51 protein-coding genes, 3 pseudogenes and 1 riboswitch (1 of these 55 only partly in view) are annotated in these 56519 nt (G+C 71.7%); of the genes and pseudogenes, 29 read left to right on the plus strand and 25 right to left on the minus strand.

The features are described from left to right. Nucleotides 1–171 precede the first annotated feature (171 nt). Entirely contained in the window at nucleotides 172–999 is an 828-nt protein-coding gene (locus AZE13_RS08980; protein WP_066928842.1) for a hypothetical protein, read from the plus strand. 61 nt (nucleotides 1000–1060) lie between these two features. On the opposite strand, the gene AZE13_RS08985 is transcribed toward AZE13_RS08980, so the two are convergent. After that, the gene (locus AZE13_RS08985) at nucleotides 1061–2026 is read right to left on the minus strand and encodes a helix-turn-helix transcriptional regulator (protein WP_066929513.1); all 966 of its coding nucleotides are present in this window, start codon (nucleotides 2024–2026) and stop codon (nucleotides 1061–1063) included. A 119-nt stretch (nucleotides 2027–2145) separates the two neighbouring features. Between AZE13_RS08985 and AZE13_RS08990 the strand changes: the two genes are divergently transcribed. Continuing rightward, nucleotides 2146–2868 (plus strand): NADPH-dependent F420 reductase, encoded by a 723-nt coding sequence (locus AZE13_RS08990; RefSeq protein WP_066928844.1) that lies wholly within the window; start codon nucleotides 2146–2148, stop codon nucleotides 2866–2868. A 118-nt stretch (nucleotides 2869–2986) separates the two neighbouring features. Here AZE13_RS08990 and AZE13_RS37910 read toward each other — a convergent pair whose 3' ends face one another. Further along, complete coding sequence (locus tag AZE13_RS37910; protein ID WP_079123839.1) at nucleotides 2987–3892, minus strand: CAP domain-containing protein; 906 nt, start codon at nucleotides 3890–3892, stop codon at nucleotides 2987–2989. Between the two features lie 225 nt (nucleotides 3893–4117). On the opposite strand from AZE13_RS37910, the gene AZE13_RS09000 reads away from it, so the two are divergent. The 3 genes from AZE13_RS09000 (at nucleotide 4118) to AZE13_RS09010 (ending at nucleotide 8226) form a co-directional block, all read left to right on the plus strand. After that, nucleotides 4118–5692: a sigma-70 family RNA polymerase sigma factor gene (locus AZE13_RS09000; RefSeq protein ID WP_066928846.1), complete on the plus strand. Its 1575-nt coding sequence runs from the start codon at nucleotides 4118–4120 to the stop codon at nucleotides 5690–5692. A gap of 79 nt (nucleotides 5693–5771) precedes the next feature. Beyond that, complete coding sequence (locus AZE13_RS09005) at nucleotides 5772–7508, plus strand: amino acid adenylation domain-containing protein (RefSeq protein WP_107288286.1); 1737 nt, start codon at nucleotides 5772–5774, stop codon at nucleotides 7506–7508. Between the two features lie 160 nt (nucleotides 7509–7668). After that, nucleotides 7669–8226 carry a DM13 domain-containing protein gene (locus AZE13_RS09010; protein ID WP_066929517.1) on the plus strand — a complete coding sequence of 186 codons (558 nt, stop codon included), beginning with the start codon at nucleotides 7669–7671 and terminating at the stop codon, nucleotides 8224–8226. Here AZE13_RS09010 and AZE13_RS09015 read toward each other — a convergent pair whose 3' ends face one another. Then, on the minus strand, nucleotides 8227–9990 hold the full coding sequence (locus AZE13_RS09015) for a CocE/NonD family hydrolase (protein ID WP_258527664.1): 1764 nt from the start codon (nucleotides 9988–9990) through the stop codon (nucleotides 8227–8229). 104 nt (nucleotides 9991–10094) lie between these two features. On the opposite strand from AZE13_RS09015, the gene AZE13_RS09020 reads away from it, so the two are divergent. Together AZE13_RS09020 and AZE13_RS09025 are read left to right on the plus strand one after the other, a co-directional pair. Continuing rightward, nucleotides 10095–10820, plus strand: coding sequence for a TetR/AcrR family transcriptional regulator (locus AZE13_RS09020; RefSeq protein ID WP_066928848.1), 726 nt, complete (start codon nucleotides 10095–10097; stop codon nucleotides 10818–10820). Nucleotides 10821–10868: 48 nt separating this feature from the next. Beyond that, nucleotides 10869–11414 carry a hypothetical protein gene (locus AZE13_RS09025; protein ID WP_066928850.1) on the plus strand — a complete coding sequence of 182 codons (546 nt, stop codon included), beginning with the start codon at nucleotides 10869–10871 and terminating at the stop codon, nucleotides 11412–11414. Nucleotides 11415–11456: 42 nt separating this feature from the next. Here AZE13_RS09025 and AZE13_RS09030 read toward each other — a convergent pair whose 3' ends face one another. The 5 genes from AZE13_RS09030 to AZE13_RS09040 form a co-directional block, all read right to left on the minus strand. Next, nucleotides 11457–11804 (minus strand): hypothetical protein, encoded by a 348-nt coding sequence (locus AZE13_RS09030; protein ID WP_066928852.1) that lies wholly within the window; start codon nucleotides 11802–11804, stop codon nucleotides 11457–11459. Between the two features lie 209 nt (nucleotides 11805–12013). Continuing rightward, a complete protein-coding gene (locus tag AZE13_RS36750; protein WP_181690291.1) occupies nucleotides 12014–12151 on the minus strand; it encodes a hypothetical protein in 138 nt (45 codons plus the stop codon). Between the two features lie 476 nt (nucleotides 12152–12627). Continuing rightward, complete coding sequence (locus AZE13_RS09035) at nucleotides 12628–13491, minus strand: XRE family transcriptional regulator (protein WP_258527665.1); 864 nt, start codon at nucleotides 13489–13491, stop codon at nucleotides 12628–12630. Beyond that, complete coding sequence (locus AZE13_RS37915) at nucleotides 13410–13832, minus strand: helix-turn-helix domain-containing protein (RefSeq protein ID WP_258527666.1); 423 nt, start codon at nucleotides 13830–13832, stop codon at nucleotides 13410–13412. The genes AZE13_RS09035 and AZE13_RS37915 overlap by 82 nt, the downstream gene beginning before the upstream one ends. 174 nt (nucleotides 13833–14006) lie before the next feature. After that, the gene (locus AZE13_RS09040) at nucleotides 14007–15266 is read right to left on the minus strand and encodes a DUF418 domain-containing protein (protein WP_398780129.1); all 1260 of its coding nucleotides are present in this window, start codon (nucleotides 15264–15266) and stop codon (nucleotides 14007–14009) included. A gap of 304 nt (nucleotides 15267–15570) precedes the next feature. Between AZE13_RS09040 and AZE13_RS09045 the strand changes: the two genes are divergently transcribed. From AZE13_RS09045 to AZE13_RS09055, 3 genes are all read left to right on the plus strand, one after another. After that, entirely contained in the window at nucleotides 15571–16593 is a 1023-nt protein-coding gene (locus tag AZE13_RS09045; RefSeq protein WP_079123841.1) for an NAD(P)/FAD-dependent oxidoreductase, read from the plus strand. A 164-nt stretch (nucleotides 16594–16757) separates the two neighbouring features. Further along, the gene (locus tag AZE13_RS36755; protein WP_066928854.1) at nucleotides 16758–17594 is read left to right on the plus strand and encodes a hypothetical protein; all 837 of its coding nucleotides are present in this window, start codon (nucleotides 16758–16760) and stop codon (nucleotides 17592–17594) included. Further along, the gene (locus AZE13_RS09055; RefSeq protein ID WP_066928856.1) at nucleotides 17591–18868 is read left to right on the plus strand and encodes a sensor histidine kinase; all 1278 of its coding nucleotides are present in this window, start codon (nucleotides 17591–17593) and stop codon (nucleotides 18866–18868) included. The genes AZE13_RS36755 and AZE13_RS09055 overlap by 4 nt, the downstream gene beginning before the upstream one ends. A gap of 83 nt (nucleotides 18869–18951) precedes the next feature. Here the strand turns inward: AZE13_RS09055 and AZE13_RS09060 are convergent, their stop codons facing one another. Further along, nucleotides 18952–19698 carry a PP2C family protein-serine/threonine phosphatase gene (locus tag AZE13_RS09060; RefSeq protein WP_066929520.1) on the minus strand — a complete coding sequence of 249 codons (747 nt, stop codon included), beginning with the start codon at nucleotides 19696–19698 and terminating at the stop codon, nucleotides 18952–18954. Nucleotides 19699–19717: 19 nt separating this feature from the next. Then, the gene (locus AZE13_RS09065) at nucleotides 19718–20911 is read right to left on the minus strand and encodes a site-2 protease family protein (protein WP_066928858.1); all 1194 of its coding nucleotides are present in this window, start codon (nucleotides 20909–20911) and stop codon (nucleotides 19718–19720) included. 29 nt (nucleotides 20912–20940) lie between these two features. Here AZE13_RS09065 and AZE13_RS09070 point away from each other — a divergent pair, with 29 nt between their 5' ends. From AZE13_RS09070 to AZE13_RS09090, 5 genes are all read left to right on the plus strand, one after another. Continuing rightward, nucleotides 20941–21333, plus strand: coding sequence for a hypothetical protein (locus tag AZE13_RS09070; protein WP_258527668.1), 393 nt, complete (start codon nucleotides 20941–20943; stop codon nucleotides 21331–21333). Between the two features lie 224 nt (nucleotides 21334–21557). Next, nucleotides 21558–23120: a diaminopimelate decarboxylase gene (locus AZE13_RS09075; protein ID WP_066928862.1), complete on the plus strand. Its 1563-nt coding sequence runs from the start codon at nucleotides 21558–21560 to the stop codon at nucleotides 23118–23120. Further along, nucleotides 23117–24484 carry a pyridoxal-phosphate dependent enzyme gene (locus tag AZE13_RS09080; protein ID WP_066928864.1) on the plus strand — a complete coding sequence of 456 codons (1368 nt, stop codon included), beginning with the start codon at nucleotides 23117–23119 and terminating at the stop codon, nucleotides 24482–24484. Before AZE13_RS09075 ends, AZE13_RS09080 begins: the two co-directional genes overlap by 4 nt. Before the next feature lies 1 nt (nucleotide 24485). After that, nucleotides 24486–25709, plus strand: a complete 1224-nt coding sequence (locus tag AZE13_RS09085; protein ID WP_066928866.1) for an aminotransferase class V-fold PLP-dependent enzyme — start codon at nucleotides 24486–24488, stop codon at nucleotides 25707–25709. Between the two features lie 93 nt (nucleotides 25710–25802). Further along, nucleotides 25803–26594: a class I SAM-dependent methyltransferase gene (locus AZE13_RS09090; protein ID WP_066928868.1), complete on the plus strand. Its 792-nt coding sequence runs from the start codon at nucleotides 25803–25805 to the stop codon at nucleotides 26592–26594. 51 nt (nucleotides 26595–26645) lie between these two features. Here AZE13_RS09090 and AZE13_RS33810 read toward each other — a convergent pair. The 5 genes and pseudogenes from AZE13_RS33810 to AZE13_RS09110 form a co-directional block, all read right to left on the minus strand. Continuing rightward, a pseudogene (locus AZE13_RS33810) lies at nucleotides 26646–27149 on the minus strand (transglycosylase family protein); the annotation flags it as partial. A 137-nt stretch (nucleotides 27150–27286) separates the two neighbouring features. Then, nucleotides 27287–27625 (minus strand): hypothetical protein, encoded by a 339-nt coding sequence (locus tag AZE13_RS38995; protein ID WP_309302178.1) that lies wholly within the window; start codon nucleotides 27623–27625, stop codon nucleotides 27287–27289. Nucleotides 27626–27963: 338 nt separating this feature from the next. Further along, a complete protein-coding gene (locus AZE13_RS09100) occupies nucleotides 27964–28500 on the minus strand; it encodes a DUF6344 domain-containing protein (RefSeq protein WP_066928870.1) in 537 nt (178 codons plus the stop codon). Nucleotides 28501–28839: 339 nt separating this feature from the next. After that, the gene (locus AZE13_RS09105; protein ID WP_066928872.1) at nucleotides 28840–29277 is read right to left on the minus strand and encodes a DUF5994 family protein; all 438 of its coding nucleotides are present in this window, start codon (nucleotides 29275–29277) and stop codon (nucleotides 28840–28842) included. 72 nt (nucleotides 29278–29349) lie between these two features. Continuing rightward, nucleotides 29350–29580 (minus strand): hypothetical protein, encoded by a 231-nt coding sequence (locus tag AZE13_RS09110; protein WP_258527669.1) that lies wholly within the window; start codon nucleotides 29578–29580, stop codon nucleotides 29350–29352. Between the two features lie 246 nt (nucleotides 29581–29826). Between AZE13_RS09110 and AZE13_RS09115 the strand changes: the two genes are divergently transcribed. Then, nucleotides 29827–30282 (plus strand): tellurite resistance TerB family protein, encoded by a 456-nt coding sequence (locus AZE13_RS09115; RefSeq protein ID WP_066928876.1) that lies wholly within the window; start codon nucleotides 29827–29829, stop codon nucleotides 30280–30282. 85 nt (nucleotides 30283–30367) lie between these two features. On the opposite strand, the gene AZE13_RS09120 is transcribed toward AZE13_RS09115, so the two are convergent. Next, nucleotides 30368–30943: a TerD family protein gene (locus tag AZE13_RS09120; RefSeq protein WP_066928878.1), complete on the minus strand. Its 576-nt coding sequence runs from the start codon at nucleotides 30941–30943 to the stop codon at nucleotides 30368–30370. A gap of 184 nt (nucleotides 30944–31127) precedes the next feature. Between AZE13_RS09120 and AZE13_RS09125 the strand changes: the two genes are divergently transcribed. The 4 genes from AZE13_RS09125 (at nucleotide 31128) to AZE13_RS09140 (ending at nucleotide 35012) form a co-directional block, all read left to right on the plus strand. Beyond that, nucleotides 31128–31697, plus strand: a complete 570-nt coding sequence (locus AZE13_RS09125) for a BlaI/MecI/CopY family transcriptional regulator (RefSeq protein WP_079123884.1) — start codon at nucleotides 31128–31130, stop codon at nucleotides 31695–31697. A 3-nt stretch (nucleotides 31698–31700) separates the two neighbouring features. After that, a complete protein-coding gene (locus AZE13_RS09130; protein ID WP_066928880.1) occupies nucleotides 31701–32666 on the plus strand; it encodes a M56 family metallopeptidase in 966 nt (321 codons plus the stop codon). Nucleotides 32667–32956: 290 nt separating this feature from the next. Next, complete coding sequence (locus tag AZE13_RS09135; protein WP_258527670.1) at nucleotides 32957–33205, plus strand: hypothetical protein; 249 nt, start codon at nucleotides 32957–32959, stop codon at nucleotides 33203–33205. A 475-nt stretch (nucleotides 33206–33680) separates the two neighbouring features. Continuing rightward, entirely contained in the window at nucleotides 33681–35012 is a 1332-nt protein-coding gene (locus AZE13_RS09140) for an LCP family protein (RefSeq protein ID WP_066928884.1), read from the plus strand. 15 nt (nucleotides 35013–35027) lie between these two features. On the opposite strand, the gene AZE13_RS09145 is transcribed toward AZE13_RS09140, so the two are convergent. Beyond that, nucleotides 35028–35345 carry a DUF1876 domain-containing protein gene (locus tag AZE13_RS09145; RefSeq protein WP_079123842.1) on the minus strand — a complete coding sequence of 106 codons (318 nt, stop codon included), beginning with the start codon at nucleotides 35343–35345 and terminating at the stop codon, nucleotides 35028–35030. A gap of 191 nt (nucleotides 35346–35536) precedes the next feature. Here AZE13_RS09145 and AZE13_RS09150 point away from each other — a divergent pair, with 191 nt between their 5' ends. Continuing rightward, nucleotides 35537–36304: a DUF4097 family beta strand repeat-containing protein gene (locus AZE13_RS09150; protein ID WP_066928889.1), complete on the plus strand. Its 768-nt coding sequence runs from the start codon at nucleotides 35537–35539 to the stop codon at nucleotides 36302–36304. A 56-nt stretch (nucleotides 36305–36360) separates the two neighbouring features. Here the strand turns inward: AZE13_RS09150 and cobN are convergent, their stop codons facing one another. Further along, entirely contained in the window at nucleotides 36361–40017 is a 3657-nt protein-coding gene (gene cobN, locus AZE13_RS09155) for a cobaltochelatase subunit CobN (RefSeq protein ID WP_066928891.1), read from the minus strand. A 56-nt stretch (nucleotides 40018–40073) separates the two neighbouring features. Then, a riboswitch (cobalamin riboswitch) is annotated at nucleotides 40074–40146 on the minus strand. Between the two features lie 250 nt (nucleotides 40147–40396). On the opposite strand from cobN, the gene cobG reads away from it, so the two are divergent. Genes cobG through AZE13_RS09170 form a run of 3 tightly spaced genes read left to right on the plus strand, consistent with a single transcriptional unit; the run spans nucleotide 40397 to nucleotide 44252 of the window. After that, complete coding sequence (gene cobG, locus AZE13_RS09160) at nucleotides 40397–41935, plus strand: precorrin-3B synthase (protein WP_066928893.1); 1539 nt, start codon at nucleotides 40397–40399, stop codon at nucleotides 41933–41935. After that, entirely contained in the window at nucleotides 41932–42579 is a 648-nt protein-coding gene (locus tag AZE13_RS09165; RefSeq protein ID WP_066928895.1) for a precorrin-8X methylmutase, read from the plus strand. The genes cobG and AZE13_RS09165 overlap by 4 nt, the downstream gene beginning before the upstream one ends. A gap of 20 nt (nucleotides 42580–42599) precedes the next feature. Beyond that, nucleotides 42600–44252: a precorrin-2 C(20)-methyltransferase gene (locus AZE13_RS09170; RefSeq protein ID WP_079123885.1), complete on the plus strand. Its 1653-nt coding sequence runs from the start codon at nucleotides 42600–42602 to the stop codon at nucleotides 44250–44252. Nucleotides 44253–44334: 82 nt separating this feature from the next. On the opposite strand, the gene AZE13_RS09175 is transcribed toward AZE13_RS09170, so the two are convergent. Next, nucleotides 44335–45138, minus strand: a complete 804-nt coding sequence (locus AZE13_RS09175) for a cobalt-precorrin-6A reductase (protein WP_066928897.1) — start codon at nucleotides 45136–45138, stop codon at nucleotides 44335–44337. Nucleotides 45139–45209: 71 nt separating this feature from the next. Here AZE13_RS09175 and AZE13_RS09180 point away from each other — a divergent pair. Further along, nucleotides 45210–46475, plus strand: a pseudogene (locus AZE13_RS09180) (cobalt-precorrin-5B (C(1))-methyltransferase); the annotation flags it as partial. 221 nt (nucleotides 46476–46696) lie between these two features. Here AZE13_RS09180 and AZE13_RS36760 read toward each other — a convergent pair. From AZE13_RS36760 to AZE13_RS09195, 3 genes are all read right to left on the minus strand, one after another. Next, on the minus strand, nucleotides 46697–47314 hold the full coding sequence (locus tag AZE13_RS36760) for a hypothetical protein (RefSeq protein WP_066928899.1): 618 nt from the start codon (nucleotides 47312–47314) through the stop codon (nucleotides 46697–46699). Between the two features lie 195 nt (nucleotides 47315–47509). Continuing rightward, a complete protein-coding gene (gene cobM, locus AZE13_RS09190; protein WP_066928901.1) occupies nucleotides 47510–48274 on the minus strand; it encodes a precorrin-4 C(11)-methyltransferase in 765 nt (254 codons plus the stop codon). 100 nt (nucleotides 48275–48374) lie between these two features. Next, nucleotides 48375–49673 (minus strand): bifunctional cobalt-precorrin-7 (C(5))-methyltransferase/cobalt-precorrin-6B (C(15))-methyltransferase, encoded by a 1299-nt coding sequence (locus tag AZE13_RS09195; RefSeq protein ID WP_066928902.1) that lies wholly within the window; start codon nucleotides 49671–49673, stop codon nucleotides 48375–48377. A 354-nt stretch (nucleotides 49674–50027) separates the two neighbouring features. On the opposite strand from AZE13_RS09195, the gene AZE13_RS09200 reads away from it, so the two are divergent. Continuing rightward, entirely contained in the window at nucleotides 50028–51107 is a 1080-nt protein-coding gene (locus tag AZE13_RS09200; protein WP_066928904.1) for a cation diffusion facilitator family transporter, read from the plus strand. Between the two features lie 55 nt (nucleotides 51108–51162). Here the strand turns inward: AZE13_RS09200 and AZE13_RS36250 are convergent, their stop codons facing one another. Further along, nucleotides 51163–51648, minus strand: coding sequence for an Ig-like domain-containing protein (locus AZE13_RS36250; protein ID WP_066928906.1), 486 nt, complete (start codon nucleotides 51646–51648; stop codon nucleotides 51163–51165). Between the two features lie 323 nt (nucleotides 51649–51971). Here AZE13_RS36250 and AZE13_RS09210 point away from each other — a divergent pair, with 323 nt between their 5' ends. Beyond that, nucleotides 51972–52949, plus strand: a complete 978-nt coding sequence (locus AZE13_RS09210) for a hypothetical protein (protein ID WP_258527672.1) — start codon at nucleotides 51972–51974, stop codon at nucleotides 52947–52949. A gap of 291 nt (nucleotides 52950–53240) precedes the next feature. Here the strand turns inward: AZE13_RS09210 and AZE13_RS09215 are convergent, their stop codons facing one another. After that, complete coding sequence (locus tag AZE13_RS09215) at nucleotides 53241–54182, minus strand: NADP-dependent oxidoreductase (RefSeq protein WP_066928908.1); 942 nt, start codon at nucleotides 54180–54182, stop codon at nucleotides 53241–53243. A gap of 202 nt (nucleotides 54183–54384) precedes the next feature. Between AZE13_RS09215 and AZE13_RS09220 the strand changes: the two are divergent. Further along, nucleotides 54385–55041, plus strand: a pseudogene (locus AZE13_RS09220) (response regulator transcription factor); the annotation flags it as partial. 191 nt (nucleotides 55042–55232) lie between these two features. Next, on the plus strand, nucleotides 55233–56390 hold the full coding sequence (locus tag AZE13_RS09225) for a betaine/proline/choline family ABC transporter ATP-binding protein (RefSeq protein WP_066929532.1): 1158 nt from the start codon (nucleotides 55233–55235) through the stop codon (nucleotides 56388–56390). Between the two features lie 59 nt (nucleotides 56391–56449). Here AZE13_RS09225 and AZE13_RS09230 read toward each other — a convergent pair whose 3' ends face one another. Further along, on the minus strand, nucleotides 56450–56519 hold the 3' portion of the coding sequence (locus AZE13_RS09230; protein WP_147264625.1) for a hypothetical protein. The gene runs 992 nt beyond the window's last position; the window shows 70 of its 1062 coding nt (coding positions 993–1062); the start codon falls outside the window, past its right edge; the stop codon is at nucleotides 56450–56452.

The following is a 56519-nucleotide window of genomic DNA, read 5'->3' on the forward strand; positions in this document are numbered from 1 at the left end:
CTGGGCGGTGGCAGTGGCGGCGGTGGCAGCAGTGGGCAGAGCCATGCGCAGCAGCATAGGTACGAAGAGCCGCTGCTGACAGTCTGAGCCCTGTGATCTGGCGACCGGCTCCTCTATCGTCTTCCGATATCGGAGTCCGACGGTTGTGGTCTCGCCTCCCCGGGAGGGTCCATGCGCGATCCGGCAGCCGCCGCCGGTCACTCCGGTGAGCTGCGGCGGCGCCTCGGCGTGACCGATGCGGTGGTGATCGGCCTGGGGGCGATGATCGGCGCGGGGATCTTCGCCGCGCTCGCCCCGGCCGCCCGCGCCGCCGGCTCCGGGCTGCTGATCAGGGGGTACCTGGCCGGCTGGGGCTTCGTGGTCGGCAAGGCCGCCTCCTGCGCGGCCATGGCGCTCGCCGTCGGCTCGTACGTGTGGCCCGGCCAGACGCATACGGTGGCGGTCGCGGCCGTGGTGGCGCTGACCGCGGTCGACTACGCCGGGGTACGGAAGTCCGCCTGGCTGACGAGGGTGATCGTGGCCGTGGTCCTGGCGGTGCTCGCCGCCGTGGTGGTCGCCGCGCTGACCTCCGACGCGTCGGACCCCGCCCGGCTGGACGTCGGGGGCGACGCGACCCTCCTCGGCGTACTGCAGGCGGCGGGCCTGCTGTTCTTCGCCTTCGCCGGGGCGAGGTTCGCGGTGCCCCACCGGGCCGAACTCGCGGTCGGTGCCGTGGTGGTGACGCTCACGGCGACCGTGGACCTGCGCGGCGCGATCGGGTTCTCGTCCTTCGGGGTACTGGCCTACTACGCCATCGCCAACGCCTCCGCGTGGACGCTCACCCCGGACGAGGGCCGCCCCGCGCGCATCATCCCCGTACTCGGCCTGGCCGGCTGCCTGGCGCTGGCCTTCACGCTGCCGCTCTCCTCGGTCGTCGCCGGAGCCGCGGTGCTCGCCACCGGGGCCGCCTGGTACGGGGTGCGGCGACGGCTCGCAGCATCCGCACGCCGCGAGCCATAGGCCACCCGCCCCGTCCTCACCGGGTTCCACCCGCCTGCGTATCCGCATTCACGGGCCGCATTCACAGGCCGCCCATCGCGCGCAGGCTGCGGTGGGCGGTGGCGCGGAGGTGGTCGAGGACGTCGGGGTCGGCGTCGAGGGTGTAGTCGGCGTCGAGGGCCGCGAGGGTGTGGACGATATGGCGGAGGGTGTCGTCGGAGGCGTCGACGCGGCAGGTGTGCGCGCCGAGCGGGCGGATGCGGGTGGCCAGGGCCGGGGCGTGCGCGCGGATGTGCTCGGCGGGGGCCTCGACGGTGGCGATGGCGCGGTAGCGAGTGGGGGCCGCCGAGAGCCGGGTGGCGACGAAGGCGGCGGGGTCGTCGCCGGGTACCGGGCGGGGCGGGACCCGACGGCCGGTGGGGGTGGCGTGGCCGATGCGGTCGAGGCGGAAGAGGCGCCAGTCGTCCTTGTCGGTGTCGTGGGCGAGGAGGTACCAGAGGTTGCCCGAGACGACCAGGTGACAGGGCTCCACGCGGCGCGCGGCGGAACTGCCGTGACGGGTGGTGTAGTCGAAGGTGAGGATCTCGTGGTCGCGGCAGGCGATCGCGAGGGCGGCGAGGAGGGCCGGATCGGTGCGGGGGCCGCTGTTGTCCCAGGCGATGCCGGCCAGCGACGTCTGGAGGGCGGTGACCTGCGTACGGAGGCGGCGGGGGAGGACCTGTTCGAGTTTGGCCAGGGCCCGCAGCGCGGTCTCCTCGATGCCGGCCAGACCGCCGGCGGCGGTGCGCAGGGCGACGGCGATGGCGACGGCCTCGTCGTCGTCGAGGAGGAGGGGCGGCAGGTCGCTGCCCGGGGCGAGGCGGTAGCCGCCGGCGTGGCCGCGGGCGCTGTCGACGGGGTAGCCCAGCTCCCGAAGCCGGTCGATGTCGCGGCGGACGGTGCGGACGTTCACCTCGAGCCGGTCGGCGAGGTCGGTGCCGGCCCACTCCCGCCGGGTCTGCAGCAGGGAGAGCAGTCGCAGCAGCCGCACGGTCATATCGCTCGTCATGAATTCCACCTCGCCATGAATTCCACTATGGCGCACTTAAAGGACACGATCTGTCCTGAGCCCCCCGTACCGTTGACCCGTCCGAAGGGATCAAAACGCAACGAATCGGGAGATTTCTCATGAAGATCGCAGTCCTCGGTACCGGTAACGGCGGCCGCGCGCACGCCGCCAAGCTGGCGGAACTCGGCCACGAGGTGTTCGTCGGCACCCGCGACCCCCAGGCCACCCTGGCCCGTACCGAACCGGACATGATGGGCAACCCGCCGTACAAGGAGTTCCTCGCCGAGCACCCCGGCATCACGCTGCTCTCCTTCGGCGACGCCGCGGCCGCCTCCGACGGGCTGGTCATCAGCGGCATCGACGGCCACAACGCCGTGCGGGCGCTGTCCGCCATCGCCGACCAGCTCGCGGGCAAGACCCTGATCGACTACGGCGTCCCGTTCATCTACCAGCACGAACCGGAGCACCCCTGGCCCACGCCGTGGGGGGTCATGCCGAAGCTGGACCCGGTGGACACCGACAGCCTCGGCGAGCAGATCCAGCGCGCCCTCCCGCGGACGAAGGTCGTCAAGTCCTTCGTCACCCAGGAGCAGAGCACGGTCGTCGACCCGGCGAGCGTCGCCGGCGGCGACCACACCATGTTCGTCGCCGGTGACCACGCGGACGCCAAGCAGCAGACCACCGACCTGCTGAAGTCCTACGGCTGGCGCGACATCCTCGACGTCGGCGGCCTGGTCTGCGCCCGCGGCCTGGAGATGCACACCCACCTGCACGAGGCCATCCGCTTCGGCCTCGGCGGCCAGGAGCACGGCGGCCACTTCGGCATCAAGGTCATGCGCTGAGCCGGGCGGCACGGACCGGGGGTGCTTCGGGAGCGCCCGGAGTGCTCAGGAACGCTTGAGGTACTCGGGGTACTCGGGGTGCTCGGGGCGCCCGGGGTGCTCGGGGTGCCCGAGGTGCTCAGGAGCGTGTGGCGAATTCCTGGGTCCACCAAGGGCCGTTGGAGCTGAGGTTGACGCCCACGCCGGTGGATTTGTAGGAGCAGTTGAGGATGTTGGCCCGGTGCCCGGGGCTGTCCATCCAGCCCTCCAGCGCCGTGGCCGGGTCCTTGGGGCTCTTGAAGATGTTCTCGGCCCAACTGCTCCACCGGAAACCGGCGTTGGTGATACGGGTTCCGGGATCGACGCCCTCCGGGGTGTTGTGGTCGTAGTAGTCGCGGGCGGCCATGTCGTCCGAGTGGGCCTGCGCCGCACGCTGTAGCCGGAGGTCGATGGTGAGCGGGCCGCAGCCGTGCTCGGCCCGTTGGGCGTTGACCAGTTCGACGACCTTCCGGGCGAACTCCGCGGCGGTCCCGGTCACGGCCCCCGGCCCGGCGGGGGTGGTGGTACGTCCCGCTCCGGATCCGCTGCCGGAGGTGCGGGGCGCCGTGTTCCCCGCCGAATCCGATCCGCTGCCGGGGCCGGCCTGCCGCTTCCGTTGCGACGCGTCCCGCTTGCCCTGCCGTTCGGCATCGGAGGGAGTGGCCGACGACTCCTGACCGGGAGACGAGGACGGGGACGGGGAAGAGCCCGAGGCCGAGGTCGAAGGCGCGGGTGCGGATGAACCACTGCGCGGTACCGGAGGGCCGGAGGGAGCCGCCGAGGGCGGTATCGGCAGGGACCGGTTCGCCGCGAGTTCCTGGTCGGGGCCGGAGCCCAGTCGTATCAGTACCAGGGAGCAGCAGCCCACGGCGATCACGCCCGCCGCCGGCACTATCGCCTTCCACCGGGGACGGGAGGCACCGGCGCGGTGGGTCCCGCCGTTCCGCCCCTTACGGGCGGAGCCGGCGGAACGGCGGTGCGAGGCGGGCCTGTCGTGGTGGTTCATGGTTCCGCTTCCTGTGGGGGACGGGGGGTGCGTACGGTCCGCCGTGCAGACCATCCGCGCATGGGAGACCCCGGCCCCGGCCCCGGATAACGAAAAAAGTGCTCCGAACACCCGCGTAGGTTTTCTGTTATCCCGGTGGGCCCGGCAGGTCACCTGAGTGCGGGGGCCATGGCTGCGCCCCCGGACAGATGGCGATCTGCACACGGATGAACAGGACGAAGAGGCGTGAAGCAGGACAGCGGTACGGCGACCGTCGAGGCTGCCCAGGCCGGGGACGAACGTGCCCGGGAGCAACTGGTCGCCGCATACCTGCCGCTGATCTACAACGTCGTGGGCCGGGCCCTGGACGGCCACCCGGACGTGGACGACGTGGTGCAGGAGACCATGCTGCGCGTCCTGGAGTCGCTGGCGGAGCTACGCGAACCGGCCTCCTTCCGCTCCTGGCTGGTGGCGATCGCCATGAACCAGGTGCGGCGCCGCTGGACCGTCAACCGCAGGACCCCTGTCGTCGGCCTGGACCAGACGCCCGAACGTGCCGACCGGTCCGCCGATTTCGTGGACCTGACCATCCTGAAACTCGGGCTGACCGGTCAGCGCCGTGAGGTCGCCGCGGCCACCCGCTGGCTGGACGAGGGGGACCGGGCCCTGCTGTCCCTGTGGTGGCTGGAGGCCGCCGGGGAGATCAGCAGAGCGGAACTCGCCGCCGCCATCGGCAGCGGTACCCGTCACACGGCGGTCCGCGTACAGCGGATGAAGCAGCAGCTCGCGGCCGGACGTGTCGTGGTCCGCGCCCTCGCGGGGCACCCGCCGTGCCCCGAACTCACCGAGCTGACCGCCACCTGGGACGCCGAACCCTGCGCCCTGTGGCGCAAACGCATAGCCCGGCACGCACGTCGGTGCCCGAACTGCTCGGAGCACTGGAACAACCTCCTGCCCGCCGAGGGCCTGCTGGCCGGCCTCGCCCTGCTGCCGCTGCCCGCGCGCCTCACCCCGCACGACCCCACCGCCGCCTTCACCACCTACCCGGCCGACACCGCCGCCACGACCTCCACCGCCGCCTCCTCCCCCTCAGCGCCGGCCGACACCGCCTCCACGGCCAACATCGCCGAGGCAACCAAGGCCACCAAGGCCGCCACCACCAAAGCCACCGCCGTCAAGGCCGCCGCAGCCGCCGGGGCCGCGGCACTCGCGGCGGCCGTCATCACCGCTCTCTGGTGGCTTCCCGGCACGCCCCGGGACGAGCAGCAGGCCGAGCCGAAGGCGGCACCCACCGTGGCCGCCTCCCCCTCGACATCACGCCGACCCCCCACCCCCACCCCCACGCCTTCCCCCACCGCAACCGCCACCGCTCCCACCCCCACCGCCACACCCCCCACCTCGTCCGCCCCGCCGCCCCCCACCCCGTCGGCCACCCCGCCCGACCTCGAGGAACAAGCCACCGCGCTGGTCAACCAGCGTCGCGCACAGGCTGGTTGCGGCCCGCTCCGCATCGACCGGCGGTTGCGCGACGCGGCACAGCGGCACTCCGCCGCCATGGCGGCACGCGGCTTCTACGGGCATGACGCACCGGACGGCACCGACCCCGGCGAGCGCATGTCCGCCGCCGGGTACTCGTGGAGCAGCTGGGGCGAGAACCTCCACCGCGGCCCGCGTACGGCTGCCGCGGCGGTACGCGACTGGATGAGCGACGCCGCACACCGCGACAACCTGCTCGACTGCCGGTTCACCGTCGTCGGCATCGGTGTCGTCCACGGCGCGGGCGGTCCCTGGTGGACCCAGGACCTCGCCGCCCCGCGCTGACCGCGGTACCGCGGTATCCCCCGACCGCAGCTCGCCAACAGGCGACGACGGCCCGCGGTCGGCAGGGTGGAGACACCCAATGGAGGTGACGACGCAGATGGCCACGGAGACCGGCGCGGAGACCGGAACGGAGAGCAGCACGGAGATCGTCACGAAGACCGGCACCGACACCAGCACAGACACCGGCACGGACACTGGCGCGGAGACCGGCCCGGACACCGGCACGCCGCTGAACCGACGCCTGGGCGCCGGCCTCCTGCACCACGCACGCACCTCTCCCGACCGCATCGCGCTGACCATCGGCCGGCGCGAGTACACCTACCAGGAGGCCGCGCACACCGCCCGGCGGTGGGCGGCCGCGCTCGTCGAAGCAGCCGGCCCGCGGCCACGGCGGGTCGGTGTCCTGGCCTCGCGCAGCGAGGCCGCGTACCTGGGAGTGGCCGCCGCGCTGTTCGCCGGAGCGGCCTTCGTCCCGCTGAACCGGGAGCTCCCCGTACGGCGGACCCGGAGCATGCTGGCGCACTCCGCGGTCGACGCGCTGATCGTCGACGAGGCGTCGCTGCCCCGGCTGCCTGAGCTGCTGCGAGGCCTGCCACGACGGCCGGCCGTGCTCCTGCCCGACACCCCGCGCCCCTACGCCCCGGACCTCGCCGACCTCCCGGACCTCACTGCCGGCCCGGTCCTGGACGCAACCGACCTCGCAGCCGCCGCGCCGCTACGACAGCTGCCCGAGGTCGGCCCCGACGACCCGGCGTACCTGCTCTTCACCTCCGGCAGCACCGGTGCCCCCAAAGGCGTCCCGGTCACCCACACCAACGTCCGGTCCTTTCTCGATACGAACCAGGACCGCTATCGCCTGACAACCGACGACCGGCTCACCCAGATCGGCGACCTGACCTTCGACCTGTCGGTCTTCGACCTCTTCATGGCCTGGGAGAACGGAGCGCGGGTCTGCGCGCCGGCTCCCCCGGAACCGCCGGCGCCGTTCTCCTACCTGGAATACCTGGAGCGCAACGAAATCACCGTCTGGTTCTCGGTGCCCTCCGTCGCCGCCGCGCTGCGCACCCAGGGCGCGCTCACGCCCGGATCCATGCCCACCCTCCGCTGGAGCCTGTTCTGCGGCGAGGCACTGCCCAGGGCCACCGCCGAGGCCTGGCAGGCCGCCGCCCCCGGATCGACCGTGGAGAACCTGTACGGCCCGACCGAGCTGACCATCGCCTGTACGGCCTACCGCTGGGACCCCCGGACGAGTCCGGCGCAGTGCGTGCACGACAACGCGCCGATCGGGCTGCCCTACCCCGGCCTGCACACGCTGATCGTGGACGAGGACCTGGCTCCCGTCGCGGCGGACGGGGCGACCGGCGAACTCTGCGTGGCCGGCCCCCAGACCACCCCCGGCTACTGGCAGGCACCCGAGCTGACCGCCGAGCGCTTCTTCGAACGCGAGGGCAAGCGGTACTACCGCACGGGCGATCTGGTGCGCAGGCACCACGGCCAGTTGGTCTGCATCGGCCGCAACGACCAGCAGGTCAAGGTCGACGGCTACCGGATCGAACTGGGTGAGATCGAAGCGGTGCTGCGCCGGTCCGGAGCGGTGGAGGCGGTCTGCCTGATGTGGCCGGATGCCGGGACGATCACCGCCGTGCTGTCCGGTGTGGCGGATCCGGCCGCCGTGGCCGACGCGTCCGCGGACAGCCTGCCGCCCTACATGGTGCCCACGTCGGTCTACGCCGTCGAGACCATGCCGGTGAACGCGAACGGCAAGGTGGACCGCCCCGCGCTGCGCCGCTGGCTGGACGACGGTGGTCACCACTGATGAGACGGTGATCACCACTGATTACCAGTGTCTTACGGTGCCCCCGCAAAGGGCCTCGGACGAGCACCTGCGCCGGCTTCCTGATGGAGGATGCCGACATGGCGGCCGGGCGATTCCGGCCGATGTGACCGATGTGCTCGTACGCCTGAGGGAGGCCCTTGTGTCCCGGTCCCGCAGTACCCGACTGTCCCGCCGTACCGTCGTGCCGGTCCTGCTCGTGCTGGTCGTCGCCGCCGGTATCGGCCTCTATCTCTTCCAGCCCTGGAAGGCGTTCACCAAGAACGAGGTGAACGAGGCGCTGCCGGCAGCCACCGCCGCCGCCTCCCCCTCGGCGCCGGCCGACCCGTCGAGGCAGCAGCCCAACCCGTCGAAGAAGGAACTCGCCAACGGCCGCTTCGTCACCCACGAGCACGCCACCAGCGGCACAGCCCGCACGGTCCGGCTGGCCGACGGCGGCCACGTACTGCGTCTGGAAGACCTCAAGACCTCGGACGGCCCGGATGTACGGGTCTACCTGTCCACCCGCGAAGCCGGCGCGGTGAAGGCCGGGCTCGGGGACGGCGCGGTGGAGCTGGGCAAGCTCAAGGGCAATCTGGGCAACCAGAACTACACCGTCCCGGCCGGCACGGATCTGTCGAAGTTCCGCAGCGCCGTCCTCTGGTGCGAGCGGTTCTCGGTCTCCTTCGGCGCCGCCGACCTCTCCACCGCCAAGGGTTGATCACACTCCTCCCGAAGGCAGCAGCAGCGCCGAGCCGCTGTGGACGGTGACGCGCACGGCGGTGAAGTGGGTGGCGTCCAGGGGCGGTTCGCCGGTGCCGGGGTTACGGGCGTAACGCGGGTGAGCGCCCGCGCTGACCTGCCAGCGGATGCGGTGACCGGCGCGGAAGCGGTGGGCGGTGGCACTCATCGGGACGGTGAGCCGCGCAGGCGCCTGCCCGGCGGCACGGAGCCGCGCCGGCCCCTCACAGACATTGACGGACCGGCCTTGTGGGTCCACGTCGCACAGGCGCGTGACGATGTCGGTGCATCCGGTGTCCGTGGACAGGGTCAGCCGGGCGGAGACCGGGCCGAGGAGGTCCAGGGGCTCGGCGAGTGGTGGGCCGGTGAAGGTGAGGACGTCGTTCCGGGCTTCCAGGGCGCTGTTGTCCCGAGGGCCGGCCGCCGGGGAGAGCAGCGGGCCGCCGACGGACGGGGTGGGGTCGGCCGGGTCGTAGCGGAAGGAGGCCAGCGGGGCGGAGCCGGTGGAGGACCGCGAGTCAAGGCCGTTGGTGGACTGCGGGCCGAAACCGGCGGGGAGCTGCGGGACGAGGTGCCCATCCGAGGTCGGGAACCATGCGGTGGCGGCGGCGGTGGCGGTCATGGCCGTGGCCGTGGCCGTGGCCGGGAACAGGGGCCAGTCGTCGAGATCCCGCCAGGCGTCTTCGCCGCCGACATGCACACGCACTCTGGTGGGCCGCAGCCCGGAGGGGTCGGCGCAGAGGTGCGCGCGCAGCCAGGCGAGGCTCTCGGCGAACACCTCGGGCCAGCCCTGCTGGAGCGCGGAGGTGTGTGTCCAGGGGCCGACGAGCAGAGCGGTCTCGCAGCCGGCCCGCCGCAGCCGGCCGTACTGCTCAAGGGTCTGGTCCGCCAGCGCGTCATGCCACCCGGTGATCAGGCTGGTCGGGACGCGCAGCCGTTCCGCCACTCCCCCCAGGTCAAGACCATTCCAGTACGGGTCATCGGGGTCCGAGTGCGTCAACACCTCATCCAGCCAGGCCATTTCCGCCCCGATGGCGGACACGTACGATCCGCGGAGCGGCTGCGCGCCGGCGATCTCGCCCAGCCGACGCTTCAGGCGGAACATCGCCTTCACGAAGGACGCCGTCCCCCGGCTCTGGTACGTCATGCCAGTGGCAGAGGCGAGGGCGTTCTCCAGATGCAGTACACCGCCCGCGTGGAAGAAGGCATGGGGATCGTGCAGACCGACCTGCACCACCATCGCCTTGAGCTCCGGTGGCGGGTCCAGCGCGAGCGCCCACTGCACATACCCCAGGTAGCTGGGCCCGATCGTGGCCAACGAGCCGTTGAACCACGACTGTTCGCGCAGCCACACCACCGCGGCCCGAGCATCAGCCGCCTCATTGCGCCACGGCTCGAACCGGCCGCCCGAGCCGCCCGAACCACCTGGACCACCTGGACCGCCCGAGCTTCCCAAGCCGCCGGTGCCGCGACAGCTCTGCAGGACCACGTGGAAGCCCTGCTCGGCGAAGAGCACCCCATACATAGGCGACCACGGCAGGCCCCTGCCATAAGGGGAACGCACAAGCAAGGTCGGAAAGTCCCCCTCCGCGCACGGGAAGTAGTGGTCCGTGATCAACGGACTGCCGTCGGCGGCCGGAACCACCAATCCCGGTTCCCATCCCACGTCGTACCGCTTGGCCGGCATGCGGCGCCAGGCCGCTCTCATCATCCGCGCGGCCAGCGCCGGCTTCCTGGAAGTCATCGCTCCCCTCCCCGCTTCCCGTCTCCCGCTCTCCATTTCCGTACGATGTACGAGAATAGAGGATGCTTGGATGACGTCCGCACGAGAGACGGAGTACGACGATCATGACCAGCGACACCGGGGCCGACAGCACCACGGGCGTCGACCCCCGGCAGCTCTGGCTGAGCCCCACCCGGCCCCGCCGGGGACGCCGCCCCGCCTTCAGCCGCGAGACGATCACCTCGGCCGCCGTCGCCCTGGCGGACGCGGAAGGTCTCGACGCGGTCACCATGCGGCGCATCGCCGCACAGGTCGGAGCCGGCGTCATGTCGCTCTACAGCTACGCGCCCGACAAGGACACGCTCCTGGAGCTGATGATCGACCACGTCAGCGCTGAACTGCCCACGACGGGCGCCCCCGCCACCGGCGACTGGCGCGCCGACCTGACAGCCCTCGCCCACGACCAGCGCGCCCTCATGCTGCGGCACCCCTGGCTGCCCGCCGCCCTGTCCACCCGCCGGGTACTCGGCCCCAACAGCCTGGCCTTCCTGGAACGCGCACTCGCCGCCCTGCGGCCCACCGGGCTGGACGGTGCGGCGAAGCTGGAGGGCTTCGCCCAGCTCACCGGGTTCGTCGCCGGCTACGTCGCCCACGAGATCGCGCAGGCCGCCGGCGCACGGTCCCCCGCCCGCGCCGCGGCCGAAGCCGACTACCTCGCGGCCGTCGCCGCGGACGGCCGCCACCCCGAGCTCGCCGAAGCCCTGGCCGCACCCGGCCGCTCACTCACCCCCGAAGCCCTCTTCACCCGCTTCCTCAACCGCCTCATCGACGGCCTCAGCAGCACCACCTGATCCCGCTTGCCCCCATACCGACTCACACGAGCCCATACGATGACCACTATGCGTAAACGCCTTATCGCCACGGCCCTCTTCGTCGGCGCCGCCGCCACGATCAGCGGCTGTAGCTCCGGGGAGGAGCCGAGTCCGGTCGACACGTCGGCATCGCCCGATCCGTCGCAGGACGCGACCACCACCGAGTGGGGCAAGGGCGATTACATGAAGGCGATGAAGCGCCTCGACCGAGCCGTCCACGACGGTGACGCGGACCTCGTCGACGAGGGCTACCCGTACCTCATGGAAGGCCTCAACCGGACGTTCCCCACACCCGGCAACCGCCCCTACCGCCTCGACATCAGCTGCGCCGCCCCCGGAACGTACGAACTCACCCTCCGCCTCAAGCGCGGCGCCGCATCCCAGGACTGGGCCGTGACCTGCAACGACCACGAGGCGGACCGGCTCAACCTCCCCGCCACCAACGAACCGTTCACCGCCACCATCGCCGCCCCCGACACCAAGACCACCGGCATCATCCACTGGCAGCTCAACACCATCCACAAGGACGCGGTCGAAGACTGCCCCGACGACATCATGGGCTGCGACACCTGACCCCGGCCGAGCCGCCACGACATCGCCCCCGCCGCGTGGCGACTACCGCTCGCTGGACTGCTGCCACTTGAACTGATCGACGGCGCGATGACCCCGGAGGGACCACTCCTCCCCCGTCAGAACCAGAGACTCCTTCCGCGGCATGACCGACAGCCCCCAGGCCACCTGAAGACACCACCGGCCGTACGCTTCGTACTCGTCCTGGACGTTGGTCGGCAGGTGGGCGGCCGCCACGTCCCACAGACTGGGCGCCGCCTCCTCCAGAGGCACCACTGCCGCAATGCCCTTGTCCCGGTGGCTCGTGTACGCCAGCAGGCAACGCTCATCGGGCCACTTGTAGATGAAGGGGGCAATGACGATCTTCGAGCTTCCGGCGATGTGCCCTGCCATGGTGGCCCCGTCTGCGCGCGATCAGTGGAGAAGCAAGACTAGCCCCCCCGACCGATCACTAACTCCAGCCCGACCAGGGGCCGTTGATCATTTGGTGTTAGTGACCGGGCGAGCCCTCCCGCCCTGCTTGAGCGCCCCGGACGGGGTGGCGTCGAAGTACTGGAATGCCGAAAGTTCGTAGCGGTGGTGGCCGGTGGCACCCGCGTGGTTCAGGCACCAGGCTTCGGGTGGGGGTGGCAGCGGATCTCGATGTTGCGGTCGGTCGCCGTCGACTTGTCTCCTACGGCGTAGGCATGCGCGCGCTGTTCGGCCAGGGCGGCGCACACATCGCACCCGGCCACGGGCACCGGATCCAGCGCGGGCCCGCATCGATGCCGTACGTCGCGAGGACCAGCGCCCGACGCCGCTCACGCTGCGCCCGTCGTTTCTGTCGCTCCCGTCGTTCCTCGGGCGTGAGGACGTACGGGCGGATCAGGGGCACGTCCTCACCGCGTAGCGGCATCAGATCCGGCCGCCGAGCGGACATGCGGGGAAGCGCCGGCGCCGGCGTCGGCGCGCCCTTGGGGGGAACGGCGACCCGAGGTCCGGACGCGCGGTGACAGCCCCGGCCGGGCAGTAACCAGCGCAACAGCAGTTCGAAGATCCACGCGTATGTTTGCGCATGCTGTCAACCTCCCGAGGGTTGGTGGCCACGCCCCGGGGCCGGTCGGACGGTCGCCGGGGTCCTTACTGGCAGTCAGCATGCCGACGGGAAAGGGCTGCAGTGTTCCGAGATCAGGAACACTGCAGCCCTTGACAGATGCCTACCGCATGCCTGGATTGCCTACATGCCAACCCAGGCGGCGAGCGAGGAGAGCCCCTGCGGGGCCCGTCTCTGCCTACGGACCAAGACAGCGATGGTCTCGCGCATCAGCGGGTGGTACCTGGCGTGCTGCGGAGCAATCTCTCGTGCGCGATGCAGGGATCCTTCTGCTGCTTCCGCCTTCCCCATCTGCGCGTAGGCGCGGGCCATTTCGATGTGATACCTCCCGATCCGCATCTTGGGATGATCGGCGGGGAAGTGAAGCGTACGGGCCGACTTCAGAGCATCGCCCAGATTCCCCAACTCCACGGCCGTGGCGACGTCGAAGTGAGCCACGTTCGTCGGGCCGAAGGAGGCCCAGTAGACACGAGGGACATCCCGGCCGATCTGCTTCGCTGCCTGACGCGCCAGGTCCAGGTGGCCATCGACCGCGTCTTTGTTCTTCGCCTGCGCGGCGGCAATGGCCCCAGCCAGATAGAGGGTTCCGGATACCGTCAATGACGGAACCGATTTCCTGGCGTCGTACTGCTCCACGAGCTGATGCCCCCGCTCCAGCACTTTGAGAGCCATCTGATAGTTGCCACGTCGGAGCAGCATGCTGCTCCGCTTACTCAGGCGGAGAGCGAGCAACAACGGATCCTGAGCTTGTTCCGCCATCCATCCCATACGCTCCAAGGCGATCATGGCGAGTTGGTGGTAGCCCAGTCGATAGGCAAACTCGTAAGCCACCCAGTACGCCCAACTCAGGGAGGCAGCGGCCTGCTGCCGTTCCGCGCCCTGCGGTAAGAGGCTCACCGCAGTTGTCAGCTCCCCCAGCAGTCCGGGCAGCTTGGACCCAATGCCCTTGTATTCCGCTGCGCAGGCACCGACACACAGCTTTTCCACGTCTGCTGAAATGTGGGATACGGGCCGGGGGTTGATGCCCAGTTCCGGCCCGAGGTCGTATAGGTAAGCGCTTCGGACAGCGGCGCGATCAATCGGTCCAGCTCGTCCTGCTGCATCTCTGATACGTATGGCTGGCCGTTGAGAACAGCCACATCAATCTCCAGGACGCGCGCAACCGCAGCCACAATGGCGGGAGTTGCGGGGCTGAGTCCGGCTTCTACTTTGGCGATCGTTCCCCGGGAGACAAAGGCACGCTGCGCCAAACCGTTCTGAGTGAGATGGCGCAGTTTCCGGTAGTCGGCAATCCTCGCGCCGATGTGGTCGTCGGTGTGGTGGGGCATACTGTGCTCCGTTCTGACCTAGACACTCAGAACGGTACCCCTGCCAAGAATTCATGGGCACGGGTGAGCGGCCCCCGTCGCCTGACGGGGGCCGCTGCCCGCGCCCAATCTCACCCGCTCCGGCCGTCCCCGTCTTGGGCAGGTTCTCCCCGGCTCGTCACCAGGCCACCGGGCTCAGCGGCGTAGCAGTCGCTTCTGCAGGGTTTCCAGCGGACCGTGTTCGAAGCGTCGCAGCCACAGGCTCGCCCCCGTCACCAGTACCAGGCAGATCGTCGCCCACAGGCCCATCACCCACCACGGGCCGCGGTCGGCCCAATGGGACGCAAGGCCGAGGCCGAGGCCGTAGCAGGCCAGCATGGCGAGCACGTTCTGCAGGACGTAACAGGACAGGGCGGTACGGCCGACCGAGGTCAAAGCGACAGTCACAGCGGAGGTCAGGGTGGAGGGCTGGGGGTCCGGGCGGCGGAGGCGGTCCATGGCCATGCCGATGAGGCCGAGGTAGCCGATCGCCAGCACCGGCGCGGCCAGATACCGCTCCAGGAGGAAGAAGCCCGAACCCCACAGCAGGGTAAAGGCGTTGAGGGGGAGGCCGATTCCCAGCCCCCATCCGGCCAGCCTGCGGCGGATGCGCCGTCCCGCCGCATCGTCCTGGAAGGCCCCGGCCCGGAAGAGCCGTACGCCGAGCAGGAACAGGAACACCAAGAGCGCGAAGGAGATCACCGGTTCCATGCGCAGCACCGCGGCATGCGACAGCCGGAAGAGGATCTGTTGCGCGTAGCTCCCCTCGGCGTACAGCGTCACGGCGCCGGCATCGGCATCGGCTCCGCCCTGGCCGCCACCGCTCCCGCCGCTCTCGTCGCCCGAGGTGAGCACGACAGCGACCGTCATCAGCGTCGTCGCCGTCAAGTGGAGTACGCCCATGGTGATCCACGTCGCGCGCTGGGCCCGCGCGGAGCGCGTGAGCAGCCACGCCACCAGCATGGCGACCACCGCGTACCCCATCAGCACATCCCAGGCGAAGACGAGGACGAAGTGGACGGTCCCCTCGGCGAAGAGGAACAGCGCCCGCCACTTGTACTGGCCCGGCCATGGCTGCCCGTGCTTGGCCGCTGACCGGAACTGGATGGCCAGCCCGACCCCGAAGAGAATCGTCAGCATCGCCAGGAACTTGCCGTTCGCGAGGCCCCGGAAGACCGTCTCCGCCACCCCGGCCGGGGAGGACCAGTCGGACCCCGCCGCGGGCCCGGCGCCCCCGGTCAGGACGCCCCACTCGGCGCCCGGCGCGGCGAAGATCCAGATGTTGCTCATCAACGTCCCGAGAATCGCCACCCCCCGCAGCACATCCAGCAACGGCAGGCGCGCCCCCGCCCCTTCCCCGGACCCGGCCCTCCCGGCGGCCCCCTCCGCCGCCGCGATCCCCCGTGCTCCCGCCACCTCGGTCACTCCAACTCCCCCCGGCGATCCTCACTTTCCCACCATGGTCGAAGCGCTCGGCACCGGATTCCTCCTCCGCAGCGACGAAAGCCCGGTACATCCTTCGATGTAGTTCAGGGCCAGAGGGGGGCGTTCCTCCGTTCCGGAAATGGCAACAAAGGTTGCCTGCTTTGCACACCGGGCGCACTCTGTCGGCGGAGGCGATCGCCATGGCGATATGAGCAGGACGCCGACGCGCAGCTGAAACCAGAGACGTGCAGCAGAAGCCAGAGAAGTAGAGAAGTAGTGAGAGGACGCGGGAATCATGGCAATGGCAATCGACAAGGCTCCGCACGACAGTGCTCCCTACGACGTCATCGTGATCGGCGGCGGGGCCGGCGGGCTGAACGCGGCCCTGGTCCTGGCTCGCGCCCGGCGCCGGGTGGCGGTGGTGGACTCCGGGTCGCCGCGCAACGCCCCGGCCGCGCATATGCAGGGCTTCCTGTCCCGCGACGGGATGGCGCCGCAGGCCCTGCTGGAGGTCGGCCGGGCCGAACTGGCCGGGTACGGCGTGGAGATCATCGACGCCCAGGTGGACGGCGTCGACCGCGTCGTCGGCGTCCCCGCCTTCGACGTCCGCCTGTCCGGCGGCCCCGTGCTGAGCACCCGGCGGGTAGTGGTCGCCACCGGTCTGCGGGACGAGCTCCCCGAGATCCCCGGCGTACGGGAGCGGTGGGGCAAGGACCTGCTGCACTGCCCGTACTGCCACGGCTACGAAGTCCGGGACCAGCCGATCGGCGTGCTGGGCACCTCCCCGGCGGCGGTCCAGCACGCGCTGCTGCTGCGGCAGTGGTCGAGCGACATCGTCCTGTTCCCGCACTCGCTGGAGCTGACCGGCGAGGACCGGGAGCGGCTGGCCGCCCGCGGCGTGCGGATCATGGAGGGCACGGTCAAGCAGCTGGTCGTGGCGGACGACCGGCTGCGCGGGGTCGAGCTGGCCGACGGCCACGCGGTGCCCCGCAGCACGGTCTTCGTCGTATCGCGGATGGTGCCCAACGACGCCCTGCTGACCGAGCTGGGCTGCGAGCGGGACGACCAGGGCTGGGTGGCCACCGACCGCACCGGGCGCACCAGCGTCCCCGGCGTCTGGGCGGTCGGCAACGTCGTCGACCCACGGGCCCTGGTGATCAGCGCCGCCGGAATGGGCTCCGCCGCCGCGTTCGCCATCAACCATGGGCTGGTCGACGAGGACGTCGAGCAGGCCGTCGAGGCGTACCGCGCGACGGACGAGCAGTCCCAGTCCCAGTCCCCCGAACCGGCCCACGCCGCTGCCGCCGGCCGGCAGTAGCCCACAGGTCCCACAGAGCCCACAGGTCCCACAGAGCCCGCAGAGCATTGCACGCCCATCTATGGACACTCGTTACATAACTGTGAGACGGCTGTCATGCGGGTCGTGGAGCATCATCGTGTCATCGTGCCCCTACCATGCCGATCGCGCTGTCTGGAAGTTCTGTGCCCCGTCGCCGCCCCCTGCCGCTCCGCCTCCCGGCACGGGCGGCCGGCTGCGTCGTGGCGGCGATGGTCGTCATCGCGGCGCTGATGGCGGGGTGCACCGGGAACGGAACCGGTGAGCCCAAGAGCGCCGGGCAGACACGGATCGCCTCGGCCCCGGCGCGGCTGTGGCCCGAACGGTCGCCCGCGCCACCGCCCTCGCCGGACAAGATCGCCCCGGACCGGCCCTCGCCGCTCTCCGGGCTGCCCCGGGTGCCGTCCGGCGACATCCGTAGGCTGAACGTGCTGGACGTCGTCAAGGCGCAGATCGCCGAGGACGCCCGCAACGAGATGCCGGCCTTCGAAGACGCCGAGATCCGTAAGATCACCCGCTGCGGCACCGATCCCCGGCACTGCCCCGTACGGTCCCCGCAGTACCAGGACCTGACGCACGACGGGAAGAACGAACTGATCGTCGGCATCGAGGGCAGCGAGCACACCCTGACCGTCTGGGCCTACACGCTCAAGGGCGGGGTCGTGAACCGGATCCTGGACACCGCCGGCACTCCGCTGTCGATGGAGGTGTCGGACGGTGATGTGATCATGCGGGAGCCCACCGACAAGCCCGGGTACGAGGCCCGCACGGTCCACTCGTGGAACGAGGAGGACCAGATCATGGACATCCGGGTCATGGAGTTCGACCGGGCGGTCTCTCCCCCCGCGCCGGGCGCCTCGAAACCGGGCACCTCCAAGCCGGGCGCCACCCCGCCCGGATCCCCCGGATCCCCTGGCTCCCCCGGCTCATCACCCGGATCCCCCGGTTCATCCGGATCCCCCTCACCGAGGCATACGCCATGAGCCGTACCGCCCGGCGGCGGGCCGCGCTGCGGCTGCCCTCCTGGACGGCGACGCTCTACTGGAAGTTCGCGGTCTTCATCACGGTCATGTGCTGCACCCTCGCCGCACTGCTCGGCATCCTGGTGCACGTCCTGGTCGGCCAGCAGACCGAGAGCCAGGCCCGCACCTTCGCTCTGGACAGGCTGGAACGGACGGTGGACACGTACATCGCCGGGGAGTCCCTCGGTCCGAATGCCGCGGTGGATCCGCCCGACCTCCCCCGTGACCTCCGCGAGATGGCCGTACGGAAGAAGGAGCGCGGCACCCAGCTCGCGGACCACGAGGGGAAGCCGGTGATGTGGGCGGTCGCCCCGGTCGACGGCGGCCGGGCACTGGCCGTACGCGTGGACTACAGCCGCCGGGCCGACGCCCTCCGCGGACTGGACCGGGCGATCATCGGCTCCTCGGCCGCCGCGATCGGCACCACCCTGCTCGTCGGGCTGGTCGCGGTCTCCCGCATCACCCGGCGGCTGCACCACACCGCCCAGGTCGCCCGCCGGATCAGCACCGGCGATCTCGACGCCCGGGTCCGCGACCGGCGTGCCCTGCGGCCCGATCTCGCCCAGGACGAGGCCGCGGCGGTGGCGGCCGCGCTCGACGCGATGGCCGCCAACCTCCAGACCAAGCTGCACAGCGAGCAGCGCTTCACCGCCGATGTGTCCCACGAGCTGCGCACCCCGCTCACCGGACTGCACGCGGCGGCCGAACTGCTGCCGCCCGGCCGTCCGACCGAGATGGTGCAGGAGCGCATCCAGACCATGCGCCGGCTCACCGAGGACCTGCTGGAGATCTCCCGGCTCGACGCCCAGGTCGAGCGCGCCGACCTCGGCGTCCACCGGCTGGGACCGCTGGCCGAGCGCGCGGTGCGGGCCACGGGGCTGGCGGCCGAGGTCCGGGTCGTACGGGACGCCCAGGTCGAGACCGACCAGCGCAGACTCGAACGCGTCCTGGGCAATCTGATCGGCAACGCGCACAAACACGGCCGCCCGCCCGTGGTGGTCACCGTCGACGGCCCGGTCATCACCGTACGGGACCACGGGGACGGCTACCCGGACGAGCTGCTCGCCCATGGCCCCCAGCGTTTCAAGACCAACACGGGCGACAGCCGACGGACGGGCCATGGGCTGGGCCTGACCATCGCGGCCGGGCAGGCCCGCGTCCTGGGCACGACGCTGACCTTTTCCAACGCCCCCGACGGCGGCGCGATGGCCACCCTCGTGCTGTGCTCGGCCTGACACACGTGCTGCGCGCGACCTGAGCCCACTGCGTGCGCCCGCTGCGTGATCCCACTGCCTGAGCCCGCTGCGTGCGCACCGGTTCACTCGGCGGTGACGCCGACCAGCGCCAGCGTGATGTTGTCCGGGCCGCCCGCCTCGATCGCGGACTTCCAGAGTTCGAAGGCGGCGCGGCCGCTGTCATGGACGCGGAGGAGTTCGCCCAGGGCCTCCTCCGGGACGGGGTCGGTCAGGCCGTCGGTGCAGATCAGGTAGCGGTCGCCGGGGGTGAGCGCGCGGGCGCTGACGTGCGCGGTGATGGCGCTGAACTGGGGCGCTCCGCCGAGCGCCTGGGTGACGAGCGAGGTCGTGCGGCGGCCCGGCGGCAGCGGCGGGCTGTCGTCGACGCTCACCTGCCGCAAACCGTCCCCGGTCACGTCGAGCACCCGGCTGTCGCCGACGTTGAAGACGAGGAGGGACTCGGCGAGGACGACCGCGCCGGCGACCGTGGTGCCCATGGTGAGCAGCTCCGGGTCCTTGTCAGCGGCGGCGTACAGCGTGTGATTGCACAGGTCCAGGGCGTCCCGTACGGCCTGCTCGCTGTCGAGCGTCGGACCGCAGGCCGCCAGCTGCCGGACGGTGAGTGCGCTGGCGACCTCGCCGCCCGGCTGGCCGCCGATGCCGTCGGCGACCGCGACGACGAGCGGTGTCCCGAGCGGGAAGATCAGCGTCTGTGGGTTCTCGGTGACCGTGCCGCACAGCGTCCAGGGGCCCGCCACCAGGCTGTCCTCGTTGTGATCACGAAACAGGCCGGGGTGGCTGAGGGCAGTCACCGTGATGTACGACGGCATGGCCGGTCCGCCTCTCTCCTCAGCCGCCGGCCGGACCGTCACGGATCGGCCCACCGTCAGCGCCGGTAGCGCCCCCTCCGCCCGTGCCGCCCGCTCCGCCCAGGCTCCGGCGCTGCATGAGCCGGGAGACGTCCCGACCGGTGACGATGCCGACGAGACGGCTGCCGTCGACGACCAGGATGCGGGGGCCGGTGCGCAGGGTGAGCCGGTTGAGCGCCTCGTCCAGCGGTTCGTCCGGGGCGGCGACCGCGCACTGGGACAGCGGGGTGGCCACCTCACGGACCCGCAGCGTCTCCCGCTCGGCCTGCGGTACCGCCGCGAGCCGGCCGAGCTGCACCAGGCCGCTGGGGCGGCCCTCGAAGTCGAGCAGCGGAATCGCCGAGTGGCGGGTGGTCGCCGCGATCTCGTCGATGAAGCGCTGGACGGTCAGCCAGTCGGCGCCGGTGTCCGCCGGGCTGGACATGGCGTCGGCGACGCGTGCGCCGCGCAGCGAGGTGGTCAGCGTCGCGCGGCGCCGTTCCGCCCCGGCGACGATCATGATGAAGAGGCCCACGAAGATGATCCACAGTCCGCCCGGTGCGCCGCGCAGGACGGAGATCCAGCCGGCGGCCGTCATCAGAAGGCCCATGATCTGGCCGCCACGGGAGGCCGCCAGATCGGCCCGTTCACGATCTCCGGTACGCCACCACAGCACCGCCTGCACCACCCGTCCCCCGTCGAGCGGCACGGCCGGCAGCAGATTGAAGACGGCGAGGAAGAGATTGGCCCAGCCGAGCCAGAGCAGGATCACGGCAGGGATCTCCGCCCAGCCCGGGAGGTACCGCAGCCCGATGCCCGCGCCGAGCGCGACGCCGCCGATGAGCATGCTGGTGAGCGGGCCGCTGAGGGCCACCGCGAGGGCCGCGGCCGCGGTCTGCGGGCGGCCCATCCGGGTCGTCCCGCCCAGTGCCCAGAGGGTGACGTCCTCGACCGAGATCTTCTTCCGGAGGGCGGTCGCCGCGTGGGCGGTCTCATGGAGCAGCAGGCTGCCGGTGAGCAGCGCGGCCCCGGCGACGCCGCCGACGGCGTAGACGAGGTCCGAGCGCCCGGGCGTCCACGCGGGCAGGGCCTGCCTGCCGAGTCCGAACGCGAACAGCCCCACCAGCAGGGGCACGCTCCAGTGCATCCGCAGCGGGACCCCGACCACACGCCCAATCTGGACAGAGCCGTTCATTTCCTCCTCACCCACCACAATTGTCGCGCATGGAATCTACGCTGGACGGTGACGGACACTGCCGTACGGCTACGTACCGCTGTCGTACGGCCGCCGCACCGCTGCCGGCCCCGGACGACCGGAGGAGCGTCATCATGGGCAACAGTCACCACTTCCACCTGGATCAGGGGGGCCACTCGATCACCGTGAACGTGGGCCCCGGCCGGGACGGCGAGATCGAGCTGCTGGTCAACGGCAAGGTGGTCGCGTACCAGAAGGATCACCAGCCGGGGATGAACATCCTCACCGGCGAACTCCCCGACGACCCCGCCCACCCCTTCCGCATCCTCCTCCGCCAGCCACGCCTCATCCCGTCACCACCCCGCTGCACCCTGCTCCTGGACGGCGTGGAGCACCCGATGCCGGAACGCCTGGTGATCTGAGCACGCCGCTCGGCGCGCTCGACGGCCAACCGTCCGTGATCCCGGCTCGCCCCCGCCTTGCCCTCACCTCGCCCCCGCCTCGCCCCGCCGAACACCCGTTGACCGAATACTTGTCCCCTTCCCGTGGGTAAACAGCTCGCGAATGGAAAGGGTGTTAGGGGCACTCAGGTGGGACTGCGGCCCGTTTGATGACTCGCATTCCGCGCAGGGAGGGACCGTCCGCGATGAAGGCTGCCCCTCCGCATCCCGAATCACTGCGTCTTGAGCCACAACTGGAGCCGCCGCTGGCGTCGTTGCTGAGGGCGCCGGCGTTTCTGCACTCGCTCGTCGACGCGCTGGGATCGCCGCTCAATGTCGTCCTCCCGGAGCGGCTGGCCGAGAACGTCGAGCGGTTCCGCGCCGTGCACCGCCGGCACAGCCTGTCCGGCCAGGTGTTCTTCGCGCACAAGGCGAACCGTTCGAGCGCCCTGGTGCGCCGGCTCGCGGCGACCGGCGCCGGTATCGATGTGGCGTCGCTGGGTGAGTTGCAGCACGCGCTGGGGGCCGGGTTCGCGCCGGACCGGATCGTGGCGACGGGGCCCAAGGATCCGGAGTTCCGCTGGCTGGCCGCGCTGAGCGGGGTCACCGTCGGCGTCGACGGCCAGGGGGAGTTGGCCGAACTCGCCGCCCTCGTCCGGGGCCGCGGGCTGGCCCGCTTACGGGTCCTGCTGCGGCTGTCCGGGTTCGAGGCGGCGTCCGGGATCACGGTGCGCTCCCGGCAGAGCCGCTTCGGCACGTCCGTGAAGGCGCTGGACGGGCTGCTGGACGAGCTGGAGCGGCACAAGGACGTCGTCGAACCGGTCGGGGTGGCCTACCACCTCGACACCACCAGCCTCGACGAGAAGGCGATCGCCCTCGAAGGCTGTCTGCGGGCGATGGACGCCCTGCGCCGCCGATGGGGAGACCGCCCGGGCCCGTCGGGGCATGCGGGCAAGGGGGGAGCCCGCGCGTGGGCGGTGGACATCGGCGGGGGCTTCGGCGCCAACTACCTTGCCGACGCGGACGACTGGGACCGGTACACCACTGCGCTCACCCATGCCGTGCTGGGCCGCCGACCGCCCCTGACCTGGCGCGGGCACGGCTACGGCCTGCGGGTCGAGAACGGCACCCTGCGCGGCGCGCTGAGCCTCTACCCCGCCCACCGCCCGCTCTCCGGCGCCGCCTACCTGGACGCGCTGCTGTCCCGGCCGGCCGCGGCGCTGGGCGGCCGCCCGCTGGGCACCCTGCTGCTGGAGAACCTCTACGACCTCTACAGCGAGCCGGGCCGGGCGCTGGTCGACCAGTGCGGGCTGTCCCTGGCCAGGGTGCTGGAGGTACGGCGTACGGAAGCGGGCGAGCGGATCGTACGGCTGGCCATGACGGCCGGCGACGTCGCGCTGGAGGAGCACGGGGTGCTGATGGACCCGGTACTGGTCCCCCGCGACGGCACACCACCGGACGCCGCCCACGCCGGTCCCGACGTGGAGCCGTCCGCCGTGGAGCCGTCCGCCGTGTACCTCACCGGCAGCCTGTGCCTGGAGGCCGACCTGATCACCCGCAGAACCGTCTTCCTGGCCCGTCTTCCGCGTCCGGGCGATCTGCTCGCGTTCGCCAACACCGCCGGATACTGCATGGACTTCAGCGCCACCAGCGCGCAGCGACAGCCCGTCGCACGCAAGGCCGCCGCCTGGGAGGAGGGCGGTTCCTGGCGCTGGTGCCTCGATGAGCAGTACTGGCCGATCTCACCGTCAGGGGGACTTCAGGCATGAGGTACGACAGCATCACCGACGCCATCGGCGACACCCCGTTGGTCCGTATCGACCCGGCGGTGCACGGCCTGCGCCATATCGACCTCTACGCGAAGCTGGAGATGCTCAACCCGTTCGGCTCGGTCAAGGACCGGGCGGCCTGGCACATGGCGCGGCCGGGGCTGCCCGACGCGGTCGAGCGCGGGGCGACCGTCATCGAGCTGTCCAGCGGGAACACCGCCAAGGCGCTGGCCGTGATCGCCGGCATGCACGGCCTGCCGTTCAAGAGCGTCACCAACCGGATGCGGGTCCCGGAGATCAAGGAGCTGCTTCTGCTGCTGGGCGCGGAGATCGAGGAGTTGCCCGGACAGACCGAGTGCCTCGACCCCACCGACACCGAGGACCCGCTCACCCTCTTCCACCAGGAGCTGTCCCGGCCCGGCAGCCCGAGCCTGCACACCGACCAGTACTTCAACGTGCTCAACACCGAGGCGCATGCGACCGGCACCGGTCCGGAGATCGTGGCCGACCTCGGCGGCCGGGCCCCGGACTGGTTCTTCGCCTGCGTGGGCACCGCCGGATCGTCCACGGGAGTGGCCAGGGTGCTGCGCGCCCACGACCCGGCGGTCCGGGTGGTCGGGCTGGTCGGCCAGAAGTCCGACTTCATACCGGGCATCCGCAATGTCGACGAGGTGCACGAAGTGGGCCTGTTCGACCCGGCCACGTACGACACGATCGAGGCGGTCGGCGCCGACGAGGCGATCGACGGGATGCTGACCCTGATCCGCCGCTGTGGCCTGCTCTCCGGCCCCACGGGCGGCGCCGCCTACCACGGCGCGGTACGCCATCTCCGGCCTCTGGACGCGGAGTTGGACGGGGTATCGGGCGCGGATTTGGACGGGGTGCCGGACGGGGAAACCGGTCGGCGGCGGACCGCCGTCTTCATCATCTGTGACCGCGTCGAGAGCTACCTCAGCTACGTCCGCGAACGCCGGCCCGAGCTGCTGGGCCGCCCGCCGGCGAAGAACTCCGTGGCCACCCTCACCGACGCCGAGGTGCGCGCGGCCACCGCCGTCGACACCGCCGACGCCCAGAAGTGGATCGCCGCCGAGCACCCGCTGGTGGTGGACCTGCGCGGCCCGTTCGCGTACGCCGCACTGCACATCGACGGCTCGGTCAACATCGTCGACGAGCTCTTCGACGAACTCCTCCGCGGCGGCCTGCCGTTCAGCAAGGGGCAGCCGGTCCTGCTGGCGTGCCCGGTCGGCGAGAAGTCCGCGCGGTACGCGGCGCTGCTGACCCGTATGGGCCATCCCGATGTCCGCAGCCTGGCGGGCGGCATCATCGCCTGGCGCGACGCCGGTGCCCCCCTGGTGCGTGACTGACATGGGCACAGGTCGCGCTACGGACGGCACCTCGGACGACCTGGCCGCACTGCGGTCGTGGCAGGCCCCGCTGCGTGCCCAGTTTCCGATCATCACGGCCCACCCGGAGCTGGCCTACCTCGACAACGCGGCCACCTCGCAGAAGCCGCAGGCCGTCCTGGACGCGGTGCACTCCTACCTCACCACCTCCAACGCCAACGCCGGCCGCGGCACCTACCCCTGGGCCAACGCCACCACGGCCCTGGTCGAGCGGACCCGCGACCGGGTCAAGCGCTTTCTGCACGACCCGGACCCCGGCCGCTCCGCCGTCCACTTCACCAGCGGCACCACCGAGGGCCTGCGCACCATCGCCCTCGACTGGCTGACCGCCTTCCTCACCGACGGCGACGAGATCATCGTTCCGTTCGCCGACCACCGGGCGAACCTCGATCCCTGGCTGGAGGCCCAGCGCCTGCTGGGCTGGCGCGGCATCCACGTCCAGGTCCGCCAACTCCCTTACCAGGCAGGCTCCGGCGACTACGACCCGGCGGCGCTCGCCACGCTGCTCACCCCCCGCACCCGCTTCCTCGCGGCCACCCACGTCCACCACGTCTACGGCGGCGACATGAACGTCCACCGCCTCCGCGAGACGGCCGGCCCGGACCTGCCGATCTGCCTCGACGCCGCCCAGAGCGTCGGCCATCTCCCGGTCTCCCTGGCCGAACTCGACGTGGACTTCGTGGTGTTCTCCGGGCACAAGACGCTGGCCCCGCCGGGCACCGGCGCCGTGTGGTCCCGGGGGGTGCGCGGCCCCGCCTTCCGTCCCGGCGGCTGGCAGGGCACCCCCAACACCGCCGGTATCGCCGGGCTGGCGGCGGCCCTGGACTGGCTGGACGCGGCGGGTCCGGACCGTATCGAACGCTGGACGGTGGCACTCGCCGCCCGGCTGACCGACGGCCTGAGCCGGCTGGCCCCCTACGAGATCCTCGGCTGCCGGGCGAGCCTGCCGGCCGCCTCCCAGGTGCAGCGCCGCCGCAGCATCGTCACCTTCCGGCACCGCGACATCGGCTCCAACGACCTGGGCTTCATCCTCTACAGCCATGGCTTCATGGTCCGTTCCGACCACCACTGCCAGGCCGGCACGGACGCCGGTGCGAAGGACGGCTCCGTACGGGTGAGCCTGCACGTGCACAACACCCCCGAGGAGGTGGACGCGCTACTCTCCACCCTCACCAGTCTGCAATGATTTTCACAACCAATCAGTGACGATCATCGTTGTGACCTTGGGTGTGATGCTGCGGTGTCGGGGACGGGGACGGGGACGGCGACGGGAACCGGGATGGGGACAGGGGGGACCGCGGAGGTACGCGTCGCTTCCGGCGTGAGCGTGGCGACCGCGGCCCGCTGGGTGCGCCGCTGGGAGAAGCAGCAACAGCGGTACGCGGTGGACCGCGACGAGCGGCTCACCGTGATCGCCGACGTGGTCGAGCACATCACCACCGGCCGCCCCGCCCCCCTCATCGTCGACCTCGGCTGCGGTCCGGGCGCCCTGGCGGCCCGCCTCGCCGACCGGCTGCCGCACGCCGAGGTCCTGGCCGTCGACGCCGACCCCCTCCTCCTCGAACTGGGCCGCTCCCACTACGGCTCCGCCACCCGCTATGTCGAAGCCGTCATCGGCCGCCCCGGCTGGCTCGACGCCCTCGCCCTGGACCGCCCGCTCGACGCGGCCGTCTCCACCACGGCGCTGCACTACCTCGACGAGCCGGCCCTCCGCCAGGTCTACCGGGACCTGGCGGACCGGCTCCGCCCCGGCGGCGTCCTCGTCAACGGCGACCATCTCTGCCAGGACGCCGAACGGATCACCGAGCTGGCCCGCACCATCGGACACCGCCGAGCCGAACGGCTGAGTGCCTTCACACACGAGGACTGGGACTCCTGGTGGGCGGCCGCCGGCACCGACCCCGAACTCGCCGCCCTACTCGCCGAACGCCGCAGCCGCCCCCTGCCCACCAGCGCAGGCGCGGACCTGACCCTCTCGGGCCACACCACCCTCCTGCGCGAGGCCGGCTTCGCGCACATCGGCGCGGTCTGGCAGTTCGGCAACAGTCACGTCCTGGTGGCGGTGCGCTGAGGCGGCGGCCCGGTCGGCAGCGACGGCGCTGACGTAGGCGCAGTTGGGCCAGGCGGACATACCGCGGGCACGGACGATGCGCTCACCGACGGCGATCTGTTCCTCGCGGGTGGCGAGGTCGGCGCGCGGGGCGTAGCGGTCGCCGCCGTAGGCGCGCCAGGTGGCGGAGTCGATCTGCAGGCCGCCGTGGTAGCCGTTGCCGGTGTTGATGTGCCAGCGGCCGCCGGACTCGCAGTCGGCGATGCGCTCCCAGTCGGGCCCCGGCGGGCCGTCGGCCCCGGCCGGACCGGCGACGGGCGGGGCAGCAGCGGTCGGAGCGGCAGCGGTCGGAGCGGCCAGGCCGAGGGCGGACAGCGGGACGAGCAGCAGGCACAGCAGCGTCCCGGCGGACCGCCTGATGAAGGGCGACGGGGACCATGGGGTGAGGTGCGACGTGGACGGTACGGCGCGCGGTGACGGGGACCGTTCAGGGGGGTGCGACAGGGACCGTTCAGGGGGGTGCGACGGCATCACGGGAATCCTCCGCAGTGCTCCGGCAACGCCGTGGCGGACCATCCGCCACGGCCGGTGGTCACGCCCCAACTAACCCGTCCATATGCTTTTCGGCTTTCCCGTACGGTGCGACATGCGCGTGTTTCACCCAGGTGGGCGCACGGGAAGCAGTGCGCGGATCCGTCAGCGCCGCCCTCGGGTCACGACGTGCCTTCGCGCTCCCGCACCACCTCGCCCGGTAGAGCCGAGCCCTTCTCGATGACGTCCGCCAGTGCACGGGCCACCGGGGCGGAGCACTCGCCGAGGTTCACCAGGGCATAGCCGTCGCCGTCGGTGCGCCGGACGGGGCGGATGTCCATCGCGGGAAGCTGAATGCCCGCGTGCCGCAGTGCCCTGCGGAGGGCGCGGTGCGCCTCCTCCGCTTCCCCGACCTTCTTCGCCCTCTGTGCCTTCTCCAGATCCTGTGTCTTCTCCGCCCTCGGCGCCTTCTCCGCCTTCCCCGCCGTCTCTGCCTTGTCCGTCGCTCGGGTCGTCGTCACCGCTTGCCGCTCCGTCGTCATGGATTCCGCTCCGTCCGGCCCATACCTTTCCGCAGCACGGGCCTTGGCCACTGTGCGTGTTCCGGGCAGTACCAGAATGGCCCCGGAACGCAGATCGGCGCCGCACACCGGCTGTTTTTCCCTCCACACGATGACGCGGGACAGCGGCGCACGACGGCACGTGACGGCGCGCGGCAGCGCACGTGCTGGGGGCTGGAGCTGGGACTGGAGCTGGGACTGGAGCTGGGACTGGGACGGAGTGAACTCCGGGAGCTTTATGGGTGGTTCATGCCATCGGATGCCATCGGGTGTTTCACGTGAAACACCGTGTGTACCGCTCAGATGGTGCGGGCGGTGTGTGCGTGGCGACGGGCCGCCGGGATGATCGCGGCACGCGCGTCCGCATACGTACCGCTGTGCCTCTTGGTTCCGCCACCCGCGGTGGACAGCGGCTCGATGCCGCGGATACGGCGGCTGCGCAGGCCCGGAGAGGCTCCATGCGCCTCGGCGCTGATGCGCTGCTTGATCGTCGGCGGCAGCTCCGGCCGAGCGAACGTCCAGCCCACAGGCCAGCTTTGGCCGTACAGCGGTACGGAGCGAGGCGCGGGAATGCGGGGCACGGCTCGTGCGGCCGACACCGCAGGAGTGCCTGCGTCCGGGTCACGGTCCGGTTCGGGTTCGACACGGCGCGCCGCCTCGGGGACCTCGTCTCCCGGGGTGCCGGTGCCCGTGTTCCCGTCGCCCAAGGTCCGCTCGTACAGCGCGGCCTCCCGGCGCGCGGCCGACGCCGGCGCGGAAACACCCAGGGCAGCCAGCAGCTTGCCGAGCAGGGCAAGGCACGTAGCCCAGAACTTCATGACCTTGGTCGCAGCCATGGCCCCTCGCTTTCGGTCAGGATCTCCCGAGAGATCCGTTGCGTCCTCTGCGCTGCTACGCCAGCGCTTGCTTCTCGCTGTGTGCGCGTACTTCCGTTGCGCTGCCTCAGTTGCGCCGCTCCGCTCGTATCGCTTACGGTGCGCCGCTTCTGTTGCGTTTTCTTATGATGAGTACGCAATGAGAGGATTCACGGACCCACGCCCCTGGATCGGCGTTCTTCCGATGAACACCACCCGTCCGCAGTAGCCGGCCGAAGCGCGCAGTGGATTCTCGGGTGATGTCGGGTTATGGCCGTGCCGGGCCGGGAGGCGGACGGTGGCGCCGGGCCGTCTGCCGGCTCACGCCGGCGACGGCTCCCCTGTGCGGGCCATCTCGGCCATGGTGCGGACGGCCTCGGGTTCGGGGGTGCCGGGCGGGATGATCGCGAGATCCCACCGGCCGTGACCCGTGGAGACCAGGCAGATGGTGTCCGGCCCCGGACGGCGGGTGGCGGTGCGGCGGAGGCGGATCACATGGCCCGAGACGAGGATGTGCGCGGGGAATGCGGGCCAGCCGGTCCCGTTGACGGTGACATGGGTGATCCGCGGCCAGTCGAACGGCAACGCGCTGAGCAGCTCGGGGAGTTCGGCCAGGAGATCGGTCGAGTGCGGCCACCAGACACCGTCGATGCGCCGCACCGCGTCGGCGTGCGGGGCGATGGCCAGGCGGGCGACGGGCGGCGGAGCGTGGTGCGGCGGCCAGGCCGGACGGGCATGGTCCGCGGGGTCGGTGGTCATGCGGGGCTCCTGATACGGCGGGCCGCTACCCGGTCGTGGTCACAGGCCGTCCGTGGTTACAGGCCGTCCTGGTCACAGGCCGTCGCTCTCGTCGGAAGGGGGCGGCGGTCCGGTCGTACGGGATCCGGGGCGGGCATCGTGGTGCGGCCGCTTGTGCGCCCGCTCCCGCATCGACCGCTTCCAGTCCGCGTACCGGTGGTGGGTGGCCATCCGACCGGCCGTCTGGGCGTTGACCCGGTGGATGAGTAGCACCCCCAGCGCAACCATCGCCAGCAGCACGACCACGGTCAACAGAGTCTGCACGGTGCTCACCTCACCGAATCCCTCGGTATGCCTCGGTGCGCCTCGGTGTCCCCGGGCTTCCTTCGGCTCTCTTCGGACTTCTTCGGTGTTCCGGTGGTTCCACGGTACCCCGCACGGCACGATGCACCCCGCGCCGCTCGACGCACCCCGCACCGCTCCTCGGCGGGGGGCATCGGAGGTCAACATCTACAACGCTGTAGATTTTACTTCCGCATGACCATTGCTTCATCGACGGAGGAGATTCCCATGGCCCTGTGGGACCGGATCAAGGATTCCGCGCAGACGATGCAGTCCCAGCTCGTCGCCACGAAGAACGAGCTCAAGAGCGGCGCCTTCCGGGACGCGAGCATGGCGATGTGCGCGCTGGTGGCCGCCGCCGACGGCACCATCGACCCGTCGGAGCGCCGACGGGTGGCGCAGCTCATCGCGTCCAACGAGGTACTGCAGAACTTCGCGGCGGACGATCTGCAGCGCCGCTTCGACGGCTACCTCGACAAGCTCGTCGCCGACTTCGACTTCGGCAAGGTGAGCGTGCTGCAGGAGATCGGCAAGGTGAAGAAGAAGCCGGCCGAGGCGCGCGCCGTGGTCCAGATCGGCATCGTGATCGGTGGCGCGGACGGCGACTTCGACAAGACGGAGCAGGCAGTGGTGCGCGAGGTGTGCTTCGCGCTGGGCATCACGCCGGCGGAGTTCGATCTCTGAAACCGGAACACCCAAGGGGGCCGGTACGTCAGCAGCCGACGTACCGGCCCCCTTGGGCAACGGCCAGACCTCAGACGTCGACGCCTCAGACGTTGACGCCGAAGTCCGCGGCGATACCCGCCAGGCCGGACGCGTAGCCCTGGCCCACCGCGCGGAACTTCCACTCCGCCCCGTGCCGGTAGAGCTCACCGAAGACCATCGCGGTCTCGGTCGAGGCGTCCTCGCTCAAGTCGTAGCGGGCCAGCTCGGCCCCGTCCGCCTGGTTCACGACGCGGATGAACGCGTTGCGGACCTGGCCGAAACTCTGCCCGCGGCTCGCCGCGTCGTGAATGGAGACCGGGAAGACGATCTTCGCGATCTCGGCGGGCACATCGGCCAGCCTGACGTTGATGGACTCGTCGTCCCCCTCGCCCTCACCGGTCAGGTTGTCACCGGTGTGCTGGACCGAACCGTCCGGGCTGGCGAGGTTGTTGTAGAAGACGAAGTGCGCGTCGGAGGCGACCTTGCCCGCCTCGGTGCACAGCAGGGCGCTGGCGTCCAGATCGTAGTCGGCACCCGTCGTCGTCCGTACGTCCCAGCCGAGGCCGACCGTGACCGCGGTCAGTCCGGGCGCTTCCTTCGACAGCGAGACGTTGCCGCCCTTGGCCAGCGAGACTCCCATGGCTTCCCTCCAGGTATTGCCTGTATTCCGGGTCGGGCTCAAAATCTACAGGAGTGTAGAAGAATGGGCGCGGAGCCTGCCGCGTCCGGCGACAGGGGCCGGATGCGACCGCCTGGATCCGGCCACTCAGTAAAATGCGCCGGTGTCCCGGCCCCGGGACACCGGCGCGTTGGGAGGCGACAGCATGGGCGGCAGTACGCCCTTCGGCAGGACGCTGGGCGTCGGCGGCACACCAGGCCGGGCGAGGCTGGGTGACCTCGGCGGAGCCGGGCGGGAACGTGCCCGCCGACGCGGCCAGGGCCAGCTGGAGGCTCAGGTGCTGGCCGCGCTGCACCATGCGCCGGGCCCGGTCACCGCCGCCTGGGTGCAGGAACGACTCGGCAGGGATCTCGCGTACACGACCGTGATGACGATCCTCTCCCGGCTGCATGCCAAGCAGGCCGTCACCCGCGAGCGGTCCGGCCGTGCCTACGTGTGGACGCCGGCCGCCGACGAGGCGGGACTCGCCGCGCTGCGGATGCGCCGCGTCCTGGACGGCGAACCGGACCGGGACGCCGTACTGACCAGCTTCGTCTCCGCGCTCTCGGAGCACGACGAGCAGCTGCTGCGCGCCCTCCTCGACCGCGCCGATGACGCCGAGGCCGGCGAGGCTGCGGCGGGCGAAGCGGCGGCGGGCACGGCTGCGGCGGGCGAGGCCGACGCAGGCGTCGAAGCCGGGCCCGGCACGGGCGAAGCGCACGGAGACGGAGCCTGACCGGTGGGCGTCTTCGTGTTCCTGCCCCTCGTCCTGCCGCTCACCGCGCTGCCGATCGCCCGGCTCGCGGAGCAGCACCTCCACCCGCGCGCCACCACCCGCCTGCTGACCCTGCTCGGCGCCGTCCTCGGCCTGTGCAGCACGCTCTGCCTGGCGCTGCTGATGGTCGTGGGCACCGCTCAACTCCCCGGCAATCCGCTGCCGGACGGCTGGTCGGACCCGGAGGTGCGGGCCGCGGTCCCGTACGCCGAGATCGCCGGCTCCGCCGCGATCCCCCTGCTGGCCGCCGCCCTCCTCACGTGTGGCGCCGCGCTGCGCCGGCACCGCCGGGTCCGGGCCCGTACGCACTACGCCCTCGACGCGCTGCCGGCCGGCACCGATCCCGCCGTACTGCCGGACGACGAGCCGTACGCCTACGCCGTGCCCGGCACCCCGGCCCGCCCCGGACGGCCCGCCCGGCCCGGCCGGATCGCGGTCTCCCGCGGGATGCTGCGCAGCCTGGACGGCAACGAGCGGCGCGCGCTGTTCGCCCACGAGCGCGCGCATCTGCACTGCCGTCATCACCGCTATCTGCTCGCCGTACGCCTGGCCGGCTGCGTCAACCCGCTGCTGCTGCCGCTGCGTTCCGCCGTTGCCTTCGCCACTGAGCGCTGGGCGGACGAGGAGGCCGCGCGGGTGGTCGGCGACCGGCGGCTGACCGCCCGTGCCGTGGGCAAGGCGGCGCTGATCGCCCGGCCCGCGCCCGCTCCGGAGCTGGCGCACTTCGCGGCGCCGGAACCGGGACCGGTACCGCGCCGGGTGGCGGCGCTGCTCGGCCCCGTACCGCCGGCCCGGCAGTGGCCGCCGGCGCTGACCCGGGCGGGTCTGGCCGCGCTGATGGCGGCCGCCGGTACCGCCGCGTCCGCGGTCTCCGCGCTCAACGCGGCGGTGGCACTGTTCCTGGTCCTCAAGGCGGCGACACCACTCTGACGGCCCGCTCCGGCAGTCCGCCCTGGCAGCCCGCTCCGGCAGTCCGCTCCGGCAGCTGCTGACCCCCCGGGCTCACGCCGACGCCCGGTTTCACGTTCCCGGGGCAGGCGGGGCCGCCAAGGAGGCACACTGATCGCCAGGACGTGCGTCACCCCCGTCACAAGCGCAGACACGGGCACAGCCCCAGGCACAGGCACAGGCACAGCGTCACGGGAGCCAACTTCTACACACTTGTAGAACTTCCCGGTAGAGTTGGCGCAGATGCGCAACGGGCGCGGCCGAAGGGGGAGATGGCGACGAGGTGCGGACTCCTGAGCTGGGACTGCCCACCTCCAGAGACGGAGGTGCGGTGGGTCTATCAGCCTGTCGAGGTCCAATACCCGGACGGCAGCTGGGACTTGGGACGGATCAGCGCCTGGTGGACGGACGATACCGGCGATGTGTGGTGCCGGCTGCGGACGCTGCCCGGCGGCGACGGTCCCCGGTGGCACCGTTACGACCCCGAGTCCATCCGGCTCCTGCCCAGCAACGGCATCTGACCTGCCACCCGTGCCGGTCTCCGCTGTCGCCGCCCATGAGCGCTGTTTCACGTGAAACCATGCCCTCTCCCCGTACTTCAGCGGGCGGTTCACGCACCGCACCCCCACGAGACGCGCCAGACGCACCAACTGCACACTCCGCACCAAGCACCAAGCACCAAGCACCAGAAGGGCCTCCAGCGTGCACGACCGGCAGCCGCACCAGCAGACGGCCCGACAAGGCAGCGGCACACCCCGTCCGTCCCGCACCGGCGACGCCTCGCGTCCGGCTGGTGTCGGCACTCGCCGTAAGCCCTCCGGACCGTCCCGCCGGGACTCGCGATCACCCGACGGCACCCGCAGGGCAGGGGGGCCGGGCAAGTCAGGCGCTTCCCGAAGGTCATCCGGTTCCGGCGGCTCGGGCGGTTCCCGTGGTTCGGGCGGCTCCCGCGGTTCGGGGGGCTCCCGCGGTTCGGGGGGCTCGGGTGGTGTGCGGATGACCCGGCGCGGGCGCATCGTCGCCTGGACCGGCGGCGTCCTCGGCGTCCTGCTGCTCGGCACGGCCGGCGTCGGCGCGTGGGTCTACCAGCATCTCGACGGCAACATCAACGGCGCGAACATCGGTCTGGACGGCGACCGGCCGGTCAACCTCAGCCCCGGCTCCAAGAACATCCTGGTCGTCGGATCGGACAGCCGTGCCGGCGCCAACGCCAAGTACGGCAGGAACCTGACCACCATGCAGTCGGACACGCTGATGGTGCTGCACATCTCCGCCGATCATCAGTGGGCCACCGCGGTGTCCTTCCCCCGCGACTCATGGGTGCAGATTCCCGCCTGCGCCCAGGGCAACGGTTCGACCTCGGCCCCGCACCACTTCAAGATCAACGAGGCGTTCTCGATCGGCGGTGACACCGGCGACATCTCCAAGGCCGCGGCCTGCACGATCAAGACCGTCGAGAAGAACACCGGTCTGCGCATCGACCACTTCACCTCGGTCGACTTCCAGGGCTTCAAGGGCATGGTCAACGCGCTGGGCGGCATAGAGGTCTGCCCCAAGCACGCCATCCACGACAAGAAGGCCCACCTGGACATGCCGGCGGGCTGCCAGAACGTCCAGGACGAGCAGGCGCTCGGCTACGTACGCACCCGTTACAGCGTCGGCGACGGCTCCGACCTCGGCCGCATCGGCCGCCAGCAGGAGTTCATGAAGGCCCTGGCCGCCAAAGCACAGTCCAAACTCACCAGCCCCGGCGATCTCTACGGATTCCTGGACTCGGCGACCAAGTCGCTCACCACCGACAAGGAACTGGCCGGGCTCAAGCCGCTCTACGACCTCGCCTCGACGGTCAAGGACATCCCCTCCGACCGCCTCACCTTCCTCACCGTCCCCAACTACCCGCGTGAGGCCGACGTCCCCACCGACAAGGCCAATGTGGTCTGGCAATACCCGCAGGCCGCCGAGCTGTTCAGCGGCCTCGCCCACGACCGCGAGACCGGCGCCGAGGGGAAGAAGAAGTTCGAGGAGGCCGCGAAGAACCCGGTGACCGCACGCTCCGTCCGGGTACGCGTCCTCAACGGCACCGGTACCCCCGGCCAGGCCGCCTCCGCCGCCGAGCGGCTGCGCAAGCTCGGCTTCACGGTCGTCGGCACCGGCAACGCCCCTGCGACGGACAAGACCGCCATCACCTACCCCGCCGGGCTCAAACCGCAGGGCGAAGTCCTCGCCGCGCGCCTGTCCGGCACCAAGGCAGCGGAGTCGGCCACCTCGACGCCGGGCACGGTGACGCTGACGATCGGGCCGGATTTCCCGGCGGAGGCAGGGGAATAACCCCTGCGGTCTCCGTCAGGCGTGTAGTCGCTCCACCGGCTGGGCCGTGTGCACCTCGATGTCGTGCGCGGCCCGCTGCAGCAGCTGGTGGCTGAGGTGCGACATCGCCCGGGCGACCGCCAGCTCGTCGCCGATGGCCGGGACGTTCTCATCGGTGGGGTTGCAGCGAGCCGTCCCCTGGCCGACCATCTGACCGCCTTCCTTGCCGCGCAGCCGGGCCTCGGCGCTGACCTCGCTGCCCTTCTCGGTAATCGTGATCTCGGCGTTCCATGTCTTCGTGGTCACCGGAAGCCTCCTCGTACCTCCCACACGCAGCACAGGACCTGCCCCCATACAAATCGTCGCACCGCAGCTCACGGGCCGCACCTGCGGGTTTCGGCACCAGGAAATGGGGGGTTTCCCCCATACCCCGGCCCGCGGTGCCCGCCCTAATCTGATCTCCGTGGCCGCCGGAGAGGGGACACCCGGCCACCTCGGAAACACCCGGCCACCTCGGAAACTTCTGGACACATCGGGGGGATTTCATGAACAAGCGCGCCTGCATGCTCGGGACAGTGGCGCTGGCCTGCGTGGGAGCCTGGGGGCTCAGCGGCTGCGGCCTACTGCCCGGCAAGACCTTCACCGACGACGCCACGGTGTCGAAGAAGATCACGGCGATCCGGATCGACGGTGACTCGGGCAGCGTCACGGTACGCGGCACCAAGAGCGGCAGTCCGGACGGCACCAAGAGCGGCGGTTCGGGCGGCGGCACGGCGTCGGTCCACCGCGCGGTCACGTACCACGGCGACCGCCCGGAGGGCGCGACGCACCGGGTCGAGGGCGGTGTGCTGGTGCTCGGCGACTGCGGCGAGGAGTGCTCGGTGAGCTACACGGTCGAAGTACCGGCCGGGCTCCCGGTGAGCGGTGAGACCTCCAACGGATCGGTGAATCTGACCAGGGTGGGTGCGGTGGACGTCACGACCAGCTCCGGGGCCATAGAGCTGGACGACGTGTCCGGCGCGGTCGACGTCCGCACCAGCAACGGCCGGATCGCCGGACGCGGCCTGTCGGGCACGCACCTCACGGCCGAGACCTCGAACGGGGACATCGACCTCACCCCTGCCACCCCGCAGAACGTCCGGGCGAAGACGTCCAACGGCGGCATCACCGTGAAGATGCCGAAGGGCCACTACCGAATAGCCGCCCGAAGCAGCAACGGCAGCCGGGACATCACCGTCCCCGACGACCCGGCGGCGCGCTACCGTCTCGACCTGACCACCAGCAACGGCAGCATCACCGCCAAGTCCGCCTGACGGGCGGCGGGCCAGCTGACGAGCGGCGGGGCTGGCTGACGAGCGGCGGGCCGCCGTCAGTCCTCCCCTTCCAGTTCGCCCTCCGTCTCCAGGAAAGCCTCCCGCAGCGCGGCCAGCGTTTCGGCGTCCGGCTTCTCCCACATACCGCGGGACTCGGCCTCCAGGAGGCGTTCGGCGATGCCGTGCAGGGCCCAGGGGTTGGCCTCCTCGAGGAAGGCGCGGTTCTCCGGGTCGAGGACGTAGGTCTGCGCGAGCTTGTCGTACATCCAGTCGGCGACCACACCCGTGGTGGCGTCGTAGCCGAACAGGTAGTCCACGGTGGCGGCGAGTTCGAAGGCGCCCTTGTAGCCGTGGCGGCGCATGGCCTCGATCCAGCGGGGGTTGACGACCCGGGCGCGGAAGACCCGGGAGGTCTCCTCGACCAGCGTCCTGGTGCGGACCGTCTCGGGGCGGGTGGAGTCGCCGATGTACGCCTCGGGGGCCTTGCCCTTGAGCGCCTTGACGGTGGCGACCATGCCGCCGTGGTACTGGAAGTAGTCGTCGGAGTCGGCGATGTCGTGCTCGCGGGTGTCCGTGTTCTTGGCCGCCACCGCGATGCGCTTGTAGGCCGTCTCCATCTCCTCGCGGGCCGCCCGCCCGTCCAGGCCGCGGCCGTAGGCGTAGCCGCCCCAGACGGTGTAGACCTCGGCCAGGTCGGCGTCGGTGCGCCAGTCGCGGGAGTCGATCAGCTGGAGGAGACCCGCGCCGTACGTCCCGGGGCGGGAGCCGAAGATCCGGGTGGTGGCGCGGCGTTCGTCACCGTGGGCGGACAGGTCCGCCCGGGTGTGGGCGCGGACGAAGTTCTGCCCGTCCGGCTCGTCGAGTCCGGCGGCCAGCCGTACGGCGTCGTCGAGGAGGCCGATGACGTGCGGGAAGGCGTCCCGGAAGAAGCCCGAGATGCGCAGGGTGACATCGATGCGGGGGCGGCCCAGCTCGGCGAGCGGGATGGGCTCCAGGCCGTTGACGCGGCGCGAGGCGTCGTCCCATACGGGCCGGACGCCCAGCAGGGCGAGGGCCTCGGCGACGTCGTCACCGCTGGTGCGCATCGCGCTGGTCCCCCACAGGGACAGGCCGACCGACTGCGGCCACTCGCCGTTGTCGGCGCGGTAGCGCTCCAGCAGCGAATCGGCCAGGGCCTGGCCGGTCTCCCAGGCGAGGCGGGAGGGGACGGCCTTGGGGTCGACGGAGTAGAAGTTGCGGCCGGTCGGCAGGACGTTGACCAGGCCACGGAGCGGGGAGCCGGAGGGTCCCGCCGGGACGAAACCGCCGGCCAGCGCGTGGACGGCGTGGTCGATCTCGTCGGTGGTGGCGGCGAGGCGCGGGACGACCTGGCGGGCGGCGAAGTCGAGGATGTCGGCGACCGCGGCCGGGTGGCCGTCGGCGACCCGGGCGACCGCGGACGGGTCCCAGTCGGCGTCCTCCATGGCCTGGACGAGGGCGCGAGCGGTGTCCTCCGCCTCGTCGGCGGTGGTGCGGGTGGCCGCGGACTCGTCCAGCCCGAGCGCCTCGCGCAGGCCGGGCAGGGCGGTGGTGCCGCCCCAGATCTGCCGGGCGCGGAGCATGGCGAGGACGAGGTTGACGCGGGCCTCACCGGCCGGGGCGGCCCCCAGGACGTGCAGCCCGTCGCGGATCTGGGCGTCCTTGACCTCGCACAGCCAGCCGTCGACGTGCAGGAGGAAGTCGTCGAAGCCCTCGTCGTCGGGGCGTTCGTCCAGGCCCAGGTCGTGGTCGAGCTTGGCGGCCTGGATCAGGGTCCAGATCTGGGCACGGATGGCGGGCAGCTTGGCCGGGTCCATCGCGGAGATCGCGGCGTACTCGTCCAGGAGCTGCTCCAGGCGCGCGATGTCGCCGTAGGACTCGGCACGCGCCATCGGCGGGACGAGGTGGTCGACGAGGGTGGCGTGCACCCGGCGCTTGGCCTGGGTGCCCTCGCCCGGGTCGTTCACGAGGAACGGGTAGATCAGGGGGAGGTCGCCGAGGGCGGCGTCCGGGGCACAGGCGGCGGAGAGCCCGGCGTTCTTGCCCGGCAGCCACTCCAGGTTGCCATGCTTGCCCAGGTGGACCATGGCGTCCGCGCCGAAGCCGCCGTCCTCCTGGGAGGCGGCGATCCAGCGGTAGGCCGCCAAGTAGTGGTGCGACGGCGGGAGATCGGGATCGTGGTAGATCGCGATCGGGTTCTCGCCGAAGCCGCGCGGCGGCTGGATGAGGATGAGCAGGTTGCCGCGCCGCAGGGCGGCGAGCACGATGTCGCCGTCGGGGTCGCGGCCGGGCTCGCCCGCGTGGCTGCGGTCGAGGAACATCTCACCGGGCGGCGGCCCCCAGTGCTCCTCGACGGCGTCGCGGAGTTCCTGCGGGAGGGCGGCGTACCAGCGCCGGTAGTCGGCGGCCGGGATGCGGACGGGGTTGCGGGCCAGCTGCTCCTCGGTGAGCCACTCCTGGTCGTGGCCGCCGGCCTCGATGAGGGCGTAGATCAGCTCGTCGCCGTCGCCGGAAGCGAGGCCCGGGACGTCCTCGGTGCCGAAGTCGTAGCCCTCGGCGCGGAGGCGGCGGAGGAGTGCGACGGCGCTGGCGGGGGTGTCCAGGCCGACCGCGTTGCCGATCCGGGAGTGCTTGGTGGGGTAGGCGGACAGCACCAGCGCGAGGCGCTTCTCCGCGGCCGGGATGTGGCGCAGCCGGGCGTGGCGTACGGCGGTACCGGCGACCCGGGCGGCGCGTTCGGGGTCGGCGACGTACACCGGGAGGCCGTCCTCGTCGACCTCCTTGAAGGAGAACGGCACGGTGATCAGGCGCCCGTCGAACTCCGGCACCGCGACCTGCGAGGCGGCGTCCAGCGGCGACAGCCCCTCGTCGTTCTCCTCCCAGGCGCTGCGCGGTCCGGTCAGGCACAGCGCCTGCAGGACCGGTACGTCCAGGCTGGCCAGCGCGCCCGCGTCCCAGGACTCGTCGTCGCCGCCGGCGGAGGCCTCGGCGGGCTTGGTGCCGCCGGCCGCGAGGACGGTGGTGACGATGGCGTCGGCCGCGCGCAGGGCGTCGATCAGCTCGGGTTCCGGGGCGCGGAGGGAGGCGACGAAGAGCGGCAGGGCGCGCCCACCGGCCGCCTCGACCTGCTCGCACAGGGCCCGTACGAAGGCGGTGTTGCCGCTCATGTGGTGCGCCCGGTAGTAGAGCACGGCGACGGCGGGACCGTGCTCATTGCGGGTCTCCCACTCCAGGGGACCCCAGCTGGGCGCGGGTGCGGGCGGTTCAAAGCCGTGGCCGGTCAGCAGCACGGTGTCGGAGAGGAAGCGGGCGAGCTGGTCGAGGTTGGCCGGACCGCCATGGGCCAGGTAGGCGTGTGCCTCGGCGGCGATCCCGACCGGGACCGTGGACTGCTCCATGAGCTGGGCGTCGGGGGCCTGTTCGCCGGTGAGCACGACGACCGGCCGGTGCTGGTCCTCGGCGAGCAGGACGTCCAGGCCCTCCTGCCAGGCGCGGATGCCGCCGAGGAGGCGCACGACGACGAGGTCGGTGCCGTCCAGCAGCGCGGGCAGTTCGCCGACGTCGAGGCGGGCGGGGTTGGCGAGCCGGTACGGCACCGGTCCGGTGGCCGCGCGGGCACTGAGCAGGTCGGTGTCGGAGGTCGACAGCAGCAGGACGCGGGTCTGCGGGGAGGGCTCCCCGGACGAATGCAGCATGCGAGCGCAGGCCTTCCTCGGGGTGTCCGCGCCCCGGGTGGTCGTAAGGACGGCGGGAGTTCCTGGCTCACCCGGCCTGGGCCGGGTTCACAGTGGCGGGACCGCGCCGGAGTCTCACCGGGCTTCCTCCCTCGGGCCTGGATCAGGGTCCGGGGCCCGGCGCCGTCGCTGGCGTCCGGCGGGCCAGCCGACCCACCGACCTGCATAGTAAGGGGCTGCGGGTGGGCTACGTAAGCGGGCCTCGCCCGGGCCCGGGGCAGCTGCCTCCGGGGAGGCGCCCCGTCCCCGTCCGTGCCCTCCCCCGTGGACGCGTCCCGTCCTCCTCCATGGCCGGGGCGGTGGCCGGATCGCCTCGGATCGGCCGTCCACCGTCGTGGGTATGCTCGCCGCCATGCCGCCCTCCCCCTCGATACGGCCCCATGGGGCCGAGCCGCCCGTACGGGAGCGCCCCGTACGGGATCGCGGTGACGCCTGCCCGGGGGCGCTGCGGCTGCACTCCGCCGCCGACGGAGGTCTCGCCCGAGTGCGGGTCGCCGCCGGGGATTTGACGGTATGTCAGGCAACCGCGCTGGCCGACGCCGCCGACCGTCTCGGGGACGGGCACCTCTCCCTGACCTCCCGGGGGAACGTCGAACTCCGCGGCCTCCCGGACGACTGCGGCACCCGGCTCGCCGCCCTGCTCCGCGAGGCCGGACTGCTGCCCTCGGAACGCCATGAGCGGATCCGCAACATCCTCGCCTCCCCGCTGGCCGGGCTCGACCGCAACACCCCTGCTGACGTGCGGATCTGGGCCCGCGAGCTGGACGCACTGCTGTGCGCGAGCCCGTCCGCGACCGCGCTCTCGGGCCGCTTCCTCTTCGTCCTGGACGACGGGCGGGGGGATGTGGCGACGCTCGGCGGGGATGTGACCTTGGTCGCAGAACGGGGCGGGGCGGGGTCTGGGACGGGGCCGGGCTCTGGGACGGGGTCTGGGACGGGTTCGGGTTCGGGGTCCGGAGGCGGGGCGCTGCTGCGGGTCGGTGACGATCCGGCGGCACTGCGGATCGCGGGCCGGGACGCGGCACGCGCCGCGCTCATCGCCGCGGAGGCCTTCCTGGCCACCGCCGAAGCGAGCGGCAGCGGCGCCTGGCGAGTCCGCGAACTCCCGGACGGACAGGGGCTGACGGCCCTGGGCGTAGCGGCGCGGCTGCAAGCGGCAGGGATCACGGCGGAGCACACACAGCACACACAGCACATACAGCACACGCAGCACACAGAGTACGCAGAGCACCCGGAGTACGCGCAGCACACGGAGCACCCGGAACACCCGGAGTACACGGAGCGCACGGCAATGGCCGACTCCTCCGCCCCCGGAATCATCGAAGGCGCCGACGGCCGCCACACCGCCCTCTCCGTCCTGGCGCCGCTGGGCCGGCTCAGCACCGCCCAGTGGCGCCTGCTCACCGACACCGCCGCCCACCACGGATCCGGCGAACTGCGCCTCACCCCTTGGCGCGGCATCGTCCTCCCCGGCCTGCCTGCCGCCACAGCCGCCGCCCGCCTGACCGCCCTGTCCGCCGCCGGACTGGTCACCGACCCGTCCTCCCCCTGGTACCGGCTCGGCGCCTGCACCGGCCGCCCCGGCTGCGCCAAGTCCCGTACGGACGTACGCGCCGACGCCACCGCAGCCATCGGGGCAGGCGCCCCCGTACCCCATACGCCCGTCGCCTCCCTGCGCGATCTGCCCGTCCATCTGCCCGTCCACTGGTCCGGCTGCGAACGCCGCTGCGGCCACCCCCACGGCACCTGGATCGACGTCCTGGCGACCCCCGAGGGCTACCGGGCGTCGGTCGTACAGCCGCCACACGCGCCACCAGCTCCACACGCACCACCAGCTCCACCAGCTCCACCAGCTCCGCAAGAAACGAGGCCACAGTGACCGCCTTCGAGTACAAGAAGGTCGATTACGAGAAGGACGGTGCGGCGATCTACCGCCAGTCCTTCGCCACCATCCGCGCCGAGGCGGACCTCGCCGCTCTGCCCGCCGACGTCAGCCGGATCGCGGTCCGCATGATCCACGCCTGCGGCATGGTCGACCTCGTACGCGACCTGGCCTTCACGCCCGATGTGGTGGCCAACGCCCGGAAGGCCCTGCGCGCGGGCGCGCCGATCCTCTGCGACGCCACCATGGTCGCCAGCGGCGTCACCCGTAAGCGGCTGCCGGCCGGCAACGAAGTGCTGTGCACGCTCGCCGACCCGTCGGTGCCGGACCTGGCCGCCCGGATGGGGACCACCCGCAGCGCGGCCGCGCTCGAACTGTGGCGGGACCGTCTGGACGGCGCGGTGGTGGCGGTCGGCAACGCGCCCACCGCCCTCTTCCGGCTCCTCGAAATGATCGAGGAGGGGGCACCGCGCCCCGCCGCCGTCCTCGGCATCCCCGTCGGCTTCATCGGCGCGGCGGAGTCCAAGGACGCGCTGATCGCCCATCCGTCGAAGCTCGACCACATCGTGGTGCGCGGGCGCCGCGGCGGCAGCGCCATGGCCGCGGCCGCCATCAACGCCATCGCGAGCGAGGAAGAATGAGCGTGACCGGAACCGTGACCATGAGCGTCAGCGAGCAGGAACACGAGCTGGAACAGCAGAAGGGCCAAGAGCAGCAGGAGCAGGAAGCGACGTTTTCCCCCGGCCGCCTCTACGGTGTGGGCCTCGGCCCCGGCGACCCGTCCCTGATGACGATCCGGGCCGCCGAGGTCATCGCCGAAGCCGAGGTCGTCGCGTACCACAGCGCCCGGCACGGACGCTCGATCGCCCGCGCGATAGCCGCCCAGCACCTCCGCCCCGACCACATCGAGGAAGCGCTGGTCTACCCGGTCACCACCGAGTCGACCGACCACCCCGGTGGCTACCGCGGCGCGCTGGACGAGTTCTACGAGACCGCCGCGGCCCGCCTCGCCGCCCACCTCGACGCCGGTCGCACGGTCGCCGTCATCTCCGAGGGCGATCCGCTCTTCTACGGCTCCTACCAGCACATGCACAAGCGGCTGGCGCACCGCTACCCGACCGAGGTGATCCCCGGCGTCACCTCGGTCAGCGCCGCCGCGGCCCGCCTGGGCAGGCCCCTCGCCGAGGCCGACGAGATCCTCACCATCCTCCCCGGCACGCTCCCCGAGGAGGAGCTGACGGCACGTCTCGCCGCCACCGACGCCGCCGTCGTCATGAAGCTGGGCCGTACGTTCCCCACCGTCCGCCGGGCGATGGAGCGCTCGGGACGGATGGCGGAGGCGCGTTACGTCGAGCGGGCCACCATGCCCGGGGAGCGCACGGACGCGCTGTCGGCCGTCGACTCCGACACCGTCCCGTACTTCTCGGTCGCGGTCGTGCCGAGCCGCATCGCGAATCCGCCGGAGCCGGAGCCAGCGCCGGAGCCGGAGCCAGCGCCGGAGCCGGCACCGCGGGCGGAGGCGGAGGCAGAGGCAGAGGCAGAGGCGGGTACGGCCGCTACGGGCGAGGTCGTGGTCGTCGGCACCGGCCCGGCCGGCCCCCTCTGGCTGACCCCCGAATCGCGAGGCGCCCTCGCCGCCGCCGAGGACCTGGTCGGTTACACCACCTACCTCGCCCGGGTCCCTTCCCGCCCCGGCCAGCGCCGCCACGCCTCCGACAACAAGGTCGAGTCCGAACGCGCCGAATTCGCCCTCGACTTGGCCCTGCGCGGCCGTCGGGTCGCCGTGGTCTCCGGCGGCGACCCGGGCATCTTCGCCATGGCGACGGCCGTCCTCGAAGTGGCCTCCCAATCCCCGTACCGCTCCGTCCCCGTACGCGTCCTCCCAGGCGTCACCGCCGCCAACGCGGCCGCCGCCCGCGCCGGCGCCCCGCTCGGCCACGACTACGCGGTCATCTCCCTCTCCGACCGCCTCAAGCCGTGGGAAGTCATCGCCGACCGCCTCCGCGCCGCCGCCACCGCCGACCTGGCCCTGGCCCTCTACAACCCCGGCTCCCGCACGCGTACGTGGCAGGTCGCCAAGGCCCGCGAACTCCTCCTCGAACACCGCGCCCCGGACACCCCGGTCATCGTCGCCCGCGACATCGGCGGCCCCGAGGAGTCCCTCCACACGCTCCCCTTGACCGACCTCGACCCCACCCAGGTCGACATGCGCACCCTCCTCATCATCGGCTCGTCCCAGACGCGGGCGGAAAGACGCGAGGACGGCAGCGACAAGGCCGTGGTCTGGACGCCACGGACATATCCCGAGCGGTAGCACGCTGACCGATCGGCAGTTCCGCATCGGCGGTGGCCCCTGCGGCAGGCAGGGGCCACCTGACGCTATGTGAGGGCGCGGTTCAGTTGGCTGTGGTGGCCTCGTTGAAGAGGTGGCGGAGCCACGTGGCGGCTTCCTCCGGGGTTGCCGCTTCCGGGACGCCCGTTGGGGTCGGGGGGCGCCGTACGAGTACGACCGGTACGCCGGCCTCTCTCGCGGCGGTGAGTTTCGGGGCGGTTGCCGCCGCACCGCTGTCCTTGGTGACGAGGACGTCGATGCGGTGGGTGCGGAGGAGCTCGCGTTCGCCGTCCAGGGTGAAGGGGCCCCGGTCCAGGAGCGTGGTCATGTGGGGTGGGTGCGGGGGCTCGGGCGCGTCGACGGAGCGGACGAGGAACCAGTGGTCGGCGAGGTGGGCGAAGTGGGCCAGGCCCATGCGGCCCGTGGTGAGGAATACGCGGCGGGCGCCGGGGAGGGTGAGGGTGGGGAGGACCGCGGCGGCCTCGTCGAGGGAGGCAACCGGGTGCCAGTCGTCCCCCGGTCCCGGTACCCAGCCCGGCCGGCGGAGGGCGAGCAGGGGAACATGGGCGGTGGCGGCCGCCTGGGCCGCGTGGAAACTGATCGTGCCGGCGAAAGGATGGGTGGCGTCGATGAGCACGTCCACCGCGTGCTCGCGCAGCCAGCGCGCGAGGCCCTCGGGGCCGCCGAATCCACCGATGCGGACCTCCCCGGCGGGCAGGCGCGGGGCGGCGACCCGGCCGGCGAGTGAGCTCGTCACGCGCAGGGACGGATCCGCGGCCAGGGTGGTGGCCAGGCGGCGGGCCTCGGCCGTACCGCCGAGGATGAGGACATGGCGGTGGCGGACCGGGCGGCGGGCGGCGTCGGGCATGGGGCGTGGGTTCCTCCGTGGCTGCGGGTTTCTCCGTGGCAGCGGGTTTCTCCGTGGCAGTGGATTTCTCCGTGGCTGCTGAGCAAGCGAAGGGTACGGGACAGCCGCCGGAGGGCACGGGGGCGGCTGCCGGTGGGCGGAGCGCGCAGCTCGCGCACACCGGGCTGCGGCACGGGTGGACGACCGGCGCGTGTGCCACGGCGGCGAGTACGGCCGCGTACACGGCGCTGCTCAGCGGGGAGTTCCCGGATCCGGTGACGATCACGCTGCCGAAGGGGCAGACGCCGTCGTTCGCGCTGGCGGTGGAGGAGTGGGACGCGGAGCACGGCATCGCCATGGCGGGCGTCGTGAAGGACGCCGGAGATGATCCGGATGTGACGCATGGGGCGTTGATCCGGGCACGGGTGCGGAGGCTGGCGCCCGGGTCGGGCGTCGTGTTCAAGGCCGGGCCGGGGGTCGGGACCGTGACGCGGCCGGGGCTGCCGTTGGAGGTGGGCGAGCCGGCGATCAACCCCGTGCCACGGCAGCTGATCAGGGAACATCTGGCCCGTGTCGCGGAGCGGTACGAACGGTACGGGCGGCATGAGCAGTACGAGCGGCACAGGCGGCATGAGCCGCGTGAACGGTACGAGCGGCATGAGCGGTACGGCCGTGAGGGCGCGGCGGGGGCGCCGGACGTCGAGGTGGAGATCTCCGTCGATCACGGGGAGGAGATCGCGCGCAGTACGTGGAACCCGCGGCTGGGCATCCTGGGCGGGCTGTCGATTCTGGGGACGACCGGGATCGTGGTGCCGTACTCGTGCTCGGCGTGGATCGATTCCATCCGGCGCGGGGTGGACGTGGCGCGTGCCGCGGGTCGTACGCACGTGGCCGGATGTACGGGCTCGACGTCCGAGAAAGTCGCCGTCGCACTGCACCATCTGCCCGAGGACGCGCTGCTGGACATGGGGGACTTCGCGGGGGCAGTGCTGAAGTACCTGCGGCGTCACCCGGTGGACCGGCTCACCATCTGCGGCGGGTTCGCCAAGCTGTCCAAACTGGCGGCCGGCCATCTGGACCTGCATTCGGCACGGTCCCAGGTGGACAAGGGCTTTCTCGCCGAACTCGCGCGGGAGGGCGGGGCCGATGAGGCGCTGGCGGGGGAGGTGGCGGTGGCCAATACCGGGCTGGCGGCACTGCAGTTGTGCGCGGCGGCCGGGGTACCGCTGGGGGATCTGGTGGCGGCGACGGCGCGGGACGAGGCGCTGGCCGTGCTGCGGGGGGCGCCCGTCGCGGTCGATGTCATCTGTATCGACCGGGCGGGGATGGTGGTGGGGCGGGCGGAGCCGCGGGGGCCGGGGCCGGGCGCGGGACCGAGGCCGGGACCGGGCGCGGGCGCCGTCACGGATCGGGGCGGAGGCCCGCGGCCCGGGCCCGGGGCCATGAGCCGGTGAGGGGCCCCGTCAGTTCCTCACCGGCCGTCTTTTGGGGGGAGCAGCGGTCGTCGGACCCGCGGCCATAGGAACCCGCGGTCGTTGGACCTTGGCCGTAAGCCCCGCGGTCGTCGTGACGTTCCGGATTACCGCTTGCCGCGCAGGGAGCCGGAGCCCTGGTCGGCGTCGTCCCGGGAGCCCCGGTCGTCACCGTTGCGGGAGCCCCCGTTGTCACGCGCCGCCCCCTCGTCATCGCGCGGCCGGCTTTCGTCACGCGAAGCCCCGCCGTTGTCCCGGCTGTTACGGCCCTCGTCGCGGGAGGCGCCGGCGTCCTCGTCGCGGGATGCGCTGCCCTCGTCGTCACGGGAGGAACGGGCATCGTCGTCCCGGATGTCCCGGAAGCCGGGGACATCGTCGTCGTCCCGGTATCGGTCGTTGTCCCGCACGGCCCGGTTCCCGCTCTTGTGCCGGCCGTGATCCCGCTGAGAGGTGGAGCTGTGCTCGCCCCGGTAGCTGTAGCCCAGCCGGTCCGCCACGCAGTCGGCCCCCTCGGTCAGCGCGCCGATCGCCGTACCGAGTGAACAGGCGAGAAGCCGTACGGGACTGTCGTTCATCCACTCCGGGCGCTCCGAGTGCCCGCGGGAGGGCGAGGGATCGGAAGGCCGTGGATGGTGCTTCGGGGCGTCGGCACCGGCGATGCCGCCGCCGAAGAGTGTCAGCAGAGCTGCGGTGGCAACCGTTCCGGCGGCCAGTCTGGTGCGCATCGTGGCATGCTCCTTCTTATGCGGATTACTCGGTTTCTTATGCGGTTTAGTCGGTCGTTTCGCTCGTGAGACGGGCTTCGGTCTCCCGTGAGGTTCGGACCTTCCATACCGGGACCGAACGACCTAATAACCGATATTCACCCCGATGGGGCCGCATGATCAGTCAGAAGATGCAGGAGGCGTGGTAATACGCCATCAAGCGCCACAGGACCCGTGCAACTGCCGCTCCCGCTCCGCCGAGTACAGATGGCTGTCGCGGAACTGCTCGGCCCCCAGCGTGCGGCCGACCATGATGACGGCCGTCCGGACCACGCCCGCGGCCTTCACCTGCCCGGCGATGTCGGCGAGGGTGCCGCGCAGGACGAGTTCGTCCGGGCGGGAGGCCATCGCGACGACGGCGGCCGGGCAGTCGGCCCCGTAGTGCGGCAGGAGTTCGGCCACGACCCGGTCGACGTACATCGCCGCCAGGTGCAGGACGAGCAGCGCGCCGCTGCGGCCGAGGGTGGCGAGGTCCTCGCCTTCGGGCATGGGCGTGGCACGCTGGGCGACGCGGGTGAGGATGACGGTCTGGCCGACGGTGGGCACGGTCAGCTCGCGCTTGAGCGCGGCCGCCGCCGCGGCGAACGCGGGAACCCCCGGCACCACGTCGTACGGCACCCCGGCCGCGTCCAGGCGACGCATCTGCTCGGCGACCGCGCTGAAGACGGAGGGGTCGCCGGAGTGCAGGCGGGCGACGTCGTGGCCCTCCTCGTGGGCTCGGACCATCTCGGCTGTGATGGTGTCGAGGTCCAGCTGCGCGGTGTCGATGAGCCGGGCGCCGGGCGGGCACTCGGCGAGCAGCTCACGCGGCACCAGGCTGCCGGCGTAGAGGCAGACTCCGCAGGAGGCGAGCGTACGGGCGCCGCGGACGGTGATCAGGTCGGCGGCGCCGGGGCCCGCGCCGATGAAGTGGACGGTCATGGTGTGGAGCCTCCCGGGGGAGTGACGGTCATGGTGTAGGGCCTCCTGGGAGCGTGGGGAGTGCGGAAGACGACGGGAACGGGTCAGGGCTGGCTCGCTCCTACGGAGCCCGAAGCGGGGCCGGCTCCAAGGGTTTCACCGCCGCCCACTGCGTGACCGGCATCGCCTGCCGCCAGCCCGTGAAGCCGCCGACCGGTACCGCGTGCGCCACCGCGAGCCGCACCAGTTCGCCGCCGTGCCGCCGGTACCAGTCGGTGAGCAGCGCCTCGGACTCCAGCGTCACGGTGTTGGCGACGATCCGGCCCCCCGGCGCCAGCGCCTCCCAACACGCGGCGAGCAGGCCGGGCGCGGTCAGCCCGCCGCCGACGAACACCGCGTCCGGCGTCGGCAGGCCCGCCAGCGCGGCGGGCGCGGAGCCGGGTACGACGCGCAGCTCCGGTACGCCGAGCCGCCCCGCGTTACGGCCGATGCGCTCGGCCCGTACGGGGTCGCGCTCGATACTGACGGCCCGACAGCCACGGTGCGCACGCAGCCATTCGATGGCGATGGAGCCGGAACCGCCGCCGATGTCCCACAGGAGCTCGCCTGGCGCCGGGGCCAGCGCGGCGAGCGTGGCGGCGCGGACGTGGCGCTTGGTGAGCTGGCCGTCGTGCTCGTACGCGGTGTCGGGGAGGCCGGGGACGGCGGACAGGGGCAGGGTGCCGGGCTCGCGGACGCACTCCAGGGCGATGACGTTGAGGGGGTCGGCGGGCGGTGCGGACCAGTCGGCGGCCACCCCCTCGACCGTGCGCTCGCGGTCACCGCCGAGCTGTTCCAGTACGCGCATACGGGTCGGGCCGAAGCCGTGGTCACGCAGCAGGGCGGCGACCTCGGCGGGGGTGCCGGCACCGGCGGAGAGCACCAGCAGACGGTGGCCGTCGTACAGCGCACGGGCGAGGTTCTCGGCGGGCCGGCCGACGAGCGTGACCACCTCGGTCTCCTCCACCGCCCAGCCGAGACGGGCGCAGGCGTACGAGACGGAGGAGGGGTGCGGGAGGATCCGGAGGGGCCGTCCGGCCACCTCGCCCAGCGTCCGCCCGATCCCGTAGAACATCGGGTCGCCGCTGGCCAGTACGCACACCCGGCGCCCGGCGTACCTGGCGAGCAGCCCGGGCACGGCGGGGCGCAGCGGCGAGGGCCACCGGACGCGTTCGCCGGGGCACTCGGGGCCCTTCGCGGGCAGCAGCGCGAGCTGGCGGGCCCCGCCGATCAGCACCTCGGCGTCCCGCAGCACCCCCTGGGAGGCGGCGGACAGCCCACCCCACCCATCGGCTCCGATGCCGACGACGGCGAGCGGCTCCGGCGCCTCCGGAACGTCCGGAACATCCGAGTCGGGCGGTGGTGGTGGTACGGGGCTCACTGCCGATGACCTCTATACGTCTGTACGTCGACATCTATGTGTCGGGACGGGCCTGGTGACGGGAGCCGCACTCTACTGACCGGGCGCCGCGGACCCGCCACCGGGACGGACGCACAGGTGGGTACCGACGCATACTCGTACCCGGCGGCGGCTGCCCGCCCGAAGGCAGGGCAGTCCGCCCTCCTCCACAACCTACGCCACACCGCCCTGACCAGGCACGATGCGCCGTTCGACGGTAATGACAACGGTCACCGATGCAGCCTTTGGATCTTTCGTCGAAGTGCGGTTTGCTTCGCTTCGAGGCGTCGGCACCTCCGAGGCGCCGGGACCGAGGAGCCGGGAAGGAGCGCGCTCATGACCGAGCACGCGCACAGCCACACGGACAGCCAGGGCCACGGGCACAGCCATAGCAACGGGCACAGCCACAGCCACGCCCACGGTGTCGCACCGAACGCCGACCGGCGCTGGCTGCGCGCCGCGCTGATCCTCCTCACCGCGTACATGGCGGTCGAGGTCGCCATCGGTGTGATCGCCCAGTCCCTGGCGCTGATCTCGGACGCCGCCCATATGCTCACCGACGCGGTCTCGATCGTGCTGGCCCTGATCGCGATGCGGCTGGCGGCCCGCCCGGCGCGCGGCGGCTACACGTACGGGCTCAAGCGCGCCGAGATCCTCTCCGCGCAGGCCAACGGAATCACCTTGCTGCTGCTGTCGGTCTGGCTGGCGTATGAGGCGGTGGACCGGCTGATCGAGCCGCCCGAGGTGGCCGGCGGGCTGGTGCTGGTCACCGCGCTCTCCGGCATCGTCGTCAACCTGATCTGTGTCTGGCTGATCTCCAAGGCCAACCGCTCCAGCCTCAACGTCGAGGGTGCCTACCAGCACATCCTCACGGACCTGTTCGGCTTCATCGCCACCGCCGTCTCCGGTCTGGTCGTCATGACGACGGGATTCGCCCAGGCCGACTCGATCGCCTCGCTGGTGGTCGTCGCCCTGATGCTGAAGGCCGGTACGGGGCTGGTGCGCGAGTCAGGACGGATCTTCATGGAGGCCGCGCCGGCCGGTATCGACCCGGACGCGATAGGCGATCACCTCGTCGCCCAGGACCAGGTCGTGGAGATCCACGACCTGCACATCTGGCAGATCACCTCCGGTCAGCCGGCGCTCTCCGCACACATCCTGGTGGCCCCCGGCGGCGACTGCCACAAGGTCCGCCGCGGCCTGCAGGCGCTGCTGAGCCGGCGGTACGGGATCACCCACGCCACCCTCCAGGTCGATCACGTCGGCGAGGACGGCGACGCCGACGACGTCCTCATACTCGGCCCCCGCCCCGACCCCGGCACGACGGACCCCGCACCCCACGCGACGGACCCCGCCTCCAGCCACTGCGAGGACGCCCACGGCCCGGTCCACCGTCCGGGCCCACACGAGCACTGAGCACCGGGCGGCGGACCGGGAGGACCTAGTGTCTTCTCAACGTCTTGTCAGTGTCTTAGGCCGGGGCGGGCTGGACGACGGCATGGGCCTTCGCGGGCTTGTACTTCTTGCTCCCGTTGTAGATGGCGTCGTAGCCGTTCGCGACGGCCTTTCCCCAGAACAGGGGCTCACCAAGGTGTGAGCCGGAGTCGATTTCCGCCTCGCCATTGGCGTTGGTGGTGGCGGTGCCGACCTCCTGGCCGTCGACCTGGAACACGATCGTCTCGCCCTGGATCGGGCTGCCGTCCTTGTCGAGGAGCCTCGCCTTGCCCTTGCCGCTCGCCTGGCCCAGCACACTGCCCTTCGTCGCCGAAGCAGTGAGTTGGACGGCTTCCTTCTCACTCGACTGCCCCTGCCCCTGCCCCTGCCCCTGTCCTTGCCCCTGCCCCTGCCCTTGCCCCTGCTGCTGCATCAGCTGGTTGAGCTTCGCCTCAAGCGACTCAACCCTTTCGTTCAGCTTGGCGATCTCCAGCTGCTGTTGTGCTTCCTGGACGCTGGGCATGCAACTTCCTCCTGTCGTTACCTACTTGGGCTCTTGCACTGCGTTTCCGGACTGCGTGTCGTGGAATCACGCCGACCGCCTCCAGGATTCGCACACGCTCCGGGTATATGCCCTCGGCATTACTCCAATCGCCTTACTTATGGGGCATCCGAGTGAGATCGACTCGGGTGAACCCGTAGCCCGGGTGACCCCGCAGTACGAAACCCCACGCCCACCGCCCCCGGTCACCCAATGGCACCGGCCCCACTCGCGAGCCACACCCCCACCGACTTACCTGGAAGGTGGCCGCACGGCAGGGCGAGGGCTCACGGGAGGACGACGCGATGCCAGCGACCCCACCCGTACACCCGGACAGCCGGGGCACGGGGCGGCGCGTACGGTCGGCGGCAGGCGCGGCACTGCTCCTGCTGGGAACCCTCCTGCTCCCCCTGGGGCTGACCGCCACCTGGGCACACGCCCAACTCACCGAGACCGACCGCTATGTGGCAACGGTGGCGCCACTCGCCGAGAACACCGCCGTACAGCAAGCCGTGGTCGACGACGTGACGGACGGGGTCATGACCCATGCTCCACTCGACGGCCTGCTGAACGGCCTCCTCAAGGCCGTACCCCGCGCCGAACGCCCAGCCGTCCGCCGCCACTTCGCCCACGGCATCCGGGAGTCCGTCGCCAAACAGGTCCGCCAGGTCGTCACCGGCCGCGGCTTCCCCACCATGTGGAACGGCGTCCACCGGACCGCCCACCGGACCCTGGACGGCACCCTCGCCGCCCCCGGCCCCGTCCATTCGGAAGTCACCCTCGACCTCACACCGGTCCTGGAACGGGTCAGGCACCAGCTCTCCCACAACAGCATGGGCCTGGACATGGTCCGCCGCGTACCGCACTCCGACGTGGAAGTCGTCCTGCTCAAAGCCCCGTACGTGCCCCGCCTCCGCACCCTCTACGACGCCGTACGCCACGGAGCCCACCTCCTGCCCCCGGCCGCGGCCCTCTCCCTCGGCACCGGTCTCCTCCTGACACACCGCCGCCGACGGGCACTGACCTGGACCGGGGCAGGCTGCGCGGCAACGGCCGCCCTGCTCGCCGCGACACTCGCGCACCTACGTGTCCGCGCCCTGGACGCCCTGCCCCCGGTGATCTCCCGCCCGGCCGCGCACGCGTACGTGGACGCCCTGACCGGACCGCTCCGCACCGGCTTCTGGCTCGTCATGGCCGCCGGGACCCTGACCGCCGTACTCGCGGCGGCCGGACCACCGATAACCCGAACCTGGCGGGCCCGGCACGCCCGCCAGGTCAGGTGATCTTCCAGAGAATCTCCTCGGCGCCCCGTCCCGTCCGTCCCATCCGCCCGAACCGAGGGCCCTCCCAGCACGGGGCAGAAGCTCAGGCAGGCCTTCCACAGCTGCCCGGTCCGGGGGTCAACGACCAGCACCTAAAGAGGCTGACGCATGCGCAGCCGTACCGCGCAACCGCTCATCCGTCTGCTAGGTGGCGCACCTTGCCCGATGTCTTACCGAATCGCTGCGCGACGTGGTCCGGGTCGTGCAGAGCCGAGGTGAACGGCTCACATAGTCAGGCTCACATGGTCCGGCTCACATGGTCAGGACGGTCTTGCCCCGGGCTCGGCCCGTGCGGCTGGCGGCGATCGCCTCCGGGGCCGAGGTCAGGGGGACCTCGCTGCCCACCAGGACCGTCAGGCGGCCCGCGTCGAGGTGGCCGGCCAGGATTTCCAGGAGCTGCGGGGAGGGACGGTTGATGAAGTTGAAGCCGCGGAGGTTGCGTTCGGTCAGGTCGTCGGCGTCGGCGGAGCCGATGAGGGAGACGGCGGTGCCGCCATCGCGGACGGTACGGGTCATCCCGGCGAATTCGGCGGGGCCGCTGATCATGTCGATCAGGACGTCCACACCGTCCGGATGGGCCGCCAGGACCTGGTCGGCCACCGGGCCCGCGGTGTGGTCGACGGTCTCCGACGCGCCCAGATTGCGCATCAGCTCCGCCATCTCCGGACGCGCGGTGGCGATCACCTCGGCTCCGCGGCCGGCCGCCAGCTGAGTGGCGAAGGTACCGACGCCACCGGTCGCGCCGACGATCAGCACCCACTTGCCCTCGCCGGTCCGGGTCTCCTCGATCAGGTTGTACGCGGTCATCCCGGCCGTCGGCACCGCGGCCGAGGTCGCGTAGGTGACGCTGCGGGCGGCGTGCGCGATGCGGTCCTCATCGGCGAGGGCGAGTTCGCAGTACGAACCTCCGCCCTGCTCGGCACGCTGGAACTGGCCGAACACCGCGTCCCCGACCGTGAACCGCCGTACGCCCGTACCGACAGCGAGCACCTCACCCGCGCCGTCCGTCCCCAGGACGAGGGGGAAGGAGGCCTTCACGGCGTCCCCGAAAGCACCGTCCGCGAGCTTCCAGTCGACGGGGTTGACCCCGGCGGCGGCCAGCCGCACCAGGACCTCGCCGGGCCCTGGCTCGGGCTGCGGCAGTTCCATGAGCTGCGGCTGTTCGCCGAATGCGTTGACTGCTACGGCTCTCATCGTGGCGTTCCCTTCCACCCTGGGGACCGGTGGCCGAGGTGGATCGTAAGCACGCCGGACGGGCCGGATGCGGCAGGAGAGGAGGCGGTGCGGCGGAAGCAACTCGTACGGCCCCCGGGGCCGGGCCGCGGAAGCAACTCGTACGGCCCCAGCCGGGGTGTGTCCGGCTGGGGCCGGTGCACCTCTGGGTACATATGTCGTCATGCGCGTTCTGGTGGCGGCGGGCGAGGAGTGCCTCGCGGACTTGGCGGACACGGTCATCGCGGGGCTGCGCCGCGAGGCGATCACGACGGATATCGCCCACGACGGCCGGGAGGCGATGGCCAAGCTGCGGCTCGGCGGGTACGACGTGCTCGTCCTGGACCAGGATCTGACCGCGTCGCACGGGAAGCGTGGGCCGTACGGGCTGCAAGGGCTGCATGGGCCGTACAGGCGGACCCGGGTGCTGATGCTCACCGCCTCGGGCCCGGGGCTGGGGCTGGGTGCCGACGACTGTCTGGCCAAGCCGTTCGCGTACGAGGAGCTGCTCGCCCGGGTGCGGGCGCTGGGACGGCGGCCCCGGACCGTCCTGCCGCCTGTCATCGAGTGGTTCGGCGTCACCCTCGACACCACGCGCCGGCTGGCGCACCGCGACGGACGGCCGCTGGCGCTCTCGCGGGCGGAGTTCGGAGCGCTGGAGGTGCTGCTTCGCGCCCAGGGCGGGGTGGTCAGCGGCGACGACCTGATCGAGGAGATCTGGGAGGAGCACACCAGCCACCGCACCAACGCGGTACGGGTCACGCTCGGCACGCTGCGCGCCAAGCTCGGGGACCCGCCGCTGATCGAGACCGTACCGGGCGCCGGATACCGCGTGACGGGGGATCGGTTGGCGGGAGAGCGGTTGGCGGGAGACCGGTCGACGGGGGATCGGTCGACGGGAGAGCGGTCGGCGGGCCCACCCGATTGCCCGTATGGCGGGACCGGTAGCGGGCCGCGGGATTCAATGGCTCAATGATCGGCTCCACGGTCGGCTCCGCGAGCGACCCCAAGACCGGCGCCACGATCGACTCCATGATCCGGTTCGAGTCCGTCACCAAGCGCTACCCCGACGGGACCCTCGCCGTCGACGACCTCTCCTTCGAGGTCCGGGCGGGCGAGCTGGTGACGCTCGTCGGACCGTCCGGCTGCGGCAAGACGACGACCATGATGATGGTCAACCGGCTCATCGACCCCACGCACGGCCGGATCTTCGTCGACGGCGCCGATATCGCCGGCGTCGATCCGGTCCGGTTGCGCCGCCATATCGGCTACGTCATCCAGCAGACCGGCCTCTTCCCGCACCGCACCGTCCTCGACAACACCGCCACCGTCCCCGTGCTGACCGGCTGGAAGAAGGCGAAGGCCCGCGAGCGGGCCGCCGAACTCCTGGACCTGGTCGGCCTGGACCCGGCCGTCTACGGCTCCCGCTACCCCGACCAGCTCTCCGGCGGCCAGCGGCAGCGGGTCGGGGTCGCCCGGGCGCTCGCCGCCGACCCACCCGTCCTGCTGATGGACGAACCGTTCGGGGCCGTCGACCCGGTCGTCCGCGACCGGCTGCAGAAGGAGTTCCTGCGGCTGCAGGCCACCATGCACAAGACGGTGCTGCTGGTCACCCATGACATCGAGGAGGCCATCCGGCTCGGCGACCGGATCGCCGTGTACGGCGCGGGGCGGATCGAACAGTACGACACCCCGGCGAGCGTCCTCGGCTCCCCCGCGACGCCTTATGTCGCCGAATTCGTGGGCACCGACCGGGCGTTGAAGCAGCTGTCAGTCACCGGTATCGACCGTGGAGACCTCGAACGCCCGCCGTTCGCCCGCCTCGGCGAACCGGCCGCGGAGGCGGTGACGCGGCTACGGGCCGAGGGCGCCCGCTGGGCGGTGGTGCTCGACGAGGACGGCGAACTGCACGGCTGGGTGGGCGCCGAGGAACTCGCCGGGGCCGGCGGCACGGTCGCCGGACACGCCCGCCGGATGGAGGCCTGGGTGCCGGTCACCGCCAACCTCAAGGACGCCTTCAGCGAGATGCTCCAGCACGACGCGGGCTGGATCGCGGTCCTGGACGGCCACCGGTTCCTGGGCGTCCTCACCCCGACCACGCTCCACGAGGCGCTGCGCCGCACGATCGGCGCGGACGAACGGGGCGCGCCCCGGGAGCGGGCGGACGTGGATTCGGTTCCCACGGAGTGAGATGCCGACGGTGACAACGGCGTGAGGCGCCGACGATGACGACGGCGTGAGGTGCCCGGCTAGGGAGTGCCGCTCCGGCTTCGTACGCGACGGGTACGGCGGATACGGCAGAGGCGGCGGATACGACGG

The sequence above is a fragment of the Streptomyces sp. NBRC 110611 genome, from assembly GCF_001590865.1.
Taxonomy (GTDB): Bacteria; Actinomycetota; Actinomycetes; order Streptomycetales; family Streptomycetaceae; genus Streptomyces.

Coding starts and splice junctions, on each gene's coding strand:
- AZE13_RS08980 (WP_066928842.1), top strand. CDS start 172: ATGCGCGATCCGGCAGCCGCCGCCGGTCACTCCGGTGAGCTGCGGCGG.
- AZE13_RS08985 (WP_066929513.1), bottom strand. CDS start 2,026: ATGACGAGCGATATGACCGTGCGGCTGCTGCGACTGCTCTCCCTGCTG.
- AZE13_RS08990 (WP_066928844.1), top strand. CDS start 2,146: ATGAAGATCGCAGTCCTCGGTACCGGTAACGGCGGCCGCGCGCACGCC.
- AZE13_RS37910 (WP_079123839.1), bottom strand. CDS start 3,892: ATGAACCACCACGACAGGCCCGCCTCGCACCGCCGTTCCGCCGGCTCC.
- AZE13_RS09005 (WP_107288286.1), top strand. CDS start 5,772: ATGGAGGTGACGACGCAGATGGCCACGGAGACCGGCGCGGAGACCGGA.
- AZE13_RS09015 (WP_258527664.1), bottom strand. CDS start 9,990: ATGACTTCCAGGAAGCCGGCGCTGGCCGCGCGGATGATGAGAGCGGCC.
- AZE13_RS09020 (WP_066928848.1), top strand. CDS start 10,095: ATGACCAGCGACACCGGGGCCGACAGCACCACGGGCGTCGACCCCCGG.
- AZE13_RS09025 (WP_066928850.1), top strand. CDS start 10,869: ATGCGTAAACGCCTTATCGCCACGGCCCTCTTCGTCGGCGCCGCCGCC.
- AZE13_RS09030 (WP_066928852.1), bottom strand. CDS start 11,804: ATGGCAGGGCACATCGCCGGAAGCTCGAAGATCGTCATTGCCCCCTTC.
- AZE13_RS37915 (WP_258527666.1), bottom strand. CDS start 13,832: ATGCCCCACCACACCGACGACCACATCGGCGCGAGGATTGCCGACTAC.
- AZE13_RS09045 (WP_079123841.1), top strand. CDS start 15,571: ATGGCAATGGCAATCGACAAGGCTCCGCACGACAGTGCTCCCTACGAC.
- AZE13_RS09055 (WP_066928856.1), top strand. CDS start 17,591: ATGAGCCGTACCGCCCGGCGGCGGGCCGCGCTGCGGCTGCCCTCCTGG.
- AZE13_RS09060 (WP_066929520.1), bottom strand. CDS start 19,698: ATGCCGTCGTACATCACGGTGACTGCCCTCAGCCACCCCGGCCTGTTT.
- AZE13_RS09065 (WP_066928858.1), bottom strand. CDS start 20,911: ATGAACGGCTCTGTCCAGATTGGGCGTGTGGTCGGGGTCCCGCTGCGG.
- AZE13_RS09070 (WP_258527668.1), top strand. CDS start 20,941: ATGGAATCTACGCTGGACGGTGACGGACACTGCCGTACGGCTACGTAC.
- AZE13_RS09075 (WP_066928862.1), top strand. CDS start 21,558: ATGAAGGCTGCCCCTCCGCATCCCGAATCACTGCGTCTTGAGCCACAA.
- AZE13_RS09080 (WP_066928864.1), top strand. CDS start 23,117: ATGAGGTACGACAGCATCACCGACGCCATCGGCGACACCCCGTTGGTC.
- AZE13_RS09085 (WP_066928866.1), top strand. CDS start 24,486: ATGGGCACAGGTCGCGCTACGGACGGCACCTCGGACGACCTGGCCGCA.
- AZE13_RS09090 (WP_066928868.1), top strand. CDS start 25,803: ATGGGGACAGGGGGGACCGCGGAGGTACGCGTCGCTTCCGGCGTGAGC.
- AZE13_RS09100 (WP_066928870.1), bottom strand. CDS start 28,500: ATGGCTGCGACCAAGGTCATGAAGTTCTGGGCTACGTGCCTTGCCCTG.
- AZE13_RS09105 (WP_066928872.1), bottom strand. CDS start 29,277: ATGACCACCGACCCCGCGGACCATGCCCGTCCGGCCTGGCCGCCGCAC.
- AZE13_RS09115 (WP_066928876.1), top strand. CDS start 29,827: ATGGCCCTGTGGGACCGGATCAAGGATTCCGCGCAGACGATGCAGTCC.
- AZE13_RS09120 (WP_066928878.1), bottom strand. CDS start 30,943: ATGGGAGTCTCGCTGGCCAAGGGCGGCAACGTCTCGCTGTCGAAGGAA.
- AZE13_RS09125 (WP_079123884.1), top strand. CDS start 31,128: ATGGGCGGCAGTACGCCCTTCGGCAGGACGCTGGGCGTCGGCGGCACA.
- AZE13_RS09135 (WP_258527670.1), top strand. CDS start 32,957: ATGGCGACGAGGTGCGGACTCCTGAGCTGGGACTGCCCACCTCCAGAG.
- AZE13_RS09140 (WP_066928884.1), top strand. CDS start 33,681: ATGACCCGGCGCGGGCGCATCGTCGCCTGGACCGGCGGCGTCCTCGGC.
- AZE13_RS09145 (WP_079123842.1), bottom strand. CDS start 35,345: ATGGGGGCAGGTCCTGTGCTGCGTGTGGGAGGTACGAGGAGGCTTCCG.
- AZE13_RS09150 (WP_066928889.1), top strand. CDS start 35,537: ATGAACAAGCGCGCCTGCATGCTCGGGACAGTGGCGCTGGCCTGCGTG.
- cobN (WP_066928891.1), bottom strand. CDS start 40,017: ATGCTGCATTCGTCCGGGGAGCCCTCCCCGCAGACCCGCGTCCTGCTG.
- cobG (WP_066928893.1), top strand. CDS start 40,397: ATGCTCGCCGCCATGCCGCCCTCCCCCTCGATACGGCCCCATGGGGCC.
- AZE13_RS09170 (WP_079123885.1), top strand. CDS start 42,600: ATGAGCGTCAGCGAGCAGGAACACGAGCTGGAACAGCAGAAGGGCCAA.
- AZE13_RS09175 (WP_066928897.1), bottom strand. CDS start 45,138: ATGCCCGACGCCGCCCGCCGCCCGGTCCGCCACCGCCATGTCCTCATC.
- AZE13_RS36760 (WP_066928899.1), bottom strand. CDS start 47,314: ATGCGCACCAGACTGGCCGCCGGAACGGTTGCCACCGCAGCTCTGCTG.
- cobM (WP_066928901.1), bottom strand. CDS start 48,274: ATGACCGTCCACTTCATCGGCGCGGGCCCCGGCGCCGCCGACCTGATC.
- AZE13_RS09200 (WP_066928904.1), top strand. CDS start 50,028: ATGACCGAGCACGCGCACAGCCACACGGACAGCCAGGGCCACGGGCAC.
- AZE13_RS36250 (WP_066928906.1), bottom strand. CDS start 51,648: ATGCCCAGCGTCCAGGAAGCACAACAGCAGCTGGAGATCGCCAAGCTG.
- AZE13_RS09210 (WP_258527672.1), top strand. CDS start 51,972: ATGCCAGCGACCCCACCCGTACACCCGGACAGCCGGGGCACGGGGCGG.
- AZE13_RS09215 (WP_066928908.1), bottom strand. CDS start 54,182: ATGAGAGCCGTAGCAGTCAACGCATTCGGCGAACAGCCGCAGCTCATG.
- AZE13_RS09225 (WP_066929532.1), top strand. CDS start 55,233: ATGATCCGGTTCGAGTCCGTCACCAAGCGCTACCCCGACGGGACCCTC.